Origin of the sequence: Shewanella sp. 10N.286.51.B2 (genome assembly GCF_041469265.1) — a bacterium.
Lineage (GTDB): Bacteria > Pseudomonadota > Gammaproteobacteria > Enterobacterales > Shewanellaceae > Shewanella.
Map to the genome: position 1 here is coordinate 1 of NZ_JBFRKH010000057.1, position 54,685 is coordinate 54,685.

At 39.1% G+C, this 54,685-nt stretch carries 51 protein-coding genes and 1 pseudogene; 26 read left to right on the forward strand and 26 right to left on the reverse strand.

Annotated elements, in window-relative coordinates; genetic code table 11:
* The 4 genes and pseudogenes from AB4140_RS15215 to AB4140_RS15230 form a co-directional block, all read left to right on the forward strand.
* A partial coding sequence (locus tag AB4140_RS15215) for a hypothetical protein (RefSeq protein ID WP_372001562.1) occupies positions 1 to 212 on the forward strand: 212 nt, incomplete at its 5' end.
* A gap of 1,205 nt (positions 213 to 1,417) precedes the next feature.
* Positions 1,418 to 2,434: a cytochrome-c peroxidase gene (locus AB4140_RS15220; protein ID WP_102439291.1), complete on the forward strand. Its 1,017-nt coding sequence runs from the start codon at positions 1,418 to 1,420 to the stop codon at positions 2,432 to 2,434.
* Positions 2,424 to 4,736, forward strand: a complete 2,313-nt coding sequence (locus tag AB4140_RS15225; protein WP_372001564.1) for a response regulator — start codon at positions 2,424 to 2,426, stop codon at positions 4,734 to 4,736. The genes AB4140_RS15220 and AB4140_RS15225 overlap by 11 nt, the downstream gene beginning before the upstream one ends.
* Before the next feature lie 140 nt (positions 4,737 to 4,876).
* A pseudogene (locus AB4140_RS15230) lies at positions 4,877 to 5,167 on the forward strand (NADH oxidase); the annotation flags it as partial.
* 122 nt (positions 5,168 to 5,289) lie between these two features.
* Here the strand turns inward: AB4140_RS15230 and AB4140_RS15235 are convergent.
* Positions 5,290 to 5,742, reverse strand: a complete 453-nt coding sequence (locus AB4140_RS15235) for a PACE efflux transporter (protein WP_102439293.1) — start codon at positions 5,740 to 5,742, stop codon at positions 5,290 to 5,292.
* A gap of 129 nt (positions 5,743 to 5,871) precedes the next feature.
* Here AB4140_RS15235 and AB4140_RS15240 point away from each other — a divergent pair, with 129 nt between their 5' ends.
* A complete protein-coding gene (locus tag AB4140_RS15240) occupies positions 5,872 to 6,774 on the forward strand; it encodes a LysR family transcriptional regulator (protein ID WP_372001566.1) in 903 nt (300 codons plus the stop codon).
* A gap of 62 nt (positions 6,775 to 6,836) precedes the next feature.
* Here AB4140_RS15240 and AB4140_RS15245 read toward each other — a convergent pair whose 3' ends face one another.
* Positions 6,837 to 8,633, reverse strand: coding sequence for an acyl-CoA dehydrogenase C-terminal domain-containing protein (locus AB4140_RS15245; protein ID WP_372001568.1), 1,797 nt, complete (start codon positions 8,631 to 8,633; stop codon positions 6,837 to 6,839).
* 537 nt (positions 8,634 to 9,170) lie between these two features.
* Between AB4140_RS15245 and AB4140_RS15250 the strand changes: the two genes are divergently transcribed.
* From AB4140_RS15250 to AB4140_RS15290, 9 genes are all read left to right on the forward strand, one after another.
* On the forward strand, positions 9,171 to 11,618 hold the full coding sequence (locus AB4140_RS15250) for a TonB-dependent receptor (RefSeq protein ID WP_372001570.1): 2,448 nt from the start codon (positions 9,171 to 9,173) through the stop codon (positions 11,616 to 11,618).
* Positions 11,619 to 11,725: 107 nt separating this feature from the next.
* Positions 11,726 to 12,388, forward strand: a complete 663-nt coding sequence (locus AB4140_RS15255) for a nitroreductase (protein ID WP_102439297.1) — start codon at positions 11,726 to 11,728, stop codon at positions 12,386 to 12,388.
* 36 nt (positions 12,389 to 12,424) lie between these two features.
* Complete coding sequence (locus AB4140_RS15260; protein ID WP_372001572.1) at positions 12,425 to 13,390, forward strand: alpha/beta fold hydrolase; 966 nt, start codon at positions 12,425 to 12,427, stop codon at positions 13,388 to 13,390.
* Between the two features lie 21 nt (positions 13,391 to 13,411).
* Positions 13,412 to 14,542, forward strand: a complete 1,131-nt coding sequence (locus tag AB4140_RS15265; RefSeq protein WP_372001574.1) for a DUF2855 family protein — start codon at positions 13,412 to 13,414, stop codon at positions 14,540 to 14,542.
* A 60-nt stretch (positions 14,543 to 14,602) separates the two neighbouring features.
* On the forward strand, positions 14,603 to 15,514 hold the full coding sequence (locus AB4140_RS15270) for a bile acid:sodium symporter family protein (protein ID WP_102439300.1): 912 nt from the start codon (positions 14,603 to 14,605) through the stop codon (positions 15,512 to 15,514).
* Between the two features lie 37 nt (positions 15,515 to 15,551).
* Positions 15,552 to 16,160 carry a glutathione S-transferase family protein gene (locus tag AB4140_RS15275; protein ID WP_372001576.1) on the forward strand — a complete coding sequence of 203 codons (609 nt, stop codon included), beginning with the start codon at positions 15,552 to 15,554 and terminating at the stop codon, positions 16,158 to 16,160.
* Positions 16,161 to 16,263: 103 nt separating this feature from the next.
* The gene (locus tag AB4140_RS15280) at positions 16,264 to 16,956 is read left to right on the forward strand and encodes a crotonase/enoyl-CoA hydratase family protein (protein ID WP_372001578.1); all 693 of its coding nucleotides are present in this window, start codon (positions 16,264 to 16,266) and stop codon (positions 16,954 to 16,956) included.
* Between the two features lie 10 nt (positions 16,957 to 16,966).
* Positions 16,967 to 17,821, forward strand: coding sequence for a crotonase/enoyl-CoA hydratase family protein (locus AB4140_RS15285; RefSeq protein WP_102439303.1), 855 nt, complete (start codon positions 16,967 to 16,969; stop codon positions 17,819 to 17,821).
* 138 nt (positions 17,822 to 17,959) lie between these two features.
* Positions 17,960 to 18,745: an alpha/beta fold hydrolase gene (locus tag AB4140_RS15290; protein WP_102520564.1), complete on the forward strand. Its 786-nt coding sequence runs from the start codon at positions 17,960 to 17,962 to the stop codon at positions 18,743 to 18,745.
* Positions 18,746 to 18,953: 208 nt separating this feature from the next.
* Here the strand turns inward: AB4140_RS15290 and AB4140_RS15295 are convergent, their stop codons facing one another.
* The 19 genes from AB4140_RS15295 to AB4140_RS15385 all read right to left on the reverse strand — a co-directional run bounded on the left by AB4140_RS15295 (position 18,954) and on the right by AB4140_RS15385 (position 39,050).
* The gene (locus AB4140_RS15295) at positions 18,954 to 19,601 is read right to left on the reverse strand and encodes a DUF4386 family protein (RefSeq protein WP_372001580.1); all 648 of its coding nucleotides are present in this window, start codon (positions 19,599 to 19,601) and stop codon (positions 18,954 to 18,956) included.
* Positions 19,602 to 19,639: 38 nt separating this feature from the next.
* Positions 19,640 to 20,200: a hypothetical protein gene (locus AB4140_RS15300; protein WP_102476797.1), complete on the reverse strand. Its 561-nt coding sequence runs from the start codon at positions 20,198 to 20,200 to the stop codon at positions 19,640 to 19,642.
* 105 nt (positions 20,201 to 20,305) lie between these two features.
* Positions 20,306 to 21,478 (reverse strand): VWA domain-containing protein, encoded by a 1,173-nt coding sequence (locus tag AB4140_RS15305; RefSeq protein WP_372001582.1) that lies wholly within the window; start codon positions 21,476 to 21,478, stop codon positions 20,306 to 20,308.
* Between the two features lie 24 nt (positions 21,479 to 21,502).
* Positions 21,503 to 22,336: a MoxR family ATPase gene (locus AB4140_RS15310; protein WP_102476795.1), complete on the reverse strand. Its 834-nt coding sequence runs from the start codon at positions 22,334 to 22,336 to the stop codon at positions 21,503 to 21,505.
* Positions 22,337 to 22,401: 65 nt separating this feature from the next.
* The gene (locus tag AB4140_RS15315) at positions 22,402 to 22,803 is read right to left on the reverse strand and encodes a DUF1295 domain-containing protein (protein WP_372001584.1); all 402 of its coding nucleotides are present in this window, start codon (positions 22,801 to 22,803) and stop codon (positions 22,402 to 22,404) included.
* The gene (locus AB4140_RS15320; RefSeq protein WP_241901097.1) at positions 22,752 to 23,141 is read right to left on the reverse strand and encodes a hypothetical protein; all 390 of its coding nucleotides are present in this window, start codon (positions 23,139 to 23,141) and stop codon (positions 22,752 to 22,754) included. The genes AB4140_RS15315 and AB4140_RS15320 overlap by 52 nt, the downstream gene beginning before the upstream one ends.
* Before the next feature lie 199 nt (positions 23,142 to 23,340).
* Positions 23,341 to 25,443, reverse strand: coding sequence for a molybdopterin-dependent oxidoreductase (locus tag AB4140_RS15325; RefSeq protein WP_372001586.1), 2,103 nt, complete (start codon positions 25,441 to 25,443; stop codon positions 23,341 to 23,343).
* 87 nt (positions 25,444 to 25,530) lie between these two features.
* On the reverse strand, positions 25,531 to 26,190 hold the full coding sequence (locus AB4140_RS15330; protein WP_241905016.1) for a hypothetical protein: 660 nt from the start codon (positions 26,188 to 26,190) through the stop codon (positions 25,531 to 25,533).
* Positions 26,191 to 26,388: 198 nt separating this feature from the next.
* Complete coding sequence (locus tag AB4140_RS15335) at positions 26,389 to 28,047, reverse strand: AMP-binding protein (RefSeq protein ID WP_372001588.1); 1,659 nt, start codon at positions 28,045 to 28,047, stop codon at positions 26,389 to 26,391.
* A 32-nt stretch (positions 28,048 to 28,079) separates the two neighbouring features.
* Positions 28,080 to 29,261 carry an acetyl-CoA C-acyltransferase gene (locus tag AB4140_RS15340; protein ID WP_372001590.1) on the reverse strand — a complete coding sequence of 394 codons (1,182 nt, stop codon included), beginning with the start codon at positions 29,259 to 29,261 and terminating at the stop codon, positions 28,080 to 28,082.
* Positions 29,262 to 29,378: 117 nt separating this feature from the next.
* Positions 29,379 to 30,296, reverse strand: coding sequence for an SDR family NAD(P)-dependent oxidoreductase (locus AB4140_RS15345; RefSeq protein WP_372001592.1), 918 nt, complete (start codon positions 30,294 to 30,296; stop codon positions 29,379 to 29,381).
* Between the two features lie 55 nt (positions 30,297 to 30,351).
* A complete protein-coding gene (locus AB4140_RS15350; RefSeq protein WP_102532136.1) occupies positions 30,352 to 30,813 on the reverse strand; it encodes a MaoC family dehydratase in 462 nt (153 codons plus the stop codon).
* A 272-nt stretch (positions 30,814 to 31,085) separates the two neighbouring features.
* Positions 31,086 to 32,891, reverse strand: coding sequence for an acyl-CoA dehydrogenase (locus AB4140_RS15355; protein ID WP_303446554.1), 1,806 nt, complete (start codon positions 32,889 to 32,891; stop codon positions 31,086 to 31,088).
* 95 nt (positions 32,892 to 32,986) lie between these two features.
* Positions 32,987 to 33,748, reverse strand: a complete 762-nt coding sequence (locus tag AB4140_RS15360; RefSeq protein ID WP_372001596.1) for an SDR family NAD(P)-dependent oxidoreductase — start codon at positions 33,746 to 33,748, stop codon at positions 32,987 to 32,989.
* 54 nt (positions 33,749 to 33,802) lie between these two features.
* Entirely contained in the window at positions 33,803 to 34,834 is a 1,032-nt protein-coding gene (locus tag AB4140_RS15365) for a phosphotransferase family protein (RefSeq protein WP_102439461.1), read from the reverse strand.
* Positions 34,835 to 34,938: 104 nt separating this feature from the next.
* Positions 34,939 to 36,150: an acyl-CoA dehydrogenase family protein gene (locus tag AB4140_RS15370; RefSeq protein WP_102439462.1), complete on the reverse strand. Its 1,212-nt coding sequence runs from the start codon at positions 36,148 to 36,150 to the stop codon at positions 34,939 to 34,941.
* Positions 36,151 to 36,228: 78 nt separating this feature from the next.
* The gene (locus AB4140_RS15375; RefSeq protein WP_372001599.1) at positions 36,229 to 37,407 is read right to left on the reverse strand and encodes an NADH:flavin oxidoreductase; all 1,179 of its coding nucleotides are present in this window, start codon (positions 37,405 to 37,407) and stop codon (positions 36,229 to 36,231) included.
* A 98-nt stretch (positions 37,408 to 37,505) separates the two neighbouring features.
* Entirely contained in the window at positions 37,506 to 38,276 is a 771-nt protein-coding gene (locus AB4140_RS15380) for an SDR family oxidoreductase (protein WP_372001601.1), read from the reverse strand.
* A gap of 39 nt (positions 38,277 to 38,315) precedes the next feature.
* Positions 38,316 to 39,050: a histidine phosphatase family protein gene (locus AB4140_RS15385; protein ID WP_372001603.1), complete on the reverse strand. Its 735-nt coding sequence runs from the start codon at positions 39,048 to 39,050 to the stop codon at positions 38,316 to 38,318.
* 323 nt (positions 39,051 to 39,373) lie between these two features.
* On the opposite strand from AB4140_RS15385, the gene AB4140_RS15390 reads away from it, so the two are divergent.
* Positions 39,374 to 40,273, forward strand: a complete 900-nt coding sequence (locus tag AB4140_RS15390) for a LysR family transcriptional regulator (protein ID WP_102520578.1) — start codon at positions 39,374 to 39,376, stop codon at positions 40,271 to 40,273.
* Between the two features lie 219 nt (positions 40,274 to 40,492).
* On the opposite strand, the gene AB4140_RS15395 is transcribed toward AB4140_RS15390, so the two are convergent.
* Positions 40,493 to 40,705: a hypothetical protein gene (locus AB4140_RS15395; protein ID WP_102439466.1), complete on the reverse strand. Its 213-nt coding sequence runs from the start codon at positions 40,703 to 40,705 to the stop codon at positions 40,493 to 40,495.
* A gap of 78 nt (positions 40,706 to 40,783) precedes the next feature.
* Positions 40,784 to 41,242, reverse strand: a complete 459-nt coding sequence (locus tag AB4140_RS15400) for a hypothetical protein (protein ID WP_372001605.1) — start codon at positions 41,240 to 41,242, stop codon at positions 40,784 to 40,786.
* Between the two features lie 271 nt (positions 41,243 to 41,513).
* On the opposite strand from AB4140_RS15400, the gene ccoN reads away from it, so the two are divergent.
* From ccoN to ttcA, 11 genes are all read left to right on the forward strand, one after another.
* The gene (gene ccoN, locus AB4140_RS15405) at positions 41,514 to 42,947 is read left to right on the forward strand and encodes a cytochrome-c oxidase, cbb3-type subunit I (protein ID WP_102439468.1); all 1,434 of its coding nucleotides are present in this window, start codon (positions 41,514 to 41,516) and stop codon (positions 42,945 to 42,947) included.
* Positions 42,948 to 42,958: 11 nt separating this feature from the next.
* A complete protein-coding gene (gene ccoO / locus AB4140_RS15410) occupies positions 42,959 to 43,573 on the forward strand; it encodes a cytochrome-c oxidase, cbb3-type subunit II (protein WP_102439469.1) in 615 nt (204 codons plus the stop codon).
* 10 nt (positions 43,574 to 43,583) lie between these two features.
* Complete coding sequence (locus AB4140_RS15415; RefSeq protein ID WP_102439470.1) at positions 43,584 to 43,760, forward strand: cbb3-type cytochrome c oxidase subunit 3; 177 nt, start codon at positions 43,584 to 43,586, stop codon at positions 43,758 to 43,760.
* Positions 43,760 to 44,716, forward strand: coding sequence for a cytochrome-c oxidase, cbb3-type subunit III (gene ccoP, locus AB4140_RS15420; RefSeq protein ID WP_102439471.1), 957 nt, complete (start codon positions 43,760 to 43,762; stop codon positions 44,714 to 44,716). The genes AB4140_RS15415 and ccoP overlap by 1 nt, the downstream gene beginning before the upstream one ends.
* 116 nt (positions 44,717 to 44,832) lie before the next feature.
* A complete protein-coding gene (locus AB4140_RS15425) occupies positions 44,833 to 45,312 on the forward strand; it encodes a FixH family protein (RefSeq protein WP_372001608.1) in 480 nt (159 codons plus the stop codon).
* Between the two features lie 8 nt (positions 45,313 to 45,320).
* Positions 45,321 to 47,699, forward strand: coding sequence for a heavy metal translocating P-type ATPase (locus AB4140_RS15430; RefSeq protein ID WP_303460904.1), 2,379 nt, complete (start codon positions 45,321 to 45,323; stop codon positions 47,697 to 47,699).
* Positions 47,696 to 47,869 carry a cbb3-type cytochrome oxidase assembly protein CcoS gene (ccoS, locus tag AB4140_RS15435; RefSeq protein WP_102435391.1) on the forward strand — a complete coding sequence of 58 codons (174 nt, stop codon included), beginning with the start codon at positions 47,696 to 47,698 and terminating at the stop codon, positions 47,867 to 47,869. Before AB4140_RS15430 ends, ccoS begins: the two co-directional genes overlap by 4 nt.
* On the forward strand, positions 47,866 to 48,555 hold the full coding sequence (locus AB4140_RS15440; protein ID WP_102435393.1) for a sulfite exporter TauE/SafE family protein: 690 nt from the start codon (positions 47,866 to 47,868) through the stop codon (positions 48,553 to 48,555). The genes ccoS and AB4140_RS15440 overlap by 4 nt, the downstream gene beginning before the upstream one ends.
* Positions 48,556 to 48,610: 55 nt before the next feature.
* Positions 48,611 to 49,363 (forward strand): electron transport transcriptional regulator EtrA, encoded by a 753-nt coding sequence (gene etrA / locus AB4140_RS15445; protein ID WP_102435395.1) that lies wholly within the window; start codon positions 48,611 to 48,613, stop codon positions 49,361 to 49,363.
* A 99-nt stretch (positions 49,364 to 49,462) separates the two neighbouring features.
* The gene (uspE, locus tag AB4140_RS15450; RefSeq protein ID WP_102435397.1) at positions 49,463 to 50,392 is read left to right on the forward strand and encodes a universal stress protein UspE; all 930 of its coding nucleotides are present in this window, start codon (positions 49,463 to 49,465) and stop codon (positions 50,390 to 50,392) included.
* A gap of 79 nt (positions 50,393 to 50,471) precedes the next feature.
* Positions 50,472 to 51,401 (forward strand): tRNA 2-thiocytidine(32) synthetase TtcA, encoded by a 930-nt coding sequence (gene ttcA, locus AB4140_RS15455; protein ID WP_102435639.1) that lies wholly within the window; start codon positions 50,472 to 50,474, stop codon positions 51,399 to 51,401.
* 92 nt (positions 51,402 to 51,493) lie between these two features.
* On the opposite strand, the gene AB4140_RS15460 is transcribed toward ttcA, so the two are convergent.
* The 3 genes from AB4140_RS15460 to AB4140_RS15470 all read right to left on the reverse strand — a co-directional run bounded on the left by AB4140_RS15460 (position 51,494) and on the right by AB4140_RS15470 (position 54,336).
* On the reverse strand, positions 51,494 to 52,129 hold the full coding sequence (locus AB4140_RS15460; RefSeq protein ID WP_198589348.1) for a DUF2987 domain-containing protein: 636 nt from the start codon (positions 52,127 to 52,129) through the stop codon (positions 51,494 to 51,496).
* A gap of 3 nt (positions 52,130 to 52,132) precedes the next feature.
* Complete coding sequence (locus AB4140_RS15465; RefSeq protein ID WP_372001612.1) at positions 52,133 to 52,939, reverse strand: glucosaminidase domain-containing protein; 807 nt, start codon at positions 52,937 to 52,939, stop codon at positions 52,133 to 52,135.
* A gap of 203 nt (positions 52,940 to 53,142) precedes the next feature.
* Positions 53,143 to 54,336, reverse strand: a complete 1,194-nt coding sequence (locus tag AB4140_RS15470) for an amino acid aminotransferase (protein ID WP_102435403.1) — start codon at positions 54,334 to 54,336, stop codon at positions 53,143 to 53,145.
* Between the last annotated feature and the right edge of the window lie 349 nt (positions 54,337 to 54,685).

The following is a 54,685-nucleotide window of genomic DNA, read 5'->3' on the forward strand; positions in this document are numbered from 1 at the left end:
ACAGAATCTGTTACACCCTCCTTTTAGAATCTTTACAGGCTACAAAAACTTCCAGCAAAACTTTTAGACGCTGGGCAAAAGCAACAACATTAGACATATTCAAAACTCCACCTTCACTTGCTAGTCAAGACGACTTTAATCTGTGGCAGGAAAATCTAGCTAACAAACTTCGACCTCATTTACTTTATATCTATAAATTTATATACTATTAAAAAATAAAAAAGCCAACTTTCCACTTTATTTCAGTGCATTACATTGCTATCTGTAATGCGTTTAAAGTCAAAATGTTTGATACAAAAGAGCTTAAAGTCAGAAATTTTGAGAATTTAGCTATTCTTAATGACATAAATTTTTCTAAGTCTTTGATTTACAGTATACGCCAAAGTCATTTAGTATGAAAAACCACACAAGCCCTGCCACTTAGATCGAGATTTTACTGCGCAATGAGATTTTTATTTGCCCTTGTACCAATAACTATGCCCTCAGCAAGATAACTACAGATCGAACTGAAAACATATAGTAAGCTGTTAACTCCGCATACATGTATTGATTTACTACACAAAAACTGACACTAAAGTTAATGAAGCATGTTTTCTAGTGTTCTTTATAAACTGAATATCATTACCTATTAATTATAGTTAACATTAAGTGTATGAAATTTATAGATAATAAATAACAGTTTAGTATTTAGATAAAAAGACAATTATTAAACAAGCTAACTCGAATAAGAAAATGCTTAATAATTAGGCGACGCTACGTGAAATCTGCGACTTTTACTAAGGACTTGGCCTGTATAATTTAAACAGAGGTGCGTAAATTGCCAAAACACATAGCCTCACAGACTCTCAGGAGTCATTTCCCTGGTACATAAAAATTATATAGCGCGACAAAGATACTCGTTAGTTTATTTTTAAAGTTATTACAGCATTCGTTTAACCATCTGTAATTCTATTGGGATTTTGATTACCTTAAATAACAGTATCAAAGCTCATCTCTAATCATATATTGTACAAAGTAATTAATTGGTTTTATTTCTATTTGTTATAGGTTTTTTATTATTTAGATAAACAATCGTACTGTTGGGTCAAAGCAAACTGAAATTGACAATATTAGAAGCTAGCTTTTCGTGGAATGAATCAAACAATAACTGTTAAGTCCCCTAACCCCTTTTGTACAAAATAGAGTGAGCGACTTAACTAAAAAAAGCAAAAGATAAAGGCTGATAACCTCATATCTATGGCTAAATGTATAGTGCCACTTCGGACTCATAGGTAATAGAATTTATGAGAATTGGAGTAATTAATTTACCTTTTTTGATATGTATACAAACAATATTTCAAATATTGAACTATTATATAATAACGTTAGTGATAGCTTTTTGTTCTAGCTAAATACTTAAGGGATTAAGACACTCGTTATGTACAAAAAATATTATATATTGATAATTTCTGGCATTCTGATTTGCTCAGTAGTTCCTGCAACTGTGTACATGGCAACGATAGGAAAAAAAGCAGAAAAGTCACATACAAAAACTCACTACTATTTTGAGAAAGTTGATAGCCCTATTCAGCCAATTCCACGCAGACTAGAAATTGATAAACAGTGGTTAATCCTCGGTAAAGCGCTATTTCATAGTCCTTTGTTATCTAAAAATAATACAATCTCTTGCTCATCATGCCACTTATTGGACTTTGGAGGTGACGACAGTTTTCCTGTATCAATTGGAGTAAATAATGGGCAAGGTGTACGTAACTCCCCCACCGTACTTAATTCCGTATTTAATTTTAGACAATTTTGGGATGGTAGAGCCGCCTCACTTAGAGAGCAAATCGAAGGTCCAATTCATAACCCGGTTGAAATGGGTTCTACTTGGCCTGAGATAATTAAAAAGCTTAAACAAGATAGTTATTTTAGCGAAACATTTCAAGACTTAAGCTATGAGGGCATAACATCTGAAAATATTATCAAAGCAATTACTACTTTTGAAGAATCTTTAATTACACCGAATGCTCCAATTGATAGGTATTTATTAGGAGATAAAACTGCCTTAACAGATCAACAAAAGAGAGGTTTAAATTACTTTATCAATTATGGCTGTAGTACTTGCCATCAAGGAAGAAATATAGGCGGTAATATTTTTCAGAAATTAGGAAGAATAAATACAATACCCAAAAAATTAACATTAGATTTAGGTAAATTTGAAGTCACGGGTCTTGATAAAGATAAGTATGTCTTTAAAGTACCTAGCCTCCGGAATATTACTGAAACTGGGCCATACTTTCATAATGGTGCAGTTGAAAGCTTAACAGAAGCAGTTCGAATTATGGCTAGCTCTCAGTTGGGCAGGCAGTTAACTGATTCAGAGCTTGACGATATAGTGGCACTATTACATGCATTTACCTCTCAAGTAATAGAGGTAAATTATGATGATTAATTTAAAATATATTCCTGAGATTACATGCTTGTTTTTATTTACAATGTTTTCTACTTTATGGGTTATTTCTATTCAAGAAAACAAAGAAAAAGAAATAAAAGTAAAACCTTTACAACAACTTGAACTGTTAATACCTCAGCATAAAGTACAGCTACTAAATGCAAATTTTAGTGACCAGCAGCACTATGATAAACTAGCTCAAATACAATTTGAAATTGAATCTATACTATTAAAGGTGAGGCTTAATAATAAATTTGATGGCTTACTAAACGAGTATAAAGAAAACTCATTACATTACATACAGTTAGCCAGTACGATGAAGACTTCTCTAAGATTAATAGCTCAAAAACCTAACGTAGATGATAAAAATATTATACAAATTATAAATGCTATACGTTTACAAATATTTTCGTTATTGACTTTACCAAATAAAAAAGATGAATCCTCACTTAGAAAATTATTAGATATTACAGAGGATGGCCAAGTTGAAAATTATCAATATTTAAAGTTAGTTAAGTTGCACAGTGTATTCATATTAGAAAACTACGAATTAACCGCTCATTATCGGCAAAGGCTTATTGATATGAGGGTAGTTGACTCGATTATAGAAGAGTTAGACCTACTAAATAAAGATATTGAAAATATACAATTCAATCAGATTGTTACCTTTTTTTGTTCTTTATTTCCTTTACTGTTCCTCTTTATAATAATTATTAAACGTCATCAATACGCTTTAGAAGAAACATCTGAATTACATCGCAAAGCTGTAGAAGTCAAAACACAATTTTTAGCTAATATGTCACATGAAATTAGAACGCCAATGACTGGCGTTATCGGTTTAGTTGAATTGACATTACAAACTGAGTTAAATCAAGAACAACGTAATTACCTTGAGAAAGTTAAGTTCTCAGCAGATTCATTGTTAGTAATAATTAATGACATTTTAGACTTTTCTAAAATTGAATCTGGTAAGTTAACAATTGAAAATATACCTTGGGAGCATAATAAATTAATCGATAATCTTATCATGATGCTTGGCATGGTAGCGGAAGACAAAGGTATCGAGTTGATTTTTGATATATCGCCGGATATACCATTAGAAATAATGGGTGACCCAGTCAGAGTGAATCAGATTTTATTAAACTTGCTATCAAATGCAATAAAATTTACTGAGGAAGGTCATGTTATTTTCAAGGCTTCATTGGGGAATGATAATGAGCAGTCACAAACAATTATTTATGAAATAAAAGATACTGGAATAGGTTTATCAGATGAACAACAGTCAAAACTATTCGAACGATTCTCACAAGCAGATCAATCGACTACGAGAAAATATGGCGGTTCAGGATTAGGTCTTGCAATTAGTAAATTACTTGTCGATTTAATGGATGGTGAAATAAATGTCTTGAGTAAACTAGCACATGGCTCAACATTTCGCATAACCTTACCGTTAGGATTAGTCGATGAAAATAAAGGAAATTTAAACCTAATACAGCGGAATAGTAAACATTTATTATTGCTTGAAAATAATAAAGTTACACAAAATGTGATACAAAAAATGGCAGAAGCTATTGGCTCAACTGTTAAAGTTTCAAGTAGCGTAAAAGAAGCAATTAATCTTTGCCAGCAAAATAGATTCGATATAGCTTTGGTTGATTGGAGTTTAGATGGCGAAACTGGATTAGATTTTATTAATGAAATAAAGACTAAAAATTGTTGTCCGGAAACATTAGTTATATGCAGTGCCTATAGTCAAGCATACATCGAAAAACATGCACCAGTAGAGAGCACAATTTTATATTTAGCTAAACCGTTAACCTTTTTGTCATTAAGTAAAACAATTAATCTTAATAGTAACATTGATACCCCTCTATCGTTTTTAAAGGAAAATTCAGAAGCTTACAAAAGTGAAAGTAATCAGCTTGTTAAAGGTAAAAATAGTATTTTACTAGTTGAAGATAATAAAATAAATCAGTTGATAGCCAAAAAACTATTAACAAAATTGGGCTTTCATGTTGATTTAGCAGAAAACGGTCGCTCGGCAATCGAATTGATAATGAAGAAAAATTATCGTGTTGTATTAATGGACATTCAAATGCCAATAATGGATGGTAAAGAAGCTACTATAGAACTACGTAAAAGCTATAGTGCAGATGATTTAAATATTATTGCCTTAACAGCAAATATCACAGAAGGTGACATTGAATATTATAAAAAAATAGGCATGAATGGTCATTTAGGGAAACCTTATGAAATTGAAAAAATACGAGAGGTATTATCCGATTTTTATTGTTTGATGTAATGAACGACTGATATTGGTTACATGCTTAGGCAGATTTTATCATTAAGTATTCGTCCTATGTAACTTCATTTGAGATTCTTAACCACTATACAGATTCAATTGGAACGTTTGCTGAAACAGCTATAAATTTCAATAAACTTAAAAATATTTACATTTATGGCGCATTAAACCGTGGACCTATTACGCTTAACCGTAACTTCGGTTTTGCTTGGGGTGTTAATGGATTTTTATTATTTAATGCACTGGGTAAACTCGGCACAGAAACTGTCGTCGCTATGCGTAAACGTGTCGCTGATGAAATTACTACAACATTTGCAAGTCACTACACACATGAAGTGACATTAGCTGAGGTTTTGAATTTAAAATCGATAGCTGGTTATGCTAAGCAAGTGACTGGTGAAAAGTACTTAATTACACCTCAAAGACAGTAATATTTAAGTAGATTATTTTGTAGATAAGTAAAAGCAGATACTGATTAGGGTATCTGCTTTTTTACCGTCTTATGGCAGTTAAACAGTAATTTAAGCATAATTATTTAACTAAATTTCATACTTTATGAAGATATAGAATGAGCTAACGATGCCTTTTTAGCTGCTTTATTTTTTAAGTAAAATGCTCTCAAATGATCGTAACTTAAGTTGAAAACAAATGCATAAATGGTAATAAAAATGGTAACCCCTAAATCAAGAATAAAAGCATCCCATAAGCTGATCTTGAGGATATAAGCCATCACTGGAATCGTGAAGAATAATAACCCAGCTTCAAACAAACCAACATGAATAATACGTGTTGAAAAGGTTCTTTTTTCTTTTTCACCCTTAACTATTCGGTCAAATGCCATATTAAAAATATAGTTCCAAACCATGGCAATTGAAGCGATTGTTATCATAGTTCCTGATAATGAACTAACCTCATGATCTGTAAATAAAGCCAATCCTGCAATTGACATTGATACTGCTAAAACTTCAAACAAAACCGAGTGAAAAACCCTTTCTAATGTACCCATAACTATCGCTCCAACAAGCATTACTGAATAAAACAAGTCGCTATTATGACTTTTAAAACCGCTAAACAAAGTTAACAGCCATCAGCTTTCGTGATACCTTGTGGTAATTAATTTATTCGTGGTCAGATTATGTATAGTTTTGAGCAATTAAAAGTCTTTGTAACTGTGTGTGAAACGGGTTCCTTTTCCGCGGCCGCGCGAAAATTAAAAAGAGCACAATCTGGCGTAAGTCAGGCTATTGCTAACCTGGAAATATCGGTTAACCAAGAGTTGTTTAACCGTGAAAAAAACATCCCTGTATTAACGGCAAACGGTGCAGCTTTACTACCTGTAGCCCAATCAATATTGCATCAACAGCAGTATTTTGATCAAAAAGTGGAGTCCTTGACGAACAAGGATGAACACGAGTTAGTGATAGCGATAGATGAAAGTCTTGTTGACCGTAAACTGTTATCCGTTTTAGCCTCATTGGCCGACAAATTCCCTATTACAAATGTCGAAATTATCACTGCCTCTTCATTTGATATAGAAGAATGGATTCGAATAGGGAAAGTGCAACTAGGTATCATATATGCTGATGGTGAACTAAAAGTTGATATGGATTTTTTCCTGTTGGGTCAAGCGAGGTTTTTTACCATTTCATCAAAAGATCACCACTTGGCTAATCTTGATATTGTTCAAGGAGCCGATTTAAAGCGCTATCGTCAATGTGTGCATCGTAGTTTTAAACAAAATGAACTGTGGTTTAGTTATGGTATTAGCTCAATGCTTTGGTATGCCAATACACACCAAACATTAATTGAACTAGTGCAGCAAGGCGTTGGTTGGGCAAATGTGCCAGCATTATTAGTTAAACAAATTCAATCAGATGATATTGTTTGTTTACCAGTAGCACATGAATACAAAGGCTGGATAACGCCTGTTGGTTGCTTAGTTTCTCGGCAACATCAATCAGGGCCAGTACTAAGCAGTTTAATTGCTTTATTGCAGCAACTTAGTTTTGAGGATGCTCATTGGGAAATGGCTGATTAGCCTTGTAAAACACATAACCCGCAAAACCTACTTTGCGGGTTATATGAATAAGGTCTCAAAGTTTAGAAAACAAAATCTTTGCTATCTAATGCCATCATCGAATCTACACCGTTCTGAATACAGGCGGCATGACCTTTAGCTCTTGGCAACATACGCTGGATAAAGAACTGTGCGGTTTTTATTTTCGCTTGGTAAAATGCTTTTTCAGATGTATCAGTCTTTAACTTTTCTTGAGCCACTTTTGCCATTCTTGCCCAGAAAAAGGCTAATGTAACGTAGCCAGCAAACATCAAGTAATCTACTGAAGCCCCGCCTATTTCATCAGGGTTCTTTGTTGCTTTAGCACCAATAGTAACAGTAAGTTCATGCCACTCTTTAGCGTATGCCATGATGGGTTGGATAAACTCAGCCATAGCTTGATCGTCCATATTTTGTTGGCAAAATAGCGTCACATCTTTTGAAAATGGTTTTGATATTTCACCTTGGGTACCTATTATTTTTCGCGCCAATAAATCCAGTGCTTGAATACCGGTTGTACCTTCATATAAACAGCTAATTTTAGTGTCTCGCATGAGTTGCTCCATGCCCCACTCTTTTATAAATCCATGACCACCAAATATTTGTACTCCATGACTGGTCGCTTCAAAACCAAGTTCAGACAAAAATGCTTTTGCAATTGGGGTTAATAAAGCCAATTTAGTTTCAGTTTCAGCTTTTACTGCTTCATTTTTTTCTGCATGGACAATATCAACTAGTTGGGCTAAATAAGATAATAAAGCGCGACCACCTTCAGCAATTGATTTTTGAGTTAATAGCATTCTTCGTACATCTGGATGCACAATAATAGGATCAGCTGGTCCTTGTGGATTTTTCACTCCGCTAATTGATCGCATTTGTAGACGGTCTTTGGCATAGGCTAAAGCACCTTGAAATGAAGCTTCTGCAGCAGCAACCCCTTCGCTTGCAACACCTATTCTGGCTGCATTCATAAAGGTAAACATGCACTTAAGTCCACGGTTTGGTTCGCCAATTAAGTGGCCAGTAGCAGCATCGAAATTAATCACGCAGGTGGCATTACCATTGATACCCATTTTATGTTCGATAGAACCGCAGCTCACGCCATTACGATCTGAAATACTGCCATCTTCGTTTACATTAAACTTAGGCACGATAAATAACGAAATGCCCTTATTACCTTCTGGTGCGCCAGGTATACGCGCAATAACAATATGAACAATATTATCTGATAAATCATGTTCACCTGCAGAGATAAAGATTTTTGTCCCTGACAACGAATAGGTGCCATCTTCGTTAAGCTCAGCTTTGGTGCGCAACATGCCTAAATCAGTGCCGCAATGTGGTTCAGTTAAACACATGGTGCCAGTCCATGTTCCTTCAACAAGTTTTGGCATAAACTGCTGCTTTTGGGTTTCACTGCCGTGGGCTTCAATCGTTGCCAAAGCGCCATGACTTAAGCCTGGATACATGGCAAAACTATGATTCGCACTAGAAAACATCTCGGCAATGTTCATATTTAATGAATGCGGTAAGCCTTGCCCACCATACTCAGGTGATTGCGATAACGTTGGCCATCCACCTTCTACATACTGTTTATAGGCATCTTTAAAGCCATCAGGAGTTGTGACGTTTCCGTCAGTCCAAGTACAACCTTGTTGGTCGCCAATTTGGTTTAATGGTGCCACGACTTGTTCAGTTAATTTAGCCGCCTCAGCAATGATGGCATCAATCATATCTATACTTGCATCTTCATAACCAAGACCTTGGTAATGGCTTTCACAGCCAAGTAACTCTTGCATCACAAATTTAAAATCGCGTATGGGCGCTTTGTAGTCAGGCATTGTCATTCTCCAAATAATTATTTTATTTAAGGTGGTAACTGACTATTTGGATGATAATTCACACAAATAACATTTCCGAATATTCGATGCTAAGTTAACTAAAGCTATTATCCAAATGCATAATACTTATGACGATCTATTAGTAAAAATAATATGGTATTGATTTATGCTATTTAGTTAATCGGGTCAGTGGGTATTTGTTGCTCGATGTAATTTCCATACCATATACATATACATAGACTGAGCCCTGCCTGTATTCCTTACATGAATAGTTATCTATTAAAACAATTGATTGGATAAATACAGAAACTCCACATAGCATGATTTGGCGTTTAAACGTTCATAAAAGTGGTAGTTAGTTATATTCAGAAGCTTAGGTTAGCTTCTAATTTATTCCCTTGCAGTTATTGAATAACGCAAATAAAAACTAGATGTTTACAGGTTATTAATAGAGCACTTAAGTGCCACAAATAACTTAAGTAAATCAGTTTGTTGACAAGGTTACTTAATAACTATTAGTCATTATTGGGGATAAATATGAATGTAAAAAAATTACAAATCTTTAAGCACTCTTTAACAGCATTAGCAGTTTGTGGGGTACTTAATTCATCGGCTATTGCTGAAGAAGTAAACACCAACTCAGAAGAAAAAGATGATATCGAAGTCATCTATGTCACAGCCTCTAAACGTGTTAAAAGCCTGCAAGAGTCACCAGTGGCGGTAACCGTAGTGGACGGCGCTGCAATTAAACAGTCAAATACGCTTGATATGAACGATCTACAAACATTGGTGCCCACTTTACGGGTTACGCCATTACAGCGCTCTACCAATACTAACTTCTCAATTCGTGGATTTGGTAATGGCACCAATAATACCGGGATTGAGCCATCGGTTGGTGTGTTCATTGATGGTGTCTACCGCTCCCGCGCAGCGGCGCAAATAGGTGACTTACCGCGAGTTCAACAAATAGAAGTGCTCAGTGGCCCCCAAAGTACCTTATTTGGTAAAAATGCATCTGCTGGTGTGATCAGCGTAACTACCATGGAACCTTCATATGATTTAGAAGGCATGGTTGAATTAGGCTATGGCAATTACAATCAGCAAATAGTTAAAGGCTATATAACTAATGGGCTCTCTGATACGTTTGCCGTGAGTTTATCGGGCGGTTATAACGCTCGCGATGGTTATGCTGAAAGTATTGTTGGTCTGTCAGATGTTAATGACCGCGACCGTTGGAACATTCGAGGGCAAGCTTTATATGAACCCACTGAAGATGTTAAATTTCGCTTAATAGCCGACTATAGCGAAATTCAAGAGGCCTGCTGCGCTGTTGAAGATTCAATTAATGGTCCTACTACTGCTGCCGTTCGCGCATTAGGTGGCATTGTTATCGACGAAAATGATTCATTTTCTTATCAATCTGCACTTAATTCAAACCCTGACAATAATGTCGAAGATGGCGGTGCCTCACTACAAATTGACGTTGATTTTGATGGTTTTGCATTAACGTCAATCAGTGCTTATCGCAGTAATGATTCAGGATTTAAGAATGATGTTGATTACACGTCTTTAGATATTCTCACTGAAGGTGGTCACACAGAAATAGAAACTGTCACTCAAGAGTTGCGCTTAACTTCAACAGGCGAGCGAGACTTTGAATGGATGGTCGGTGCCTATCTGTTCCATGAAGAAGTTATTACTGGCGATACTTTATATTACGGTAATGATATTCGAAACTACTTTGATGTATTAACCGCTGCAGGCGGTGCCCCAGGGTTATTAGCAGGTGTTGAAGGAGTATATGGTCTTGAACCAGGAACATTTTTTTCAAACACCTCAGCCGTTAACTCAGAGTTTGAACAAAAAAATGATGCCTATTCTCTGTTCGCAAGCTTTGATTACCATATCACTGAACAGCTAACGGCTATTTTTGGTGTCAGTTATATTAATGACCAAAAAGACATCACCATAGAACAAACTAATACTGATGTATTTTCTGCAATTGATTTAGATAATGATCTTACCTTGTTTGGTGTGCCCATTGGTTCGATCCCCCAACTAGCTCCTGCAGTTCCAGTATTGAAAGGCTTACAATTTTTACCGCCAATGATGGAATTACCTAACGTGGTAGAAAACCATAAAACAGATGACAGCAAAACCACCTGGTCATTTCGCCTAGCCTACGAAATCAACAATAACGTCAATATATTTGCCACAGCTGCAACAGGCTTTAAAGCGACGTCATGGAATTTGTCCCGTTATAGTAGCCCTTTTGCATCAGATCAAGAGGCATTAGAAACTGCCGGTATTTCGCAACCTAACCAAGCTTATGGCGGACGTTATGCCTCTCCTGAAGAAGCTACCGTTTACGAGCTTGGTATTAAAACACGTTTTGAAAATGGCGCTTTTAATGCCACATTTTTTGATCAAACTATTGAAGGATTTCAATCATCTATCTTTATCGGTACTGGATTTGTGCTAGCTAATGCAGGTAAGCAAAGTACTCAAGGGATTGAATTTGACTCCAAATATAATTTAAACAGTGATTGGTCAATCACCTTTGCTGGGACTTACCTTGACCCTGTTTATGATTCCTTTGTTGGCGCATCAGGTCTAGACGGGCCTGTGGATTTATCCGGTGAAAAACCAGCTGGTATCTCTGATTTAAGCCTGACAGCAGGACTTGCTTATAATTATGAAATCGGTGAGGACATATATGGCTACGCTAGAGTTGATTACTTATATGAAAGTGACACTAAATTAGCTGAAAACGTGCCTGATTCATTAACTCGCGAAGTTAATACCGTTAATGCCAGCACCGGATTAGCCTTTGGCAATGGTATCAATCTACAGCTTTGGGTACGTAATTTAACCAACGACGAATACTTATTGTCAGCATTCCCGCCTCCGATTCAAGCAGGTAGTTTTAATGGCTACCCAAATCAACCTCGTACTTTCGGTGCTAACATTTCCTATGAGTTTTAGTTAAGAGAAAGCCAATAGTGACAATGACTTACATTGTCGCTGTTGGCTTTAACCTTTAACGCAATTAATAACACTCTACATTTTTATACTAAGTAAAGAGTAAGCAAATGCCTATTGAAACGATTTTAAAACAACGCTATTCAGCACGTGCGTTTTTGAATAAGCCTGTACCACAAGAAACCTTAAAACACATTTTTGAAACGGTGCAATTATCCCCTTCCAATTGTAATGTTCAACCTTGGCAAGCCTGTGTGGTGTCGGGAAAAACAAAACACAAATTACAACATCAATTCATGGAATTATTAATGAGCGGCGCCAAGCCAAACCCAGACTTTAACTGGACGGCACAATACAGTGGCGTACACCGCGAGCGTCAGTTTGGATCAGCAAATGCGCTTTACACCGAATTAGGCATAGCCAGAGAAGATAAGAAAGCGCGTCAAATGGCAATGCTGCGTAACTGGCAATTCTTTGATGCTCCCCATGCGGTATTTTTTACCATGGATAAATATTTAGACATTATGGGTGCAGTAGATTTAGGTATTTACGCGCAAACACTTTCATTAGTTCTTGCTCAGCATGGCATATCAAATTGTATGCAAGGTGCCTTAGGTCAATTTCCTGATCCTGTGCGAGAAGCATTAAACCTACCTGAGGAACGCGGCATCTTATTTGGCATGTCTTTTGGCTTTGCTGATGACACTAATCCTGTAAATAAAACCAGAACAGACAGAGAGTTAATCGATAATGCAGTCAGTTTTTTCGAATAAATGCCTTTTTATATATGACATTAAAAGAGAATCAACATGCAGTTGGAGCATAAGTTTGCGTTAATAGATCAGACCAACATTCACTATGTTGAATCGAATCTTGTATCAGGCACAGAAGCAAAGCCAACGATCATTTTCCTTCATGGTTTTCCTGAATATTGGGGCGTTTGGCGTAAGCAATTAAGTTATTTCGCTGAAAATTATCGGGTTATAGCGCCTGATTTACCTGGGTACAACTTAAGTGATAAACCTACTGAAGTTGATTTTTACTCTGTCCCCAATTTAATCGCTTTCTTTTCAAAGTTTATTAAACACATTAGCCCAAATAGCGCAGTGATTTTAGTTGCCCATGATTGGGGCGGCGCCATCGCTTGGCCCCTTGCAGCCTTTCATCCACAACTAATATGTAAACTGATTATTTTGAATGCCGCGCATCCAAGTACCTTCACCCGAGAAATGGTTAACAACCCACTACAACGCCAAAAGAGTACCTATATTCATGACTTAATTAGTCAAAATGCAGAGCATTTATTACAGCAAAATAATTATCAATACCTAGCTGAGAACATCATGGTAAGTGCTTATAAAAGTACATTTAGTAATAAAACCAAAGCTGAGTACCGTCAGGTTTGGAGTCAACAAGGCGGCATTAATGGCATGCTGCAATATTACCGTGCAATGCCGCAATTAACGGCAAAAGAAAACACTAATCATTCAGCGCTAAAACAACAAAATAACTGCTCGTCAAAAAGTGAAGACTCGGGTCAATTGAGTCCAATTAAAGACACCGCGACAATAAAAATACCCAATATACGTATTAACCTTCCAACGCTTATTTTATGGGGTGAACGAGACCAAGCCTTTGTTAATGAGAATCTTACCGATATTAACCAATACGTTCCGGATTGCACCATAGTGCGTTTCAAAAATTGCAGTCACTGGTTACAACACGAAAGACCTGCAGAGATAAACCACGTCATTAATCATTTTATTAATACATAATCACAAAAATAAAGGCTTGTTATGACCCAATCACAAACGTTAACCCACAATGCATTTGTTTTTGAAGTTTCAAAATCAAATTTAATCCAAACCCGAGTAGTACCACTTAATATTGAACAGCCTTTAGCTGAAAATGAATTACTGCTGAAAGTAGATAAATTTGCTCTTACAGCAAACAACATTAGTTACGGCGTCACCGGAGATGCTTTAGGTTATTGGCGATTTTTCCCAACGGCAAATAGCACTGAGCAAGCCCAATGGGGGCGACTCCCAGTAATGGGCTATGCAGATGTTATTGCTTCAAATTGCCAACATATTAAAGTGGGAGAAAGGCTTTGGGGATTTATGCCAATGGCGACTCATTTAACCGTTATTGCTGGCAATATCGCTACAACGGGATTTTCTGATATAAATCCATGCCGAGAAGGTCTTTCACCTGTTTACAGTCGCTTTGATCGGGTTAATACTAATCCTTATTATCAGATAAATAACGAAGAATTTGATATTTTACTTCGAGGTTTATTTACCACTTCATGGTTAGTTGATGACTTTATGTTTGATAATAATTACTTTGACGCAGCTCAATACCTCATCACCAGTGCATCAAGTAAAACCAGCATTGCCCTGGCCTTCTCAATTAAAGACAGAGGCGAACGCCCTGCTATTGGTATCACCTCTGAATCTAATCGTAAATTTGTTGAGTCATTAGCTTGTTATGATCAAGTTGTCAGCTACCAACAAATAGCATCACTCGACAGCGGTGTCACATCAATTTTAGTTGATATGGCTGGCGGTCAATCAACACTTTCAGCAATACATTACCACTTTGCAGACTCACTGCGTTATTCGTGTCGAATAGGGGCAACTCATCACCAAGATATTGATATCTCGGATGGTTTTAACGTTGCTAGCTTGCCGGGCGCAAAACCAGAGTTCTTTTTTGCACCAAACCAGCTTAAAAAACGTGCTGCAGAATATGGTGCCACCGAAATGATGAACCAGATGAATTTAGCATTACTGCGTTACATTGAGTTTTGCCGTGTGAACATAACCATCAACACAACTCATAACGTTACTGAATTAGATGCCATTTACCAACAAGTATTAGCAGGTAAAGCCGATGCATCTGTGGGTCAAATTGTTTCTTGGTAATTAATAATATCAATTCATTTAAATTGGCCAGCAGCAAGATCTGTTAAACCTGAGGTTCGTATGGAAAGTATTGAATTAGTCAAATTTGTAAACACAAAAGTGATTCCAATTTGTATATTTTTAATCATGATGGGAATGGGGCTTTCTCTTATTCCTAAAGATTTTAAGCGAGTGGTAAAGTACCCTAAAGCTGTATCTATCGGTTTGGTTAATCAACTCATACTTTTGCCGCTTATAGGGTTTGTATTGGCAAGTGTCATGCCTTTAGAACCAGAATATGCCGTAGGCGTCATGCTGTTAGTACTATGTCCAGGTGGTACGACTTCGAATATGTTTACCCATTTAGCCAAAGGAGATGTCGCGCTGTCAGTTTCGATGACAGCAATAGCCAGCATCATAACGGTATTTACCATTCCAGTGATACTTAACTTATCGCTTGAGCATTTTATGGGTAAAGGTACTGAGTTCTCATTACCGATTATTACCACCATGATAAGTTTAATGAAGCTGACAATATTGCCTATTGGCATCGGGATGTTAATAAAGCGATTTGCCCCCAAATTAGCTGACAGTACACAAGTTCATGTGTCTAAATTTGGTATTTTATTTTTAACCTTATTAATTATCTTTTTGACATACATTCAAAAAGACATTGTGGTATCAGCCCTTATCGCTGCAGGGCCAGTTTCAATATTGCTCAATATTTCAACCATGGCGCTGGGCTACTATTCAAGTAAGTGGCTTGGTTTAAACCTTGCTCAGCGCACTTCAATTACCATCGAAGTAGGTTTACAAAATAGTACTTTATCCATGTTCATGGCGCTGACCTTATTGGCCAATTATAAAATGTCATTTACACCTGCTATTTATACGTTAACCATGCTATTTACTGCAGGTGTACTCGTCAGAATATTTAATTCAAAGTTTAATCGCGCCGATAAACCGAAAGTGCAGTTAGATATCGCGAAATGAAGCCCTTTAAAAAATTAACAACACGGAAGATACTCATATGATTACAGTTCACCATTTAGTTAAATCAAGATCTAAACGCGTTTTATGGTTACTTGAAGAGATGAAGTTACCCTATGAGTTAGTCATACATCAGCGTGATCCAAACACTAACCTCTCACCGAAGGCGTTATATGCCATACACCCTCTGGGTAAATCCCCCATCATGGTTGATGATGACATAACCATATGTGAGTCTGGTGCCATTATGGAATATATCTTAAACCAAGATTATTCAACGCATTTAAGACCAGACACAAATAGCAGCCAATATTATCAATACCTTGAATGGTTACATTTTGCCGAAGGCTCACTGGCTTTACCCGTTATCACGACTTTATTACTGCAAATGGAACCCCGTGCCGGTAGTTACCCACTAGATGGTTATATTGCCAAAGAATTAGCAATCGACTTTGCTTATATTGACCAATATTTAGCAAGCCACAGTTACTTTGCTGGCAATGACTTTAGCGCCGCCGATATCATGATGACCATAATGTTAGAGATAGCCATGAGTTTAAAATTACTCAAGGGACAAGACAATATCAAAGCTTACCTCTGCAAAGTTCAACAAAGAGCGGCCTATCAATTAGTGTTAAAACACGGATAGGACTTTTTATTAGAGTAAATACTGTATAAAGTAATTAACAGCAACAATATTACAACCAACGATTGACAATAAAAACAGACAACTAAAACTAAAAAGGTAGCAAATGGAACTTATCAAGGTCAAAATCGACAACAATATACATGTAATTACGCTAAACAATGGCAAAGTTAATGCTATCTCGCCAGAGATAATTACAGAAATTAATGTCGCTTTAGATGCTGCTGAGCAGCAACAAGCCGTAGTTATTTTAACAGGCCAAGCCGGAATATTTTCAGGTGGCTTTGATCTTAAAACCATGAAGTCTAGTTCAGAGGCTGCAATAGCACTGGTAACCGCAGGCTCTAAGTTAGCCCGCAGAATGCTGGCGTTCCCGACCCCTATTATTGGGGCATGTACCGGTCATGCTATTGCCAAAGGGGCATTTTTATTACTCAGTTGTGACTACCGTATTGGCTGTGCGGGTGATTTTAAAATTGGTTTAAATGAAGTCGCTATAGGCATGACAATGCACAATGCCGGTATTGAGCTTGCGCGAAATCGTATCCCACGTAATTATCTTACTCGTTCAGTTATAGTCGCTGAACTGTTTGCCCCACAAACAGCGGTTTCAGCAGGTTTTCTTGATCAAGTTGTTGAACCTGAGCACCTGATGGCCACTGCCTGTGCAGTGGCTAAGCATATGCAATCTCTTGATATGAAATCACATCACGGCACCAAACTAAAAGAACGTCACGCAATCCTTGCCGCGTTAGATAGCGCGATAGAAATCGATGCCCAAAGCACGTTAATTTTATAAGGTTAATACGATGAATAACAATGAAAAGTTTAACAGTTTGACTGTAGAAGTTAACGCTAAAATTGCTCATATCAAGCTTAATCGTCCTGATGAATTTAATTCAATGAATATTGATTTTTGGGATGAATTCCCAAAAGTGATTCAACAGATAAATGATCAAGCTGCTGCTCGTGTCATTGTTATTTCATCAACAGGTAAACATTTCTGTGCAGGAATGGATCTAGCCGTTTTTACCCAAAGTAATAATGATAAGAATATTGAATTAGGCCGTAAACATGAGCAATTACGCCGCTTAGTATTAAGGCTACAAGAGTGCTTCAACGTATTAGAAAGTGCCAGAATGCCAGTATTAATGGCCGTTCAAGGTGGTTGTATTGGTGGCGCGGTTGATATGGTCAGCGCTGCTGATTGTCGTTATTGTACCAGTGATGCTTTTTTCAGTATTGAAGAAACTAAATTAGGCATGACCGCTGACTTAGGCACATTACAGCGTTTACCTAAATTAATCTCAATGGGTTTAGTTAAAGAATTAGCCTATACCGGTCGCAGAATGCCAGCCAATGAAGCCAAAGATGCAGGTCTGGTTAATCAGGTATTTGAAGATCAACAAAGCATGTTAACAGGCGTAATGGCAATAGCAGCTGAAATTGCTGCTCGCTCACCATTGGCGGTAGCAGGCTGTAAAGAGATGATAAATTATGGCCGCGATCATTCTGTAGCAGACAGCTTAAATTATATGGCAGCTTGGCAAAGTGGTATGTTCCAACCGCAAAATGACATGATGGAAACTTTTACTGCCAAAGCGCAAAAACGAGCACCAGAGTTTCAAGAGCTAACACCAATTGATAATTCAAAAATATTCTAACTCGCTGTAGGGCTATTGCTCGATTGAATTAACCAAACAGTGTTTAAATCGACAATAGCCTTTTTATAAAAGCTTTTATAACAAGATTTTATAAAAAGATTTTAAACCAAAAGTAATCAAACATGGTATGAAGTAACTATGACCAAGCCACTGATTAACCTCGTTCACGCCAATGGATTTCCTGCAGGAAGTTATAAAACATTTCTCGGTGAATTTAATGAAAAGTTCAGTACCATTGCTCATGATCAATATGGGCATAATCATAAATACCCTATACACACTAATTGGCAGCACTTGGTTACTGAGTTGCTTGATTATTTAAAACAGCAAGATGAAAAAGTGATATGTATTGGTCATTCATTTGGTGGCATTCTGTCATTTCTTGCAGCATGCCAACATCCAGAGTTGTTTCGTGGTGTAATCATGTTAGATCCGCCTGTGGTGACAGGTCCTTTCAGTCATGTGCTTAAAGTTGTTAAAAAGACTCGTCTTATTGATAAATGGTCTCCTGCAGGCCGGGCACAAAACCGTCAACGTCATTGGCCGCTAAACACTAACTTAGTTGGTTACTTCGCACAGAAAAATTTATTTAAAAACTTTGATCCAAGGTGTTTAAAAGATTACGTTGACCATGGTGTAACCCAGCGCAATAAACGCTTAGAATTAAGCTTTACCCCCGAAGTTGAAGCCGATATTTTCAGACATTTACCTTGTAACTTAGCCAGATATAAAAACCAACTTAAGGTCCCAGCTGCACTTATTTATGGCGAAAAAACTGACGTATTCCCGGTTAAGTATTTCACTCGCTTTGCAAACTTAAACAACATTGAAGTTTCCATGATGCCCAATGGTGGTCATATGTTCCCCCTAGAGCAACCACAAAATACTGCCAATATGATTAAGGCCATAGTCAAAGACTGGTAACAACGCTAATGGTATTAATAATGTTATTACTTAATAGCAGCTACATTAGGCAGCTATATTTATAAAGTAAAACTAACAATAATCATAGCTTCTGGCGGCCTATTTTTATTTACTACAAGGTGCGAAACTTTTTGCATATTTATCTTTAAAGTTAACTCCATAGTAATTTACTTAGTGACTGCAATGGTCATTCAGCCGTTTGAACGCCCTATTCGCTGTTAAGGTTTACAAGCATTGCCATACCTAGCCAAGAGAACCACACTATTTGGCTTAAGCCAAATATTTCAGTGAGGATTTCAGCAGGATAAATTGTAAGAACACCGACAGTTCCAATTAATAGTCCGAAATAGTGTAACCATTTCGGTAATTCAATCGCTTTTAACCCTGCAACACTCAATAATAGAACCCATAAGCCGCCGACAATTTCGTTGCCGCCTCCAAAAGCCTCAACGATTGTGTTTATAACCATTAAAAGTGTCATTGCTTGCTGTGGATTTTGGGCTGACAAATCGATAACAGCTGCTAATCCAACATTTGCAATCATGCCACTTGCGATGACAAGGCCAACCCAAATAATACCGAAGACTGTAGCCGTTTGTGACAAAAGAGGCGCTTTGGTTTTCATCCGTTGATGGATCGCTATAACTAATATGGCTAAAAAAAGCCCAAAAGCGACATACATAACAAAATTAACGATTGATAAAATTGATTGATGATGAATTAGATAACTGAGTTTTTGTGTATCACCTGCACTGACTGGGTAATCCCAATACGCACCAAAAAATATAAAAGCTGATATGTAAATAACAGCTTCAAAAAGTGCAGCAACGCCAGCTATTTTTTGTATGTTATTCACACCTAATCCTTATTCATAAAACCTTGTTGTTACAGCGGTTAGCTTCCGCTAGTGTTGTTGATTAACTGTACGGTCTGATATTCAAACGCTAGGCTAGTTTGTCTACCTTTAACGGTTAATGTATCACCTTTTTTTAACCTAAACCAAAGCGATTTAGGTACCCCGCATATACGGTCATTGCCGAATAATTGGTAACTTTTAATGTAAACAGCGCCAGTACAATATTGACTGCTATAGGCTGTACTCACATATTTAACAATGAACTCATGGTTAACATGCTCATATTTACCTAGCGTAGTCAGTAAAACATGACCATATCTTGCTGTGGCGAGTGGACCACAAAGGTAAATTGCAATAAACAGTAGACTATAAATACCTGTTTTTTTTAAACCTTGATGGTGAATTTTATTTTGTTTGTTGGGGCGGATATCTAGCCGATATAGGCTTAATATGATAACCGCTAAGGCTAAATACCAAAGATGGTTAGCGGCTAAGGTATGTTCATTAATGATAATGTCATTTAGAAAAACACTGACAACAATGGCGATTAAAAACAGCTCAATGGCTTTTTGGGTGATATTAATCTCTTTTATAATCATAATTTTAAATACGGTTTTTGTGATACCTCACAAAAGCCACTTATTTCTTCCTTGAATTATTTTAGCTCAATATGAAGCTGTAGTTTGTCGATTTTATATCGCGAGTTAACTCAGTTCCTTAATCGCCCTACCAATACCATCTACCGTTAGCGGGTACATTTTGTTATCCATTAACTGCTGAATTATCGATATCGACTGATGATAAGACCAATGCTGCTGGGGTTGTGGATTTAACCAGGTCACTTTATTGAAGTGGCCTAATAGCCGATTCATATAATCACTGCCAGGTTTCTCGTTCCAGTGTTCAACACTGCCACCGCGGGCGACAATTTCATAAGGCCCCATTGTCGCATCGCCGACAAATATGACTTTATAATCTGATCCGTATGTTCTGATGACTTCTTCAAGGTCAATTGTTTGTTGATAGCGTCTGCTGTTGTCTTGCCATACTTTGTCGTATAAACAATTATGAAAATAGAAAAATTTTAATTGTTTGAATTCAGTATGGGCGGCTGAAAAAAGTTCTTCACAGGTTTGAATGTAATCATCCATTGAGCCGCCAACATCAAAAAACATTAGCACTTTTACCGCATTGTGACGCTCAGGCTCCATGTGTACATCTAACAAGCCACCATTTTGAGCAGTGGAGCGAATAGTGGTGTTTATATCTAACTTTTCACTGGCACCAGTTCGGGCAAATTTACGTAATTTTTTTAATGCTAACTTGATATTACGGGTACCTAGCTCTCGGTCTTGGTCGAAGTTTTTAAACTCACGTTTATCCCAGACTTTAATCGCGCTGTTATTACGGTTACCCTCTTGCCCCACTCTTATGCCTTCAGGGTTATAGCCATAAGCGCCAAAAGGTGATGTTCCACCGGTACCGATCCATTTATTGCCACCAGCATGGCGTTTTTTCTGTTCTTCAAGTCGCTCTTTTAATGCCTTCATTAACTGTTCGAGGCCACCTAAGGCTTTCAGCTGTTGCTTTTCTTCATCACTTAAATGCTTTTCAAATTCTTTACGTAACCAATCTTCAGGCAAGATTTGATCAAACACATTAATGCTTTCTATGCCTTTAAAGTATTCCGCAAAAGCGTTGTCATATTTGTCATAGTAAATTTCGTCTTTTACCATCACGATTTTGGCCAAATTATAAAAATCTTCAACGCTTGCAAACACCACGCCTTTTTTTAATAAGGCAATAAGATCTAATAACTCCCGCAAACTGCAAGGTACGTTATGTTTTTTCAACGTAAGAAAAAAATCAATAAACATGATTTCACTACCTTTCTTTAGCGATTAGCGGTTTCTACGACTCATAAAAGCGAGTTTTTCAAGCAATGACACATCTTGTTCATTTTTAAGCAGCGCACCAAATAACGGAATAACGTCAGAATTTTTATCCAATAGACTCGCTTGAGAAATATCATCTGATATTAATAGCTTGATCCAATCAATCAGTTCAGAAGTAGACGGCTTTTTCTTAATGCCATTCACTTCTCGTAGGTCAAAAAATACTTCTAAGCTTTGCTTGAGTAGTTCTTGCTTAACATCTGGATGATGCACATCGATGATTTTTTCCATTTCGACTTTGGTGGGGAATTTAATGTAATGGAAAAAGCAGCGTCTTAAAAAGGCATCTGGCAGTTCTTTTTCGTTGTTTGAGGTAATGATGATAATCGGACGCTGTTTAGCTTTGATCACTTGCTGAGTTTCATAAACATGAAACTCCATCTTGTCTAATTCTTGCAGTAAATCGTTGGGAAATTCGATGTCAGCTTTATCAATTTCATCGATAAGCAGAATGGGTCTTTGCTCTTCTTCAAAAGCCTGCCATAACTTACCTTTAACGATATAGTTTGAAATATCATGCACACGTGCGTCACCTAACTGACTGTCTCTAAGGCGTGACACCGCATCGTATTCGTACAATCCTTGCTGCGCTTTAGTCGTCGACTTAATGTGCCACTGATACAACTTACAATTTAAAGATTTAGCTAACTCTTCCGCTAATTGAGTTTTACCGGTACCCGGCTCGCCCTTAATCAATAACGGTTTTTCTAATGCTATTGCGGCATTCACAGCCATAGTGAGATCACTTGACGCAATATAGTTGTCAGTACTTTTAAACATGCTTTTACCTATTGGTGATAGTTATATTGTTAGTTTTAGTTGTAGTGCTATTTTTAGTTAGCGTTTTATTTACCGTGTCTTATTCGGTCCAGGGAAAAGATATTGGTTGTTTGCTGATAGGCCTTATATTCAGAGCGTTTTTGCACTGAATAGAACTCAGAAGGCACTGCGCCAGTATAAACAACTAAGGTGGTGTGCATTATTTTGGAGGTGATCAGTAAACCTACACCTAATAATACGCAAACAACCACTGTCTCTTGTTGGTATAAGGCTAGCCATGATGGAATAGCGGCAATGACTAATCCATTCCACACCATCCATTCAGCAAAATAATTTGGATGACGACTAAATCGCCATAAGCCCACATTACAAACTTGATTGTTAATCCCTGTCGATTTCATTGCTTTCAAAAAAGCTAACTTTTGTATATCGGCAATAGTTTCCATCGCAAATGCAGCCAGCCACACAATAATACCGATAATCTCAAATATAGAAATTTGCGCGCCTGTATTGCTGCAATAATAAATGCAGGTAATGCCAAATACGACGCATTGGCCAAACCTTGTATTATCGCCTCTATTTGCTGCGCTAACGCCACGTTAGTTTTACCTGCTTTTTGCCAGCAACGTTTTTGGTATTCATAACGTGGCAATTCTTTTTGCAGGTGACCTGATGTCCACAGTTTTAACGCCCCAAACCTCATTCGGCTACCAGCAAAAATATAAGCCATACTGACTAATGCGACACGGGTTGAATCGCCGTCACTGTAACACCAAGTCATAATACCAATGAGTGTGAGCCCCATGGCCAACCTATATCAACCTAGGACATTCGGCCTGTACGCCATGTAGGTATACATACCACCAAGGTGAACATGAGTAATTGCAGCAAACCATTAACAAGATCAATTGTCGCCAAAGTATCACTAAATATTAAGAGTATCCAACCAGCAATAAAAACAAATAACGGTGTAAAGTATTTCATCTGTCATGTTTCCCCTACAGTTACGCAAGTTCAATAGCAACGGGTATACCATTAAGTACGGCATTACCCGTTAACGTGTCGACCTTACTTGCATCCGTTAAGTCATTCATACTGACACCCGGTTGTGTTGCTGCTACTGACATGCGTGTACCTTGTTGATTATGCCCCCAACCTTGAGGCATACACACCACGCCTTGGAGAATGTCATTGGTAATTGCGGCTTCTATGTGGATTTCACCCACCCGAGAACTCACCTTGAGCAATTGTCCTTGTTTAATACCGAGGGTTTGCGCATCTTGGGTATGGATCTCTAAGGTGCAGGGATTTTTACCTTTAACTAAACGCGCCGAGTTTTGCGTCCAGGTATTGTGACTTTTCACTAAACGGCGGCCAATTAAATCAAATGGATATGTTTGATCTCTTGGCGCAGTGGCCATCAGCGCATTTAAGCGTGATAAATCATCGAGGTATATTCGCGGCGCTAAGTCTATTTTACCTGTAGCCGTTTTAATCCTTTGCTCAATACACGGCATCAATGGGCCCATATCAATCCCATGTGGATTATCAATCAGCTTTTGTAAACTCATACCTTCTTCGCCATAAGGCCCTTGGGTTAATTCCCTATCTAAGATCATCTCAGGGGTATAAGGATTCATGGGGGTATTGGTCATACGTGATGATATTTCTTTTAAAATTTGCCAGTCACTACGCTGATTAGCATTTTTTTCAAACAATGGCGCTGAGTATTTAACCGTGTTCCTTACTGAAAAAGAGTTAAAGAAGATATCAAAATGCGAATTTTCAACACCAGTGGTGCCGGGTAGAATAATATCGGCGTATTTTGTGGTTTCATTAAGGTAGATATCCACCGACACCATGTAATCCAACTCAGTAAATGCATCCGCTAATTGCTTGCCATTGGGTGCAGACAGTACCGGATTGCCTGCAATAGTAATCAAGCTCTTTATTTGACCTTCACCTGGTGTTTGTATTTCTTCAGCCAAGGTGGAGACTGGGAATTCCCCGTTAAAAAATGGCAGCTTTCTAACCCGAGAGTGATATTGGCCAAATGATGATTTATGCCCTTTTACGTGGTTTCTTAGTAAATCATAAGCAGGCTGAGGAAACATAGCGCCACCAGCACGATCAAAATTACCTGTGATGATATTCAGTACATTGGTTAACCATTGGCATAAACCACCAAAGGTTTGTGTTGAGGCGCCCATACGGCTATAACAAACGGCTGAATCTGCGGCGGTCATATCAGCAGCTAGCTGGCGAATACTCTGTGCATCGATACCAACAAATTCAGCAACATCTTCAGGCGCATAGTCTTTTGCGACAGATTCAAGTGTCTCAACACCATCAGTCATGGCGGCTAAGTGACGTAAATTCACTTTGTTAGACGCAAATACACAATGGATCAGCGCAAATAGCAGTAAAGCGTCTTTTTCTGGGCGAATAAACAGATGCTGATCGGCAATTTTAGCGGTACGTGAACATTTAGGATCGACGACGACAACCTTACCATCTCTTTTTTGAATCGCCTTCATGCGCCCGATAACATTTGGCGCTGTCATCATGCTGCCGTTTGACACAACAGGGTTACCACCAATAATTAGCATAAAGTCGGTGCGATCAATGTCTGGTACTGGGATTAACATACCGGCACCAAACATGAAGTTAGATGCTACATGATGGGGTAATTGATCAGCCGAAGCTGAGCTAAAACGGTTTATGGTGCCCAAAGACTTTGAAAAGGGTTTTAGCATCATGGCATTGCCAAGGCTGTGGGCATTAGGGTTGCCCAAATAAACTGCCAATGCGTTTTTGCCATGTTTATGTTGAATCGCTTTGAATTTCTCGGTTATTTCATCAAATGCCTCTTCCCATGAGATATCAACCCAACCTGATGTAGTACGTTTAATGGGGGTTTTTAAACGATCTTTGTCGTAATAAAAATCTTCTAACGCGGTGGCTTTAGGGCAATTGTAACCTTTACTAAAAGGATCGTTTTGATCGCCCTTTATCGATAAGATTTGTTTGTCTTGATATTTAATTTCCAAGCCACACATGGCTTCACAAATATTACAATTTCGGTAATGGGTTTTGACTTCATTCATGTTCATCCCTGACTTGGTTAATCTTACTTTTAAAATTTCCATAAAAAAGAGCAAAGCTTATTCACTTTACTCTTAATAGCAGTGTGGTTAAAAAAGGTCTTCAAACCACTTTTTAACCGAACCAATAACCACCATGGTTTTTAATTTAAATAACGCCATACTGTCGCCAGATTCAAGTGCTTCTTCGCCGCAGCGAGGATCTGAGCGTTGCAGCGCACCCGTCATGCTGTGATCGATTGGAATGGGTTCACAACCATGATTTGATTCACAGATAAAGTCCCACTTATCGCGAGCAGGTAAATGACAAGTAAAACAATTGCCGCCAAAACGGTTATTGACATCAACAAAGCCGCGATTAACTATTTTTGAGCCGTCCTCACTGACTTCTAACTCAAAAAATTCCCAATCACCTGTGACAGGAGATGAACCCGCCTTGCCTTTTACCATCACTTCTGTTGGTACCAACTGTACTACTGAGCCTGGAGGATATTTTGCTCCCTCAGGGGCATTGGCTACTGCCAATGTTGCGTCAAGATCACCAAGTATGTTGTCCACATAAAAATGCCTTACTGGTGTCATATCGCGGATACAGCTAAAGCTGTTTTCATCAATATCAATAGCAGCTTTAGCTGCATCTAATTCAATACCCACCTCTGCTAAATCATTAGCTTGTAACGTTACTGAGCCTGCTAAAAATAGCATAATAGAAACTGACAGTTGGCTTATGGGCAGTTTTTTAAATTTCATATATTTGTTCCTGTATTTCTTGTTATTTTTCAGATGGGTCACACTAAGAAACTAAGCTTTGTCATTAATGAATATCTATAATGATTGCTAAATCATGGCAGCGGAAAACAGATCAGGTCATTATGCCCCTGATCTGCTATTAAAGTATTGAAACTTAGAACGTTAAATTCAAATGCAATCTTACTACTAGGTTATTGACTAAGAACGAAGCTCTTTTCTAAGTACTTTACCGACATTACTTTTAGGTAATTCATCTAAGAAGGTCACTTCTTTAGGGCGCTTATAATTAGTCAGTAATTCAGTGCAGTGCTCATATACCGCGGCTTCGTCTAAATCAGGATCTTTTCTAACCACAAACACTTTGACCATTTCTCCAGTTGCATCACTTGGCGCTGCAACAGCAGCGGCTTCTAATATGCCTTCATGGCTAACGAGTACTTCTTCAATTTCGTTAGGGAAAACGTTAAAGCCGGAGACAATAATCATGTCCTTTTTACGGTCAACAATGGTAAAAAAGCCATTTTCATCCATGGTGGCAATATCGCCGGTTGCTAACCAGCCATTGATAAGGATTTCATCAGTAGCATCTTGGCGATTATGATAACCCTTCATCACTTGTGGGCCTTTAACCCACATTTCACCGGGATCACCATTGGCAACGTCTTCACCATCGGCGCCTACTAAGCGGATATCCGTTGACGAGGCTGGCACGCCAATGGAACCGTTATAACTTTGTTGGTTATATGGGCTCATGGTGACTAATGGGGCGCATTCTGTTAATCCATAACCTTCTAATAAGCGAGTCTTAGTTACTTTTTCCCACAGTTCTGCGACGGGCCGTTGGACTGACATACCGCCACCAAAGCCCATTTTAAGAGAACTAAAATCTAGTTTGTCAAAACCTGGGGTATGTAATAAGCCATTGAATAAGGTATTCACCCCTGTAATAGCAGTAAAAGGATATTTAGCTAACTCTTTAACAAAGCCGTCCATATCACGTGGATTGGTGATTAGAATATTTTTACCACCAAAAGGCATAAAGGCTAGGCAGTTCGATGTAAGTGCAAAGATATGATAAAGCGGCAAAGCCGTAATCATGATTTCTTTACCTATTTCATAAACATTCTTAGTTACAGCTTTAGATTGCTCTATATTTGCCACCATATTACGGTGGGTTAACATAGCCCCTTTTGATGGGCCTGTCGTGCCGCCGGTGTATTGTAAAAAAGCTAAATCAGCACCGACAATTTCAACTGGAGTAAAAGATAATTTACTGCCTAAAGCTAAGGCTTTATTAAATTTTATTGCTTGAGGTAAGTTATATTCTGGGACTTGTTTTTTTACATGTCTTAGCGCGGTATTAATTAAAGCACCTTTAATTGTTCCTAAGCGGTCACCTACAGCAGTGATAATCACTTGTTCTACAGCGGTCTTATCAATAACGGCTTGTAGTACATTGGCAAAGTTTTCGAGAATGAGAATAGCTTTGGCGCCAGAATCCTTGAGTTGATGCTCAAGTTCCCGAGGAGTATAAAGCGGGTTAACATTGACGACAGTAAGCCCAGCTATCAGCGCACCAAACAGGGCTATGGGATATTGCAATAAATTAGGGATCATAATGGCAAATTTATCACCTTTTACTAGCCCTAGCTCTTGTTGTAGATAGGCCGCAAAATCAGTAGCCTGTTGCTCAAGTTCTGCATAGCTAATAGCAACATCCATATTAACGAAGGCGGTGTTGTCTTTATATAACTTGGTATATTTAAAAAACAACTCAGCTAATGAACTGTATTTATCTGGATCAATCTCAAATTCAACCCCAGGTGGATAACTTTTTTCAAGCCAAATCTTTTCCATAATACTTGCCTCTTATTTATTATTGTTAAACCTTAAAGCACTTCAAACAAGCCCGCTGCACCTTGTCCGCCACCAATACACATACTTATGACTACGTATTTAACCCCACGACGCTTACCTTCAATTAATGCATGCATTACCATTCGAGTGCCACTCATACCATACGGGTGGCCGATAGAAATTGCACCACCATTAACGTTTAACCGATCTTCTGGAATATTTAAGTATTCTGCGCAATACAACACTTGAACAGCAAAAGCTTCGTTTATTTCCCACAAACCGATGTCATCCATGGTTAAGCCGTGACGCTCGAGTAATTTAGGAATGGCATAAATAGGACCAATACCCATTTCATCGGGTTCACAGCCTGTCACCACTGAACCGCGATAAACCCCTAATGGTTCAAGACCTCGCTCTTTGGCGAGTTCACGCTCCATAACAACCACTGCAGCAGCGCCATCTGATAACTGTGATGCGTTACCGCCAGTTATGGAGCCATTGTCTTTAACGACTTTTAAACCCGATAAACCCGCTAAATTGGTTGATGGACGATTGCCTTCATCTTTAGTTAAGGTTACCTGTTGCGGTGTAACCCCTCCTGTTTCTTTATCCATGACTAATTTAGTGCAAGTTACTGGCACTATCTCATCATCAAACTTTCCAGCCGCTTGCGCTGCTGCAGTACGTTGTTGTGATAATAAAGCGTAGTGGTCTTGTTGTTCTCTAGAAATGTTATAACGCTTTGCGACTACTTCAGCAGTATCAAGCATCGGCATATAAATGGCGGGTCGATAAGCTTTTACGTTTGGATCAACTACCCTGTAGCTATTTATTTTATCGTTTTGCACTAAACTCAGTGATTCACAGCCCCCTGCGACAACGATTTGCGAACCATCACAGACAATTTGGTTGGCCGCGATTGAAATCGACATTAAGCCTGAAGAACATTGACGATCAATTGTCATTCCGGGAACTGAAACGGGTAAATTAGCCGCCATGGCAACCTGACGGCCAAAATTCATTCCTTGATTGCCCTGAGTTAACACCACGCCAAAGATGCAGTCATCAATATCACTTGGCTCAATTCCAGCTCGTTCTATGGCGGCGATGACCGTAGCAGCTGCTAAAGTCGGCGCAGAAAGATCGTTAAAAGCGCCCCGATAAGCTTTGCCTATCGGTGAACGTGCAGCTGAAACTATGACGGCTTCTCTCATAAATCCCCTCTCTTATTTTAATTATTTTAGTTTTTATATTGTTAGGTTCGGTATAAAGCAAACAAAACTGAGTCGCTAAATTTATTATGATTGTATGTAAAATTATTAGTTTAAGAATTAGTGCTGAGATTGCATAAACGCCATTGCTTTCATAACAAATTTCTCACCTTGCTTGGCGCCTGACGTGAGTTCTGTTTGGCTTTCTTGCGCCGTTAACTTATCCCAATGAGCACGGACTTGTTCTGGGGTTTGTGAAGATTGAGGTAAAAAGCACCCGTCCGTTTCAAAGATGCTTGCGCTAGAATACCCGCCAGCTCCGGCACATAAAATGAATCGATTAGGCGCTTCATCATCACATAAGGTTAGCATCCCAGCAGTTACCGCCTCAGGTGCGAATGCTTTTACAATTTCTTCTGGCATTAAATCTTCCGTCATTCGTGTACCTGCAGTAGGCGCTAACGCATTAATTCGAATGTTATTTTTAGCGCCTTCAAGTACTAAGGTATTCATCAAACCTAACACCGCCATTTTCGCCGCACCATAATTTGACTGGCCAAAGTTACCGTACATGCCACTTGAGGATGTGGTCATCACAATACGGCCATAATTTTGCTGTTTCATGATTTCCCAAACCGCTTTAGTGCAGTTCACTGATCCCATAACGTGGACATCCATCACTAACTTGAAGTCATCTAGGGGCATTTTAGAAAATGATTTATCGCGTAAGATACCAGCATTGTTGATAAGAATATCAACCCGCCCCCACTTCGCCATGGCCTGCTGCACCATGTCTTCCACTTCGTTAAAATTAGCCACATTAGCACCATGACTTATGGCTTCTCCGCCCATAGTCTCAATCAATCTAACCACTTCTTGAGAGGCTGCACTTGAAGAGCCGCTGCCATCTCGAGCACCGCCTAAATCGTTAACCACCACTTTAGCGCCTCTTTTAGCTAACTCTAATGCGTGAGAACGCCCTAAACCATTTCCAGCGCCAGTAACTATTGCCACTTTTCCGTCAAAACTCATCGTCATAATGATTTCCTAATTGTTATATTTCTTTCTTGTTATTGTGGTTCCAGAAAAGTCTTTATTTAACCATTTGTACTGAAATCCATTGAGCAACCAGCGCTGGTGTATCACAGCCTTCTATTTCTATTGTTACTTCGGTAGATAATCTAAATTGTCCTGGTTTTTTCTCTTCAATAGATAAGGTTTTTGCAAAAGCACGAACACGACTGTTAACCGTTACAGGTTGTAAAAATCGCACTTTATCGAAACCGGCATTTAAGCCCATATAAAAACCATCGATGATGACGCTGAAGTCTTCGGCAAAATGAGACAACATAGACAAAGATAAAAAACCGTGAGCAATGGTGCTGCCGAAGGCGGTCGATTTGGCTTTTTGTTCATCTACATGGATAAATTGATGATCGAGCGTGCAATCTGCAAATTGGTTTATTTGCTCTTGAGTAATGGTATGCCAATCAGTAGCCTCAGCTTGAAAGCCGATATACTTTCCAATGTCTTCTCTATTAATTACTGTTGGCATTATGTTGTCATTCCCTTGTCACATTTAATTAATGAATAAAAATTAAGCATTAACTCATGCTAATGTGAGCAACAAGATTAAACAAATGAATAGTTTTGATACCTTCACATTCCCGTAGCGAATAGTAGATGTGGAAGTTAAAAAGATAAATTGAATGAAAATTTACCCTGATAATAAAAAAGCATGACTGATAAAATCAATCATGCTTTTGAGGGGGTTATAAATTAATTTATAAGTTAAGCTTCAAAATCACCAGATACACAATACAACCTTTAAAACCAATCAGGTTGCATATCAAAACTTGTACTGTCAGAGGTTAACAAAATGGTTGACCAGTGCTCAATTTTCGGTAGTTCAAATCGATAAAAATATTGCTGAGCCTGAAGCTTACCTTGATAAAAGTTTTCATCTGCTTGATGCGGCTTTTTACTGAGTGCTTCTGTGGCTACTATCGCTTGTTTTAACCATAGCCATGCAATAATAATGTGGCCAAACAATTCCAGATATTTAACTGAGTTGGCTAATGCTAAGTCTATATTTTCAGTCGACATTGCCGTTAATACTGAGTCAGTAGTAATTTTTAATAACCTTACTGCATCACTTAACTGACTCGAAAACACTTTTAAATTTGGGTGTTTTTTTGCTACAGCAATGGTTTTAGTTATTTCGTCCAATGTTGCTATATAACCCTGCATCTTGTTCATAGGCACTTTGCGGGTCATTAAATCTAATGATTGAATGCCTGTTGTGCCTTCGTGTATCGGATTAAGACGGTTATCACGATAGAACATTTCCACAGGATGCTCATTAATATAACCATGGCCTCCCATTACCTGAATCGCATAGGAGTTGGCTTTAGGCCCATATTCAGATGGCCAGGTTTTAATGATGGGGGTTAAAAAGTCTAATAGCGTGTGAGCATATTGTCGTTGCTCTATGGTTGGCGCTGTTTTCTCGTCATCACTTAATTGGGTGCCGTATAACACTAATGATAAAGCACCTTCTGCAATGGCCTTTTGCGCTAATAGCATACGTTTTACATCTGCATGCTCAATAATATTGACCATAGGGGATAACGGGTCTTTACAAGAAGGTAAACGACCTTGTGGACGGTTTTTGGCATAATCAACTGAGTACTGATAACCGGCGACAGCAAGTACAGCGCCACTCATGCCGACCATGATGCGGGCTTCATTCATCATGTGAAACATGTATTTCAAACCGCAATGTTCTTCACCCACCAAGTAACCTATTGAACCATTTTTTTCACCAAAACTCAGCGCCGTTGAGGTTTGCGCCCGGCCGCCCATTTTATGAAATAATCCTGCCAATGCCACTTCATTATCGTTACCGATTGTGCCGTCTTCATTTAATAAAAATTTAGGGACGACAAAAAGTGAAATACCTTTTACCCCTTGCGGTGCGCCACGGAGACGGGCAAGCACCAAATGGACGATATTTTCACTGAGATCGTGATCACCGCCCGAAATAAATATTTTATTACCCGTTATGCGATAACTGCCATCTTCAGCTTTAATCGCTTTGGTGGTTAAATCCCCTAAACCAGAGCCACTTCCCGGTTCAGTCATCGCCATGGTACCCATGAAGCGACCTTCACGCATTGGTTTAACCCAGGTTTCAATCAGTTCATCACTGCCGTGGGCTTCAAGTAAATTGGCGTTTGCCGTTGTTAGCATGTTGTAACCCATACCTACGCCCCCAGCCACACTAAGATAAGCGCCAGCTGCACTGGCGACAATTGGCGGCAGTTGCATTCCACCGACATCGTAATCTGCGGTGGCTGCAGCAATACCTGATTCATTGACGGCATCAATAGCAGGTTTTAATTCAGGTATGAGATGCACTTTAGTGCCATCAAATGTCGGTTGATGTGTATCTAACTTTTGGCGAATGGGAAGAAAATGCTTCTCTGCAATGGCTTTAGCGGTATTAACGACTTCATTAAATGTTTGTCGATCATGATCTTGGTAACGCTCACGAGTAATCAAAGCCTCACTATCAAACAGTTCATAAAGCATAAATTCAAGATCGCGTTGATTCATTAAACTAGCTGGCATAATTTGTTCTCTTTATTGGTCAAAAACTCGCTGTAAATCCTGTAAAACAGTGATTCCCTAAGCGTGACTAACTCACTCTGGCTAAAAGTTGCCTTTTAAAGGGCTGATACTCCGCCATCTACTGCGATACATTGGCCTGTCATATAGGTATTTGCTGGCGATAGCATCATCAACATCACCGCGACTATTTCTTTGGGCTCACCGAGGCGTTTCATAGGTGCGCCGCGGCTCATTTTTTGTTGCTGCTCAGCATCTGCAAAATTGGTGACCATAGGGGTTAGCGTAAAGAATGGGCAAATTGCATTAACCCGTATATTGGCGCGGCCATATTCAACCGCAGCGGTTTTGGTTAAGCCAATAACCGCATGTTTTGCCATTGAATAAGCACTGCCTAATGCCGCGCCGCCAATACCCGCCATAGAACTGACATTAAGAATGACCCCTTCTCCTTGGGTCAGCATTTGTTGTATTTGATGACGCATGCCAAATTGCACACCTTTAACGTTTACCGCAAATTGGCTATCCATAATAGATTCATCTATCTGATGAAACGGCATAAACTCATGGGCAACCCCGGCGTTATTGACTCCAATATCTACACGACCAAATACCTCCATGGCAGTGTCTACCATTAATTTACACTGGTCATTTTTTGAAACATCGCATTTCATGGCTAGAATTTCTGCGCCTGTTGCCGCAATATCATATGCCACTTTATGAACACCTGCTTCATTGATATCGCTGATCACTAGTTTAGCGCCACGATTTGCTAGTTCTTGGGCAAGTAGTTGTCCAAAACCTTGTGCCGCCCCGGTTATGATGGCGACTTTACCGCTAAAATCTAATAATGGATCCATGAGATAACTCCTGTAATTCGTGGTTTATTTGGTTATAGCAGTGAAAGCTGCAAGTTATTTTTGGGCGATTACTTGTAGGGCCATTTTTGCTAACGGTTCGACAAATGCGCCGACTTTATTAGCATTTTCGTTTGATGCATTGCCTTGGGATGCGCGTTTAGCAACGCCTTGAGCAATAGCGGCTAACCTGAAGAAACTAAATGCGAGATAAAACACCCAATTTTCAATACGCTCGATACCCATTCGTTGGCAATATCGGGCTACATATTCCTCTTCGGTAGGGATACCTAAACTAGTACGATCGACACCTTTCAATCCGTCGATGCTACCCATACCTGCAGGCATTCTTAGTTGCATACATTGATAAGCTAAATCAGCATACGGGTGGCCTAACGTTGATAATTCCCAATCCAGCAGTGCAATGACCTTGGCTGAGTCTTTGGCAAACATCATATTGTCTAGGCGAAAATCGCCATGGACTAGACAGCTTCGACCGTCATCATTAGGTAAATTCGCTTCTAGCCATTGGCTTAGATCATTCATCGCTTTAATGGGGGTAATTTCAGTCTGGCGATATTGAGAAGTCCAACGGGCTAATTGACGCTCAAAATAGTTACCTGCTTTACCATAATCACTTAACCCTACCTGCTCGACATCAACACTATGCAGCGCTACCAATACTTTGTTCATTTCATCATACATTGCTGTACGTTGCTCATTCGTGGCTATGTCAGATAAAGATGCACTCCAATACACAGTGCCATCGCAATACTCCATCACATAGAACATCGAGCCGATGATGTTTGGGTCCTCACATAAGTGATATACCTTTGCGACTGGCACCTTAGTATCTTGCAATGCTTTGATTACTTTATATTCGCGATCCACAGCATGGGCTGACTTTAGCAACTTGCCAGGTGGTTGCCTGCGCAGCACATAGTTACCTGTTGCCGCTTGCAATTTAAACGTCGGGTTAGACTGGCCACCGGCAAACTTTTCAAGCGTAATGGGACCCTTAAAACCCGCAATATGGCGCTCTAGATACTGAGTTAATTGTTTAAGGTCTATTAAATTATCGTCTAACATTGGCAACTCTCTTTTAGACCACTTAGGGTCAATAGTTAACTTAATTTAGTGTCGCGAATCAAAACCACTTCACCCTTTTGATTACAGTCAGGTGATGCCAGATGTTAATTCGCTACCTTCTTAACTAAGTCACGTCCCAGTTGCATCATATGCACCTGATCGGGTCCATCAGCTAAACGTAAGGTTCGTTGCCCAGCCCAAGCATGAGCTAAAAATGTATCTTGGCTAACACCCACAGCCCCATGGCATTGGATTGCACGGTCGATGACATCAAGGGACATATTCGGGGCAACAATTTTAATCATGGCGATTAAATCTTTAGCGGCTTTATTGCCTTCGGTGTCCATTTTTTGGGCTGCTTTTAACGTCATCAATCGCGCTTGTTCAATCTGACAGGCTGACTTTGCAATATCTTCACGTACCGATTGTTGTTTTATCATCGGCTGACCAAACACAATGCGTTCACTGACACGTTTACACATTAAATCTAAAGCCCGCTGGGCGATGCCAACTGAGCGCATGCAATGATGTATCCGCCCAGGGCCTAAGCGACCTTGAGCGATTTCAAAACCTTTGCCCTCACCAACAATAATGTTTGCAACAGGTACACGGACATTGTCAAACATGACTTCAGCGTGGCCTTCTGGCGAGTCATCAAAACCAAATACCTTCATCGGCCTGACTAAAGTCACACCAGGGGTATCCATTGGTACCAGCACCTGTGACTGCTGTACGTAGCGATTGCTATTTGTTGGATCCGTTTTACCCATCACAATCATAATTTCACATTGCTTGCGGCATGCGCCACTGATATAGAATTTACGGCCATTAATGACATATTCATTACCGTCACGTTCTATACGTAATTCAATATTGGTCGCATCACTTGAAGCGACTTCTGGCTCTGTCATCGCAAAAGCTGAACGAATTTTGCCTTCCAGTAATGGTTCTAACCATTGTTTCTTTTGGGCTTCGTTACCGTAACGAGCTAATACTTCCATATTGCCAGTGTCAGGTGCAGCGCAGTTAAATACTTCAGGCGCCCACATGACTCGGCCCATTAACTCTGCCAGCGGTGCATATTCAAGGTTGGTTAACCCTGCACTATATTTGCCATAGGTAACCGGTAAAAATAAATTCCATAAGCCTTCCGCTTTTGCGATTGCCTTGAGCTCTTCCATTAAAGGAGGGGTTGACCAAGGTTCAAGTTCAACTTGTTTATGCATTGCTGCTTCGTTAGGAAAAATATGTAAATCCATAAATTTGCTGACACGTTTCATTAGCTGCTGAACTTTAGGACTGTATTCAAAATCCATTTTATTCCCCTTTCAATCTGAACATCATTTTTTGCATTACAAACAGTGCAGTACGCAGGTCATGTCGTCAGTTAACAATCAACTAAGCGACATCAGTGATTTTTTGTTAAATGGTTTAATCTCGGCTATCGCATTGGACTTAATCTTATTTACCCACTGCGGATCAACGAGTAAAGCGCGGCCAATACCCACTAAGTCAAACTCATCGTTATTTAAACGGATCAGTAATTCATCAATACCCGTTGGGTTAGATGTGCCAGAAAGATCGGCGTTACCTTCACCGATAAAGTCAGCATCTAAACCAACATTACCCACTGTAATAACGGGTTTATTGGTAAGCTTTTTAGTCCAGCCCGCTAAATTAAGATCTGAACCTTTAAACTCAGCAACCCAAAAGCGTCGGGTACTTGCGTGGAATATATCGACACCGGCATTGCTGAGTAAACATAAGAAAGTTTCTAATTCCTCAGGGGTTTGGCAAAGCTTGGCGCTATAATCTTGTTGTTTCCACTGAGAAAATCGGAAAATAATTGTAAAGTCTGCACCTACAGCTGCACGTATGGCTTTGACAATCTCAACACCGAAACGAGTGCGATTTTCAAGTGAGCCACCATATTTATCATGGCGTTGGTTGGTGCCTTCCCAGAAAAACTGATCAACTAAGTAACCATGTGCCCCATGCACTTCGATAGCATCAAATCCAATATTTTTCGCATCCAATGCTGCTTGGGCAAATGAAGCAACAACGTCATCAATATCGGCCTGAGTCATAGCGACACCATTTTCTGCGCCAGGTTTGTATAAACCAGACGGACTATGGGCAGGCGCTTCTTTATCTGGACCTATGCCTAATTTTCTGACAGACCCCACATGCCAAAGCTGAGGGGCAATTTTTCCGCCAGCGGCGTGTACTTCATCTACCACATGCTTCCAGCCTGCAAGGGCCTTCTCTCCATAAATCGCGGGCACGTTTTCATAACCGTTAGCCGCTTTATGGGAAATAAAGGTACCTTCGGTAATAATTAAACCTACATCACCTTCTGCGCGGCGACGATAGTAAGCCGCAACATCTGCAGTAGGCACATAGTTTGGCGAAAAGGCACGTGTCATTGGTGCCATCACGGTTTTATTTTTTAATGACAAACTTTTGCTGCTGAAAGATTCAAATAGTTTATCGATACTATTATTGGTGTTATTCGGAGTGCTGTTGTTAGAAATAGTGCTGTTGCTTGAAATAGTGCTGTTTTGACTGCTCATAATTTTTTTCCTAACACGGGTTTTTATTGGTTATTGTTTTTAGTTATTTGATGCGAATTGACTGCTATTAATAACGGCTTTTGCCATAATCTCGTTAATTAACCGATTAAATAGCCACCATCCACATTAATCGCGGTGCCTGTGGTATAGCTAGAAGCTTTAGAGACGAGATACAATACTGTGCCGGCCATTTCGTCTGGCTGCGCCACACGTTTCATTGGCACGTGATGCATCATTTGTTTGAGGATTTTAGGGTTGTCGACTAATGCCGAGGCAAATTTAGTATCTGTGCCGCCAGGTAGTAACGCATTAACTCGAATATTAAACTGAGCACATTCTTTGGCAAAAGCGTGCGTCATTGAAATTACCGCAGCTTTGGTTATCGAATATATACCTTGATAATCACCCGGGATAACGCCATTAACGGATGCCACATTGACAATAGATCCACCGCCACTTTGCTTCATCAATTTAGCGCCTTGGGTAGACATAAAGAAATAGCCACGAATGTTAACGTCGACAGTTTTTTGAAAGGCACTTAAATCAGTATCCATAATGTGGCCGAAATATGGATTAGCGGCGGCATTGTTCACTAAAATATCTAACTTGCCATGCTTTTGTGTAATAGCGGCAAACAGCGAGTCTATTTGTTCCATCTCACCAATATGACATGCAATTGCCTCTGCACTGCCGCCAGCGATAACAATGTCATCGACCACTTTATTACACGCATCAAGTTTTCGACTTGAAACGATAACATGCGCGCCGTACTGGCCTAAAAGTTTCGCAATACTTTCACCAATACCACGACTCGCGCCAGTGACTAATGCTACTTTCCCTGTTAAATCAAATAAGTTGATCTCTGCCATGCTTAATCCCTATCTATTTTTAAGTTGTTTTATGCGGCGTTATCTAAAGGTTACCCAGTCTTCTCCTGCTTGCTCTAAATGACTATAATTATTTAAATAATCGATACTTAGCATCTGTTCTGAAAATAATAATTTAGTAACACTGGTATTTCTAACCTGCTGATTTATCATCAATAATTCTTTATTGGTTAATTTAAGGATATGTTGAATGATGACTGAAATTGTTCCGCCGGAAGTAAATACCAATATATCTTTTGATTTTTTTGCATTGTCATCATTAGCACTAAGCTGGTGTTTAGTGGCCAACTCTTGATCGATTATATTTTGTAGCGCACGGATGCAGCGTAACTTGAACTGCGGCCAGCTTTCTTTATATTCGTCATGTTTATCACTGAACATCCAGCGTTCTAACGCCAGTGCAAATTCTTTTTGAAAGGTTTTATTGGGGTGCTGCAATTTATTGATATCTTCACTCATCTTGGGGAAGTTTTGCCATTGAGGGTGGTGTTTTTTTAAAATATCAACATGGTCAAATTCATTAAAGCCTGAGTGAATAATCATCGGTACTGTGCTGGTTTGATAACCTTTATTAAATCCAGATAATGTTTGCCCATGGCGTAACAGATCGCCACAATAAAACTTACTTGGCTGGGCTCTTGCGCGCCAATATTCACCAAGAAGCTGTGCTTGTTGTTCACCTTTTTTTGACAGCTGATCGTAATCAGCACTTCCAAAAGAAGCTTGCCCATGTCTTATCAAATATATTGCAGCCATATAAATACTCAGTGTGATATTGGGTTTTAAGCAGCGAAACAAAAAACGTTTATTGATGCTTCAATTTGTTTATAGCTTTTAATTACCACCTGCACGTTTATTGACTAACAACTGCTGGTGGTTTAGTTACCTTTGTAATCGGGCTGTTTAAAATCGACTTGACTATGCTAAGGTTGCAACCTAGATTAAACAAATGAATAGTTCTTATACCCTACTATTTATATTTTAAATAGTTAGGCTGATAAATTTTGACCAGCGTAGGTTGAATTTTTTTGATTAAAGTTAGCAGTGTAGATTTTTAGCAAGGATGCAATGGTGTCAGCATGAAAATAGATTTAAATTTGTTTGTGGTTTTTGATGCAATTTATTGTGAGGGAAATATTACAAAAGCGGCTTCTGTACTGAATTTGTCTCAACCCGCAGTCAGTCATTCCTTAGGTAAGTTGCGTGCTCACTTTGATGATGCTTTATTTGTGCGACAAGGTAATGAAATGAGACCGACGCCGGTGGCAAAGAATGTTATTGCGGATGTGCGTGAAGCCTTACATCAGCTACAGGTTTGTTTGGTACAATCAAGGCAGTTTGAGCCGTCAACCTCCCGTGAAAATTTTTCACTGTCATTGCATGGTTCATTAGAACCCTACTATTTACCGCCACTACAGCAAAGTTTATCTAAAGAGTCTCCGACGATAAATCTACGCAGTAATAAACGCGTAAGGCGTAGTGATTTAGAAAATAAATTAGCCAGTGGCGATATCGATTTAGCCATTGATGCACTTATTCCTGTTAGCAATAATATTTTGCATACCCAACTAGAACTAGATCAAGTGGTGGTGGTGGCACGCAAGGAGCACCCTACTATTAATAGCAGCTTAGATTTGGATACTTATTTACATCTTCAACATGTTTTAGTGTCTTCGCGCTCAACAGGGCCAGGACTTGAAGATTTTGAATTATCACGCTTAGGCTTACATCGTAAAATATCATTACGCTGCCAACATCCTTTTTCGGCATGCCGTATTATCACCAATAACGATATGTTGCTCACATTGCCTAGAAGAGCAGCTGAGATGTACAGTGAATTGTTTGATATCAACATTTATCCGATGCCTGTTGAATTGCCGGGCATTGACGTGCATTTATATTGGCATGTGAATGTCGATAAAGAGCCCGCTAATAAGTGGCTTCGTAATAAAATGATTATGGCGGCATCAAATAACTAAACTAACAATTAATTGGCCCGTTAAAAGCTTGTCAGTAACTGAACCTAGACTTAATCAATAATATTGGCTTTGATTTGAAAGTTTGATGCAAGCTGTAGTTAAGCACTGTTAACGTTTTGAGGTACCAACTCGTCACCTACTAATGAAGTTTGACATTCACTATGTCGGTAGTACTAACTTGGTTTAAAGAAGGTGATTTTAGTTTTCATAATGCTTAAATCACCCTAACTCAGAAAACATTTCTATTAAGTTGTTAGGGTTATCGGCAGGATGCTGGCAGTGTATCCGTTCTTTACAACTGAGCAGACATAATTGCCATAACTGTTGCTTTGTTTGAGTGTCTAAACTTCTAAAGTCAGCAACGCACAATTGGCCTGATTGAATTAACTTAGCAAGTTTATCGATGGATATTGAAATGTTTAATTGGGACATACTATTTTCTCAATTGATTTTTTGGCTATTATAACTAATTGAGAATGATTATCAATAAGATTCAGCCTTTATCTTTGATTATTTATTGTCAGCTAAAAAATCAAACCATGTTGATTGCGGCTTTCCGTCAATTGAATAGTTAACTAGCGCGCGCCAAACCATATAATTACTACTACAGGAACCGTAAATAGCACTACCTTTATAGTGGTTAGGATTACTGTTTTTTTCTGCAGTAAGATTTACCGGTATTACCCCCATAAACATGTCTCTTCCTTCGATTCGCATTTTTACATCAGTGACAGGGACGGAAAAGTGTAAATCAATACTCAAAGGTTTTTCACTTGGTGTGAAAACGGGGTTAATCATCAGCATAATGTCGATACCGTTAACATTTAACTTACATGCCCCTTGTTGAAATTGGCACAAACTGCTGTCTATTACATCAGATGTTACTGTTTTAATGTTTGATTGAGGATTACATCCACCTAAAAACACTATAAAAAAAGAGCCAACAATCCATTTTGTTAAAAACTGCACAACTTTTAACCTCTCGATTCATATTGATAACATTATCTTTAGGAAATTGATCTAGATCAAGTTTACACCTAGCTCACATATATCTTTTTTGACTTAGCTCAAGTATCATTGCATTGCCTCGTGATAGTTATAAAAAACATGAGGTAACACCTTGACAATAATTAAAAAAGCAACTCTAAAACAGATACTTTTTTAACCACCTGTCACCCTAAACAGGTAAAGATCTTTCTTTACTAATTTTAAAGTAAAAGTAATAAGCCGTGGAAGCATTATGATGAACCATTCCCAGCCTACAGGCGCTGATTACAATTACACCGTTGTTCGCCAATTTGCATTAACCACAGTATTGTGGGGAATCGTTGGTATGGCAGTTGGTGTATTGATTGCGGCCCAGTTAATCTGGCCACAACTAAACTTTGAAACTCCATGGTTAACGTATAGTCGTTTACGACCTTTACATACGAATGCCGTGATTTTCGCGTTTGGTACTTCAGCCCTTTTCGCAACATCCTACTATATCGTACAACGCACTTGTCAAACCAAACTGTTTGCACCTAAATTAGCTGCTTTCACGTTTTGGGGATGGCAAGCCATTATCCTCTCTGCTGCAATTACATTACCAATGGGTTTCACCTCTGGTAAAGAATATGCAGAACTTGAGTGGCCAATTGATATCGCCATTACCATTGTCTGGGTGAGTTATGCAATTGTGTTCTTTGGTACCATTATCAAACGAACAACATCGCATATTTACGTTGCAAACTGGTTCTTCGGTGCTTTCATCATTACGGTTGCAGTATTGCACATTGTTAACTCAATGGCGGTACCAGTAAGCTTATTCAAATCCTATTCAATGTATTCTGGCGCAGTAGATGCCATGGTGCAGTGGTGGTATGGCCATAACGCTGTTGGTTTCTTATTAACAGCAGGTTTCTTAGGTATGATGTACTACTTTGTACCTAAGCAAGCTGGTCGTCCGGTATATTCTTACCGTTTATCAATTGTTCACTTTTGGGCATTGATTGCGTTATATATCTGGGCAGGTCCGCATCATCTTCATTACACTGCTTTACCTGATTGGACACAAACATTGGGTATGGTGATGTCGCTAATTTTATTCGCACCTTCTTGGGGCGGTATGATTAACGGTATTATGACACTGTCTGGTGCTTGGCATAAACTGCGTACAGATCCAGTATTACGTTTCTTAGTTGTTTCATTATCTTTCTATGGTATGTCTACCTTCGAAGGACCAATGATGGCAATTAAAACCGTAAACGCACTGTCTCATTACACTGACTGGACTGTTGGTCACGTTCACTCTGGTGCGCTTGGTTGGGTTGCGATGGTTTCAATTGGTTCTTTATACCATTTAATTCCTGTGCTATTTGGTCATGGCCGTATGTACAGTACTAGCCTAGTTAACGTCCATTTCTGGTTAGCGACAATTGGTACAGTTTTATACATAGTATCAATGTGGATCTCTGGTGTGATGCAAGGTCTAATGTGGCGCGCAGTTAACTCTGACGGTACTTTGACTTATAGCTTTGTTGAAAGCTTAGAAGCATCTTATCCGTTCTACTTTGTTCGCTTTATTGGTGGTGTGTTCTTCTTAACGGGTATGTTTATCATGGCGTATAACGTGTTGCGTACCGTTAATGCCCCTAAAGACACCCTTCCAGCATTAGCTGAAGCCAAAGCATAAGGAGCAGAACGATGAAATTTAATCATGAAATAATCGAAAAAAACATCGGCCTGCTTGGTATTTTTACTGTAATCGCAATTAGTTTCGGTGGTCTAGTACAGATCACCCCTTTGCTTTTCCAAAAAGATACTACTGAACCAGTTGAAGGTTTAAAGCCGTACAATGCTTTGCAGATTGAAGGTCGTGATATTTATGTCCGTGAAGGTTGTTACAACTGTCACAGCCAAATGATCCGTCCTTTACGTGCCGAAACTGAACGTTACGGTCACTACTCTGTTGCTGGCGAATCAGTTTGGGACCACCCATTTCAGTGGGGGTCTAAACGTACTGGTCCTGACTTAGCCCGTGTTGGCGGTCGTTACAGTGATAAATGGCATGAAGTGCATTTAATCGACCCACGTAGTGTAGTGCCTCAATCTAATATGCCTGCTTACCCTTGGTTAGCAGATACCAAATTAGATGGAAAACTAACGGGCAATAAAATGCAAATCTTAAGTAATTTCCACCCGGATCATAATTTGTATACCGCGGAAGAAATTGCAGGTGCTGAAGCTGCTGTTAAAGGCAAAACTGAACTTGAAGCGTTAATTGCTTATCTTCAGTCTTTAGGTCATGCACTGAAATAAGGAGGCAGTTATGGATTATGGAACATTACAAGGCATTCTAACCATTATTGTTATGGTGGTATTTGCCGGTATTTTCTATTGGGCTTATAGCTCAAAAAGCAAAGCCAAATTTGATGAAGCTGCTAATCTGATTTTTTCTGAAGAAGAAATCGCGACACGCGCTAATAATTCAGGAGATAATAAGTAATGAGTATCTTTTGGAACGTTTGGATTATTTTTCCAACATTATTAGTTATCGCCGGTTGTTTTTTCCTGCTTAGAGCTTGCTCTAAGAACAACACAGGAATTGATGAAGGGGAATCAATGGGTCATAGCTTTGACGGCATTGAAGAACTCAATAACCCACTACCAAAGTGGTGGTCTTATATGTTCTACATCAGTATCGTGTTTGGTTTGATTTATCTAGCACTTTACCCCGGTCTTGGCAGCTATCAAGGGCTATTTGGTTGGACAAGTTCGAACCAAAGTGTTCGTTCAATCGAAGAGTCTAAAGCAGCGGTTGAGTTAGCTACTGCAGAGCAACGCCTTTCTCAGTACGATCGTGAAGTCGCAAGTGCTGACAAGCAATACGGCCCTATCTTTGCTGCTTATTTAGCTACGCCAATTGAAGAGCTAGTTAAAGACGAAGAGGCACTTAAAGTTGGTGGGCGTTTATTCCTACAAAACTGTGCTCAATGTCATGGTTCGGATGCTCGCGGTAGTGTTGGCTTCCCAGATTTAACCGATGGTAATTGGTTATATGGTGGCGATCCTGCAACTATTAAGACAACGCTGATGAATGGTCGTAACGGCATGATGCCACCTAAAGGCGGATTACCCATCGAAGATAGTGAAATTCGTGGCTTAGCTGAATACGTGTTTAAACTATCAGGACGTGATCATGACGCTACGTTAGCAGCTCAAGGTCAAGGTTCATTCATGAAAGGCTGTTTTGCTTGTCATGGTATGGATGGCACTGGTAATAAGTTTATGGGCGCACCTAATTTAACTGATGATGCTTGGTTATATGGCGGAAGCCGTTTACAAGTTATGCAATCAATTGCAAATGGTCGTTCAGGTGTTATGCCAGCGTGGAAAGATATCCTAGGTGAAGAAAAAGTTCATGTAGTATCTGCATACGTTTATAGCTTATCAAACAAATAGTTACAGCTTGATAACAAAAAAGGCCTCGTTTAAACGAGGCCTTTTTTTTAAGTGATTATTAATGGTTTTCAGGTTAAAATAGATTAATAATAAAAGTTAATAATTAGGACCGTTTTATGTCTGCTCCTCTTCCCTGGTATAAGCACTTTTGGCCTTGGTTTATCGTTGTTCTTCTTTTTGTTGTTGTCCTTAAAAGCATGGTTGCGATGAGTATCGCCATTGATAATGCTGACTCCTTGGTTTCAGATGATTATTACAAAGAAGGCAAAGCCATCAATATGGATTTGCGTAAAATTAAGCAAGCTAAAAACTTAGGCATGCAATACTTAATTGAAGTTGACGATCACGAACTTAAAATATCTCAACATGGCGGTCCAGCAAACCAAGCCGTATTGAAAGTCAGTTTTATTCACCCAACCCTTGAAGAAAAAGATTTCAACATTAATGCCACTGCTGATGGCAACGGCACATATCGAATTGGTTTATCAGAAGCGATTTCTGGGCCATGGAATGTCCGACTTGAAGGCTTTGATGCAAGCTGGAGAATCCAGCAACGTATTGAAATTCATGATGATGTCGAATACTGGTTGAATTAATATATATAATGCAAAACTGCTATCACTGTAATGAACCTGTTTTAACTGGCAATGAATTCACCACTTTTATCGACAACCAAGATCAGCTTATGTGCTGTCCTGGTTGTCAGGCGGTTTCACAAGCTATTATTGATTCAGGTCTGGCGAGTTATTACCAATATCGAAGTGAACCGGGTAGCAAACAAACTGCCCTGGTCCCAGCTGAATTAGCGCAATACTCAGCTTATGATATCCCTGAAGTTCAACAAGACCTTACCCACAAAGTTGATGGTATCAATACCATTTCAGTTTCGATTGACGGTATAACTTGTGCGGCATGCGCATGGTTAATTGAACATAAGCTAAAACAATTAGCGGGTATTACTAACATAAGCGTAAATTCTACCACGCAGCGCGCTTTAGTTAGTTGGCATGAAGAGTCACTGAAACTCAGTGAAATTCTTGCGGCGATAAGCCGTATTGGCTACCAGGCTGCGCCTTATCAAGTGGATGAGCAAGAAAAGCAAAGTAAAACAGAAGGCCGAAAGTTTTTATTACGCTTAGGCTTAGCTGGTTTTGCTACCATGCAAGTGATGATGTTTGCATTGGCCTTGTACTCTGATTACTTCACCCTCCAAGATACTCAAATGCGCGATTACTTTCGCTGGGTCAGTATGACCTTGGCCGCGCCAGTGGTATTTTATTCTGCTCAGCCTTTTTATTTCAGCGCCATAAGAAGTTTACTTAGCGGTAAACTCAATATGGACTTATCGGTATCAATTGCAATCGCCGGAGCTTATATTGCCAGTTGTTTTGCAACGATTAATGGCAATGGAGAAGTGTATTTTGAATCTGTCTCCATGTTTACTTTCTTCCTATTACTTGGCCGCTATTTTGAACAAAAAGCCAAACAAACTGCATCCGTCAATTCAAGTAATCTTCATAAACTGGTGCCATTAACAGCTCATTTAAAACTTGATGGTGATATTTCAGAAATACCTGCCAAGCGATTAAAATTAGGCGATATTATCCTTGTTAGACCGGGCGATATCGTTGCCGCTGATGGGGATATTATTGAAGGGAAATCGGGTCTTAATGAATCAATGCTCACAGGTGAGCAAATGCCTCTCATTAAAACCATTAATGACAGTGTATTTGCTGGCACAATTAATATTGATCAAGCCCTGACGGTAAAAGTCACCGCTTTAGGACAAGATCAACTCGTCGCTGAAATTATTCGCTTGCAAGAAGTGGCTTCAAACACCAAACCTGCTATTGCGAAACTGGCTGATAGGTTAGCGCGTTATTTTTCAGGTACGATTTTAGCAATTGCGTCGTTAACCTATGTGGTGTGGTTACAAATTTCACCAGAAGATGCTTTTTGGGTGACATTATCGGTATTAGTGGCAACCTGTCCTTGTGCCCTCGCCCTTGCTACGCCAACTGCGATTACTTGCGCGACGGCTATTTTTACCAAACTGGGTATAATCACCCGAAAAGCTGGGGTATTTGAAAAACTGCCTCGTATCAACCATGTCGTATTCGATAAAACCGGTACCTTAACCTGTGGCACTATTTCACTTGAAAGTATTGTATTAACCGATAGCCAAAATGAACAAACCGTTTTAGCCTATGCCGCCGCATTAGAAACTGGCTCACTTCACCCAATTGCCAGTGCATTTAAAGCCCATGCTCACAGTGATATTTGTGCCACCGACATACAGCATCACGTTGGCTTAGGCATATCAGGTAACATTAATACTGATGTCGTTAAAATTGGTAATGCTGAATTTGTGGGAGTCGATGCCAATCAGTGTAACGGCAAACTGTTGTGGTTGTCTGTGAATGGCATTATTACAGCCTGTTTTTCCCTAAAGGATGCTCTCAGGGTAGATAGTCTAGAAACCATAAAACAACTTCAACATCAAAATATCGATGTTAGTATTGCTAGTGGTGACTGTGCCAGCCATGTGAACGCTATCGCGCAACAGCTTAATGTTAAAAATAGTTATGCAGGACTTAACCCTAAAGATAAACTAGATTTGATAAACAAATTACAACAAACACAAGATGTGGCAATGTTTGGAGATGGCATTAATGATGCTCCCGTTTTAGCCGGAGCCAATTTATCCGTCGCGATGGGAAGTGGCAGCGCTATCGCTAAAAATAGTGCTGATTTGATTTTACTTGGTGATCAACTATCTAAGTTTAATCAAGCAATTACAGTTTCAAAGTTAACAAATAAAATAATAAAACAAAACTTAATTTGGGCGTTTGCTTACAATGTCATTATTCTACCGCTAGCGGTTACCGGTCATGTAGTACCGTATATTGCAGCGATTGGAATGTCAGTTAGTTCGATTATTGTCGTATCTAACAGCTTACGCTTACTCAGGATAAAAATATGAGTATCATCTACGTACTAATTCCTATCGCAATGCTATTTGTTGCAATTGCTGTTGCCATCTTCTTTTGGGCAGTCAAAAGTGAACAATTCGACGATTTAGACCGTCAAAGTGTTTCTATTTTATTTGATGAAGATAAACCAAGTGAAACAGAATCAGAGAAAAAGAATTGATTGAATACAATGTATGGGGTGCTTTTTTAGTTGGATTAATGGGTGCGGCACATTGCTTTGGCATGTGTGGTGGTTTAGTTGGCGCATTTGCATCTAACTTACCCAATACAGCATCAAATCAGCTCGCCAATCAGTTAAGTTTTTTATTAAGCTACAATCTAGGCAGGATACTCAGTTATACCCTAGCTGGTGCATTAGCTGGAGCCAGTACCGCAGCCTTAGGTTATATGTTTGACCTTGATAACTATCTTATCGGCCTGCGTATTTTTGCTGGCATTATGATGATAGCCACAGGGCTTTACATCGCCCAGCTTTGGTTTGGTATCGTGCAAATCGAAAAAGTGGGCAAAATGTTATGGCGTTTTTTAAAGCCATTGGCTAACAAATTGTTACCCATTAAACATAAACATCAAGCCGTCATGGCTGGTATAATATGGGGTTGGTTACCATGCGGTTTAGTCTATAGCACCTTAACTTGGGCTGTTGCGGCTGGTAATGCCCTTGATGGCGCCTTAATCATGTTAGCTTTTGGTTTAGGTACATTGCCCGCGTTACTCAGTGCCGGTGTAGCGGCGAAAACGTTAGCTCAATGGGTACAAAAAAAGCAGGTCCGAATGATAAGTGGGATCTTGATTGTAGTATTTGGGCTACAAACTATATATATCGCCATCATGCAGCTAAACTAGCTGTAACTTTGTTATTAGTTTAACATGGCTAAGTAGTAATTAATTGAGAGTACATATGCCTATAGACCCAACTAAACAACTTCGAGCATCAACCGGAGGTTGTGCGATACATTGTCATGATTGCAGTATGGAATCATTATGTATCCCCTTCTCGCTTAATAACAACGAGTTAGATAGACTCGATGAGATTATTGAGCGTAAAAAGCCAGTGCAAAAAGGTGACCAAATATTTAAGTCTGGTGATCCTCTCAAGTCTTTATTTGCTATTCGATCTGGCACAATTAAAAGCTACACCATCACAGAGCAAGGCGATGAACAAATCACTGGCTTTCATTTAGCTGGTGACGTTATCGGCTTTGATGGTATTCATTCTCAAATTCATCAGAGTTTTGCCCAAGCATTAGAAACTGCAATGGTATGTGAAATACCGTTTGATACTTTAGATACCTTAGCGGGCAGTATGCCAAAACTTAGACAACAGATAATGCGTCTCATGAGTAATGAGATCATGAGCGATCAAGAAATGATTTTGTTGTTATCTAAAAAGAATGCCGAAGAACGCCTAGCCGCATTTATCAGCAATCTGGCTAACCGTTTTGGTAGCCGCGGTTTCTCACCTCATGAATTTAGATTAACCATGACCCGTGGTGATATTGGTAATTACCTTGGGCTAACAGTTGAAACAATTAGCCGCTTACTTGGCCGTTTTCAAAAGTCAGGCTTTATTGAAGTTAAAGGCAAATACATCACTATTGTTGATCATAAAGCACTGAGTCAGTTAGCGGGTAATTCGCGGATTGCAACCTAGGCCTAACAACTTTTCAAAGTTTGATCTCTCTCAAAGTATTTTATGGCAATAACAGTGATAGTTAATTAACAGAGTTTAACATTTTAGCTTGGAGGTTTTATGAAGGATTATAATAAGATACTCGTTGTCATAAACCCTATGACAGATCATCAACCTGCGTTAGCTAGAGCTGTTGAGCTAGCGAGTAAGTCCAACGCAACTATCACTGCATTTCTCACTATTTTTGACTTCTCCTACGAGATGACATCAATTTTATCCAGTAATGAGCGTGAAGCTATGCGTCAAGGCGTTATAGCTCAACGTGAAACCTGGTTAAATGAAGCCATCGAAAGTTATACTAAGACTGGAATGTCTATTGATGCGAAAGTAGTTTGGCACAATCGCCCATTTGAAAGTGTTATTAAATACGCTATCGATGAACAATTTGATTTGTTGGTCAAAAGCACCCACGAGCACGATAAACTCAAATCAATTATTTTCACCCCTACTGATTGGCATTTATTACGTAAAGCGCCTATTCCTGTTCTTATGGTTAAAGAACACGATTGGCCAGTAGCAGGTAATATTGTTTGCGCAATAAATGTAGCGTCTGAAGATGAAGATCATCAGACTCTTAATACCAAAGTTATTAAAAACGCCTTAAATTTAGCCGATAAGTTTTCAGCTAAAGTGCATTTAGTTAATGGCTATCCAGGTACCCCTGTCAATTTAGCCATAGAATTGCCAGAGTTTGATGCCGCAAGTTATAACGACACGGTCCGAATGCAGCATGAACAACGGATCCAATCTATCGCCCATAGCTTTGATATTCCATTAGAAAATTGCCATGTTGAAGAAGGTCTGCCTGAAGATATTATTCCTGAATTAGCCACAAAGTTAGACGCTGAGTTAGTTATTTTAGGTACAGTGGGTCGTACAGGTTTTTCTGCCGCACTAATTGGTAATACAGCAGAACATGTTATTGATAGCATTAACTGTGATCTACTCGCTATCAAGCCAGATGGGTATAAGTCACCTCTAGAAGAGTAAATCCTTTACCCTAAGGCAGAATGCTGGAATAATACGCGCCCTGAAACAAATGGTTACTGGGCGCTTTTTTATGTCGCAAATGCAACAACAAAACAAACTACAATTGGATCGTCAAAATAAGCTCGAAAAAAAGCTCCGCCATGAAGTTGGTCGTGCTATCGGCGATTATCAAATGATTGAAGAAGGTGACATTGTTATGTGTTGCCTTTCAGGCGGCAAAGACAGTTATGCCATGCTTGATATTTTATTAAATTTACAAAAACGTGCCCCGATTTCTTTTGAAGTTGTCGCGGTAAATTTAGATCAAAAGCAACCTGGGTTTCCAGAAGATATTCTACCTGCCTATTTAGATAGTTTAAAAGTGGCCTACCATATCTTAGAAAAAGACACCTACTCGATAGTCAAAGATAAGATCCCTGAAGGTAAAACCACTTGCTCTTTATGTTCTCGCCTTCGTAGAGGAACCCTATATGGTTTCGCACAGCGGATCGGCGCCACTAAAATTGCCTTAGGTCACCACCGTGATGACATCATTGAAACATTATTCTTAAATATGTTCTTTGGTGGCAAGATGAAAGCAATGCCACCAAAATTACTTTCGGATGATGGGGCTAACATGGTGATCCGTCCATTAGCTTACTGTAAAGAAAAAGACATCGCTGAATACGCAGAATTGAAACAGTTCCCGATTATTCCATGTAACCTTTGCGGATCACAAGAAAATTTAAAACGTGGTGCAGTTAAAGACATGCTAAAACAGTGGGATGTGGATTTCCCTGGTAGAATCGAATCCATCTTCACGGCGATGCAAAATACCTCGCCGTCACAAGGTGTTGATCGTAACCAATTTGATTTCTTATCACTTGAAAGAAATGCTGACGCACCTATGTCTGGCGCTGTGGCTGAATCAGAGCTACCTGCATTTGATTTTCTTGATATGAGTAACAACGGCCATATTAATCTTGATGCTGCAGCAAGAATTGATGTTGTGAGTACCTACAAGCCGTAATCACATAACGTTCGATTATACAGCACTTTAATAAGTGCTGTAGATATACAAAAGCCCTCTATTGAGGGCTTTTTCAATCTATCTAAAAAGTTTTACTCGACAAACGGGCTAATGACTGCAGGAGTAACAGAAAAAGAAATCTCATTTAATTCATTGAGTGTAAAGTTAGCCAATTGTAGCGGCTCACTAATAAGCTGCTGTTTATTATCAATGCTAACAGTTACCGGATAGTCAGTATCGTTAAAACTGAAGGTAACACCAGATATTGGCTTTCTAAAATACTTCATTGGAAAACCTTGCTGGCCATCCAATAACGCATCCATATCATCTTTTACCGCAAGGATTTGCTGCTGATTATATGATTTAAGCTGTTGCTTCGCCCTCACCTGCATTGCTATGCCACATCCTGTGGGATCACCCTTCATGGTTAAGTTAATTAAACCGCGATCAGATTTTAACTGAGCATCATAAGGTAAAAAAAGCCGCTGCTGCTCATTAAAAGTTAATGGATATTGGTTTTTCTCAGTACTGATATCCCCGCTTAAAATAGTGCAAGCTTGAGTTTTAGGCACACTAAACACAATTTCAACTAACTGATAGTTGGCTTTGTTGACCTGCTTTAATCTTTCGTAAAAACCGGCATAAGGAATAGATACCGTATCGGCAATTGAAAAAAAGCTTACCGAGAAAGCCACTGTAGCCATTGCTAATCTTGTTGTTATTTTCATTAACTATAATCCAGCTAAATAATTTTTATTATGACGCATCATTTGAAGTAATTCGTCGATATATTCATGTTTACGTTCTGAGTAATGTAACAGGCCAAAGACCAATTCTTCTGCAGTGGGCTCAATATCTTGGGCTCTTAGATCCGCCCTGATTGAACGTAATAAATGGTAAGCCGAATTAGTATTCAAATTAAGCAGGTATGCAGCTATTGAGTCCTCTGGGGTATCAAACGATGCAACTTCATGATTAAGCCCTGGGGTTCTTGATTGCGGCACTAAACCACAGCCTTTAGAAAAGCACCATTGCCCAAAATAATTATTACCTTCTGTAGCGAAGCGAGAGCTGCCCCAACCAGTTTCATTGGCGGCTTGAATTAGTACCATTTTAACTGGCAAGGTATCGACGCGTTCAAGTAACGGTGTCAGAGTGATTAAATCAAACTTTTTTACTTGATATCGATATTTTTGAGTTAGCTTTTGCAATTTAAAAATATCAGCATCAGTAAGCGGTTGCCCATTACGAAGGTTATTGAGAATAACAATTAAAAATTTTCTTTCTGCACTAATAATTGCATTTTGATGTTTGACTGCAGGCGTCATGTAATCAAAAAACGTTTGTTTCTTAGTTGGGATATCTGAAATGCTCGAAAAATCTGGCACTTGATTTGAAAGCTGTGGGTTTTCTTTTATATCAGGAGTGGTAATCAAGATTTGTTCAATCGTTGGTACTAGCCAAGCTCTGATAAAAAACATAACAATGATGACCCCCGCTAAAGCAAGGATAAACTTTCCAATTCTACCTGTTTTCAATTAAAAGCCTTTATGTAATTTTTTTAGTGATTATACCGAGATTTGCACGTAATAGAAGGTATGACTTAAAGCGATTAATCGCTATTTTAACAGACTGAAATATTTCAATAATAGAGATTAAAAATGGACTACCTTAAGCGCTTTTATATCAAGTTTAGATAACTGATTAAGTAAAAATAATGGGCCTTTAAGGCCCATTATCGTTAAAGCACCTGTGCAATCGCTTTACAAATCACAGGGATATTTTGTTTTGTCATTCCTGCAACGCTAATACGACCTGAGCCTACAATATAAACACCAAACTCTTCTTTTAAACGAGTTACTTGTTGCTTATTTAAACCAGAAAAACTAAACATACCGTTTTGACGTGATATAAAGCTAAAGTCTTGTGATACGCCTTCTTGCTTTAAGGTATCTACAAATAAGGTTCTCATTTCTGCGATACGTTGACGCATAGCACTAAGCTCTGATTCCCATTCTTTACGTAAGCCATCATCAGATAAAATGGTACTCACAATTAAGCCACCATGAGCTGGAGGGTTTGAGTAACTCGCACGGATAGTCTTTTTGATTTGGCTAAAACTTTTTTGTGCTACAACTTCTGTTTCAGCAACAACGGTTACTGCACCGATACGCTCATTATAAAGACCGAAGTTTTTTGAGAATGAGTTAGCGACTAATAATTCAGGCACTTTGGCAGCTACAGCACGTAACCCTTGTGCATCTTCTTCAATGCCGGCGCCGAAGCCTTGATAAGCAAAATCAAATAAAGGAACCAATTGCTTGTCGCTACATAGTTGACCGATGATTTGCCACTGCTCAATAGTCAAATCAATGCCTGTAGGGTTATGACAGCAGCCATGTAAAAGCACCATGTCACCAGCTTGCGCAGTATTTAGATCGGTGACCATAGCATCGAAATCCATGTCATGGGTTTCAGCTTTGTAATAACCGTATTCTTTTATCTCTAAACCAGCAGTTTGAAAAATATTTTGATGGTTTGCCCATGTCGGGTTACTCACCCATAAGATATTTGAGTCAGTGTTGTTTACTAAAAACTCAGCTGCAACTCGTAAAGAACCTGTTCCGCCAGGTGCTTGGGCGGTAAATGCTCTTTTGTCACGTATGATGGCACTGTCTTTACCAAATAATAAGCTTTGAACCACTTGGTTATAACGCTCCACACCTTCAATTCCAAGATAGTTCTTTGTTTTCTCAGTCTCTAATAAAATGGCTTCAGCTTTTTTTACCGATGTCAGTACAGGAGTTTGACCTGCTTCGTCTTTGTAGATCCCAACACCTAAGTTAACTTTGTCTGTACGAGTATCTTTTTTAAAGGCATCGGTTAAACCTAAGATAGGATCTGCTGGCGCTTGAGGGATTTGAGAAAATATCATTACATCTTTCCTACTATTGAAGTGAACAACTTTTTTTCTATTTATACCATTGTATGACTTTTGGAAGTAGTCACAAAAGACATTCTGGTAATAATTAGATCACAGTTTGAAGATTCATTAAAAATATTCCCATAAAACCAAATATTCTTGATAAAAAGAACTCTAACTTAGTTCATGGTTCAGTATTGTGTGTTTTTTATTTCAGATAGTCTTAATTGAGTACATCGAATAAAGAAAGACCAGCTAAAGTTTAACTGATGTTGTCTATTTAAAAACGACGAGGGATTATGAGTAATATGTTTTATTAAGATAAATTTTGGATACAAAAAAGCCCCAACTAATGTTGAGG

What these genes read in the sequence shown, in the direction of transcription:
- AB4140_RS15220 (WP_102439291.1), top strand. Translation starts at nt 1,418, where the DNA reads ATGTACAAAAAATATTATATATTGATAATTTCTGGCATTCTGATTTGC.
- AB4140_RS15225 (WP_372001564.1), top strand. Translation starts at nt 2,424, where the DNA reads ATGATGATTAATTTAAAATATATTCCTGAGATTACATGCTTGTTTTTA.
- AB4140_RS15235 (WP_102439293.1), bottom strand. Translation starts at nt 5,742, where the DNA reads ATGGGTACATTAGAAAGGGTTTTTCACTCGGTTTTGTTTGAAGTTTTA.
- AB4140_RS15240 (WP_372001566.1), top strand. Translation starts at nt 5,872, where the DNA reads ATGTATAGTTTTGAGCAATTAAAAGTCTTTGTAACTGTGTGTGAAACG.
- AB4140_RS15245 (WP_372001568.1), bottom strand. Translation starts at nt 8,633, where the DNA reads ATGCCTGACTACAAAGCGCCCATACGCGATTTTAAATTTGTGATGCAA.
- AB4140_RS15250 (WP_372001570.1), top strand. Translation starts at nt 9,171, where the DNA reads ATGAATGTAAAAAAATTACAAATCTTTAAGCACTCTTTAACAGCATTA.
- AB4140_RS15255 (WP_102439297.1), top strand. Translation starts at nt 11,726, where the DNA reads ATGCCTATTGAAACGATTTTAAAACAACGCTATTCAGCACGTGCGTTT.
- AB4140_RS15260 (WP_372001572.1), top strand. Translation starts at nt 12,425, where the DNA reads ATGCAGTTGGAGCATAAGTTTGCGTTAATAGATCAGACCAACATTCAC.
- AB4140_RS15265 (WP_372001574.1), top strand. Translation starts at nt 13,412, where the DNA reads ATGACCCAATCACAAACGTTAACCCACAATGCATTTGTTTTTGAAGTT.
- AB4140_RS15270 (WP_102439300.1), top strand. Translation starts at nt 14,603, where the DNA reads ATGGAAAGTATTGAATTAGTCAAATTTGTAAACACAAAAGTGATTCCA.
- AB4140_RS15275 (WP_372001576.1), top strand. Translation starts at nt 15,552, where the DNA reads ATGATTACAGTTCACCATTTAGTTAAATCAAGATCTAAACGCGTTTTA.
- AB4140_RS15280 (WP_372001578.1), top strand. Translation starts at nt 16,264, where the DNA reads ATGGAACTTATCAAGGTCAAAATCGACAACAATATACATGTAATTACG.
- AB4140_RS15285 (WP_102439303.1), top strand. Translation starts at nt 16,967, where the DNA reads ATGAATAACAATGAAAAGTTTAACAGTTTGACTGTAGAAGTTAACGCT.
- AB4140_RS15290 (WP_102520564.1), top strand. Translation starts at nt 17,960, where the DNA reads ATGACCAAGCCACTGATTAACCTCGTTCACGCCAATGGATTTCCTGCA.
- AB4140_RS15300 (WP_102476797.1), bottom strand. Translation starts at nt 20,200, where the DNA reads ATGATTATAAAAGAGATTAATATCACCCAAAAAGCCATTGAGCTGTTT.
- AB4140_RS15305 (WP_372001582.1), bottom strand. Translation starts at nt 21,478, where the DNA reads ATGTTTATTGATTTTTTTCTTACGTTGAAAAAACATAACGTACCTTGC.
- AB4140_RS15310 (WP_102476795.1), bottom strand. Translation starts at nt 22,336, where the DNA reads ATGTTTAAAAGTACTGACAACTATATTGCGTCAAGTGATCTCACTATG.
- AB4140_RS15320 (WP_241901097.1), bottom strand. Translation starts at nt 23,141, where the DNA reads ATGGGGCTCACACTCATTGGTATTATGACTTGGTGTTACAGTGACGGC.
- AB4140_RS15325 (WP_372001586.1), bottom strand. Translation starts at nt 25,443, where the DNA reads ATGAATGAAGTCAAAACCCATTACCGAAATTGTAATATTTGTGAAGCC.
- AB4140_RS15330 (WP_241905016.1), bottom strand. Translation starts at nt 26,190, where the DNA reads ATGAAATTTAAAAAACTGCCCATAAGCCAACTGTCAGTTTCTATTATG.
- AB4140_RS15335 (WP_372001588.1), bottom strand. Translation starts at nt 28,047, where the DNA reads ATGGAAAAGATTTGGCTTGAAAAAAGTTATCCACCTGGGGTTGAATTT.
- AB4140_RS15340 (WP_372001590.1), bottom strand. Translation starts at nt 29,261, where the DNA reads ATGAGAGAAGCCGTCATAGTTTCAGCTGCACGTTCACCGATAGGCAAA.
- AB4140_RS15345 (WP_372001592.1), bottom strand. Translation starts at nt 30,296, where the DNA reads ATGACGATGAGTTTTGACGGAAAAGTGGCAATAGTTACTGGCGCTGGA.
- AB4140_RS15350 (WP_102532136.1), bottom strand. Translation starts at nt 30,813, where the DNA reads ATGCCAACAGTAATTAATAGAGAAGACATTGGAAAGTATATCGGCTTT.
- AB4140_RS15355 (WP_303446554.1), bottom strand. Translation starts at nt 32,891, where the DNA reads ATGCCAGCTAGTTTAATGAATCAACGCGATCTTGAATTTATGCTTTAT.
- AB4140_RS15360 (WP_372001596.1), bottom strand. Translation starts at nt 33,748, where the DNA reads ATGGATCCATTATTAGATTTTAGCGGTAAAGTCGCCATCATAACCGGG.
- AB4140_RS15365 (WP_102439461.1), bottom strand. Translation starts at nt 34,834, where the DNA reads ATGTTAGACGATAATTTAATAGACCTTAAACAATTAACTCAGTATCTA.
- AB4140_RS15370 (WP_102439462.1), bottom strand. Translation starts at nt 36,150, where the DNA reads ATGGATTTTGAATACAGTCCTAAAGTTCAGCAGCTAATGAAACGTGTC.
- AB4140_RS15375 (WP_372001599.1), bottom strand. Translation starts at nt 37,407, where the DNA reads ATGAGCAGTCAAAACAGCACTATTTCAAGCAACAGCACTATTTCTAAC.
- AB4140_RS15380 (WP_372001601.1), bottom strand. Translation starts at nt 38,276, where the DNA reads ATGGCAGAGATCAACTTATTTGATTTAACAGGGAAAGTAGCATTAGTC.
- AB4140_RS15385 (WP_372001603.1), bottom strand. Translation starts at nt 39,050, where the DNA reads ATGGCTGCAATATATTTGATAAGACATGGGCAAGCTTCTTTTGGAAGT.
- AB4140_RS15390 (WP_102520578.1), top strand. Translation starts at nt 39,374, where the DNA reads ATGAAAATAGATTTAAATTTGTTTGTGGTTTTTGATGCAATTTATTGT.
- AB4140_RS15395 (WP_102439466.1), bottom strand. Translation starts at nt 40,705, where the DNA reads ATGTCCCAATTAAACATTTCAATATCCATCGATAAACTTGCTAAGTTA.
- ccoN (WP_102439468.1), top strand. Translation starts at nt 41,514, where the DNA reads ATGATGAACCATTCCCAGCCTACAGGCGCTGATTACAATTACACCGTT.
- ccoO (WP_102439469.1), top strand. Translation starts at nt 42,959, where the DNA reads ATGAAATTTAATCATGAAATAATCGAAAAAAACATCGGCCTGCTTGGT.
- AB4140_RS15415 (WP_102439470.1), top strand. Translation starts at nt 43,584, where the DNA reads ATGGATTATGGAACATTACAAGGCATTCTAACCATTATTGTTATGGTG.
- ccoP (WP_102439471.1), top strand. Translation starts at nt 43,760, where the DNA reads ATGAGTATCTTTTGGAACGTTTGGATTATTTTTCCAACATTATTAGTT.
- AB4140_RS15425 (WP_372001608.1), top strand. Translation starts at nt 44,833, where the DNA reads ATGTCTGCTCCTCTTCCCTGGTATAAGCACTTTTGGCCTTGGTTTATC.
- AB4140_RS15430 (WP_303460904.1), top strand. Translation starts at nt 45,321, where the DNA reads ATGCAAAACTGCTATCACTGTAATGAACCTGTTTTAACTGGCAATGAA.
- ccoS (WP_102435391.1), top strand. Translation starts at nt 47,696, where the DNA reads ATGAGTATCATCTACGTACTAATTCCTATCGCAATGCTATTTGTTGCA.
- etrA (WP_102435395.1), top strand. Translation starts at nt 48,611, where the DNA reads ATGCCTATAGACCCAACTAAACAACTTCGAGCATCAACCGGAGGTTGT.
- uspE (WP_102435397.1), top strand. Translation starts at nt 49,463, where the DNA reads ATGAAGGATTATAATAAGATACTCGTTGTCATAAACCCTATGACAGAT.
- ttcA (WP_102435639.1), top strand. Translation starts at nt 50,472, where the DNA reads ATGCAACAACAAAACAAACTACAATTGGATCGTCAAAATAAGCTCGAA.
- AB4140_RS15460 (WP_198589348.1), bottom strand. Translation starts at nt 52,129, where the DNA reads ATGAAAATAACAACAAGATTAGCAATGGCTACAGTGGCTTTCTCGGTA.
- AB4140_RS15470 (WP_102435403.1), bottom strand. Translation starts at nt 54,336, where the DNA reads ATGATATTTTCTCAAATCCCTCAAGCGCCAGCAGATCCTATCTTAGGT.